Raw genomic sequence first — 57671 nt, 5'->3', positions numbered from 1 at the left:
CCTGCGATCCACCGTTGATGCGACTGTTCACCCCACCAACCCTGGTTGTGCACACCCCGCGCCCTTCATATCGTTAAGGCGCACTCGGCGGTGTCACCCCGGGCATTGGGGCAATGGAACACAGGTAGGGTGGCACATCAGCCCATGTCGAAGTGAGATGAAATGCTAATCGAACCAGTAGCGCACACCTGCGACCTGCTGCGCGCCTTCTCACGGTGGACCTGCAACTCGGTAGCCGGGGCGGATTGCTCCTGGTACCACGGCACGTGGCAGTACCTGCGTATTCTCGATCTGGTGTCGAATCCGGGTTGGCACAGCGACTTCTTCGTCGAAGCGATGCGGTCGCATTCGGCCGGGAAGCCCAGCGCTGTACTGATCAGCGGGTGCGCGGACTACTCGATGTACGCCCACGGTGCGGCCGCGCTCGGGGACCTGCTGGACGCCACGGTGTTGGACCTCTGCCCGACGCCGCTCGCGGCCACGGAGTGGTACGCGGCGGGCAGCGGTCTGCGGCTGCCCCGGACGCTGTGCGAGGACGCCGTCGCCCATCGCTCGCCCGAGGGCTACGACATGATCGTCAGCGACTCGTTCCTACCCCGCTTTCCACCACCGGACCTGGTGAGCCTGCTCGCATCCTGGCGAGGCCTCCTCCGCCCGGGCGGGATGGCGATCACCACCGTCCGCATCCACGACGAGGGAGCGGAGCAGCGGGCCGCTCGGCAGCAGACCGTCGAGCGTTGGCGCGGGGTGGCAACCGGCAGCCCGACGTGGTGGCCGACCGTCTCGACTCTCCCGGTGGCGGAACTCGCCGATCAGGTCGCCGAGTTCGCCGAACGGCAGCAGCGCAACGCCCAGTACCGGCGCGCGGATCTCGTGCACCTGTTCCACGACGCCGGGTTCGGCCAGGTCGAACACATTGAAGTGGTCGTGCGAGGGAAGAAGTTCGTCCGCATCACGGCGGCTTGAGCAATCCGTTCCACCCTGACAACAAACGGCTACCAGGAGCGCCACCTGGCTGTGCCGGGAGCTCAGCGACGGCAAGGTGGTGCGCGCACCGCTCACCGGTGCCTCCTCGCAGCCCGTGGGCGAACTGTCGCCGGCGGGCGCGATCCGCGGATCCAGCGCCAGTGCGCGGAGCTGCGCCGAGGACAGGGAGGCGCCACGCGCACCGGCCTGTTCACCGGCTCGCTCCCCGATCACGGCGACCACGGCGTCGCGGGTTTTCGCGCGCTCCCGCCGGAAGGGGAGCCAGTCCGCGAACGCCGCACCGGTGGTCCGCTCGACGGCGATCACACCACCGAGCAACGTTGCCGCGGTCACGGCCGACGACTCGTCGTGCTCGGCCGCACCGACCGCCGCCAGTGCCCACGCCAACGCCTCGATGCCCCGCGCACCCATCCAGGGCTCGTCGATGCCGTCCTGGGCCCTCACCGCCTCCTGGAACCAGGGCACCGCGTCCTCGAGCCTGCCGTGCACCAGCGGCACGAGCCCCCGTGCCCACAGCGCCCAACTACTCGCCCAAGGCAGCCGGCGCACCCGGGCGTCGACCAGGTACCGCTCGGTCACGGCGATGCCGCTCCGCTCGTCCTCGCAGAACCCGACGGCGAGCGCGTGCACCAGTGGGAACACAGCACGGTCGCCATCGAACGCGGTACCGGCCGCACCGCTCAGCTCCACCGCTTCGCCCAGCAACGCGACGGCGTCCCGGCGTCCTCCCTGGGCGAAGGCGCAAGCGCCCTCCAAGAACAGGAGCGGCGCGACCTCGGTGTCCGTCGCGACCACCAGCTCCTCACAACGCCGCAGCCGAATCTCCGCCTGGTCCGACCTGCCCTGCCAGAGCCTGATCCACCCCCAGCAGCGCCGTGGCCTCGACGTGCCGCGGTCCCGGTGTCAGCGACGCCAGTTCGAGCATCTGTTCCAGCCGGTCGCCGAGCTCGTCGAGCAGCTGGGCTGGAAGGAGCCCTCGCAGGCACATCATGTCGTGGACGATGGCCAGCCCCGTCTCGACGTCGTCCGGCGCCGCGGCGCAGTGGCTCAACGCCGCGCGGAAGTCCGCCAGGTTCGCGTGCGCCCCGTGCGGCGAGGACAGCTCGAGCAAAAATAGAACTAGCGCAGCAATAACGCGACTATCGGGAGCCGTTGAATGCAGTTCGACACCGTTGAACGCGTTCGACAGCTCCCTGTTTGCCCCCAGCTGTTCCACCGCAGCCACGTCAACCCATCAAGCCCGACAAATCACGTCAACACGACCCGATCACAGCGCCAGCCTGCACGTCGATACGCCGCCGCCTCCGACGCGGTGAGCACGCTCTGGCCGTACACGATGGTGCAGACCTGCATCGTGCACCTGCTGCGCAACAGCTTCCACTACGCTCGCCGACAGCACTGGGACGTCATCGCCAAGGCCCCCAACCATCCACACCGCATCGACCGAGGCCGTGACCAAAGACCGGTTCGCGGAGCTCGCCGACGCCTGGGCTGCCGTTACCCGGCGATCGTCCGGCTCCGGGACAACACCTCGACCGAGTTCGTGCCCTTCACGGCCTTCGACGTGGAGATCAGACGGGTAACCAGCTGGGGAACGGGCTTCACGCCTCTTTGCCCTTCGTGAAGAGGTCGCAAGAGAACAATTTTTCGGCGAAGTCGCGATAGGATTGGGCATATACGCCATCAGAGTCCGCGACAGCGGTCAACTCGGTTCTGACCACCTCGCGAGCCTCATCAAGTTGCTTGTTCAGTGCCGGTACGACGGGAATTACCTTCGCCTTCTCATGCGGTAGGAGAAAGCCCGGCAACTCCACCGAGTGGCAGAACACCCGCCAGTCGGCGTATGTGTCGATGTAGGGGATACCGTACTGCTTGACTGCGCTGACCAGTGAGGCGGCGACCTGCTCGATATTGCCGTCCCGCTGAAACTCCCACGTGCGGAAGGTCCGCTCCGGCATCAGGTAGCCGAGCGGCCTGGAGACGACTGGCATCGGAGTCCGCGGAATGTCGTCACGGATGGTGAGCATGATGTCCTCGACCGATGCGAACCGCACACCGACGACGGGGTTCACCATGAGCGACGCCGGCAAGGCAAAGGTGGCCAGGTTCAACCCGAGCCAGCCACTGGCCCCATCCCCACGATCCAGGATCAGCTTCCCGTCCTGCTTGGTGAAGCCCAGTTCGCGCAACCCCGCGGTGCACGCGGCCAGCACCTCCTTCTTCAGGTTCGACATCTGAGAAATCCTCTCGTCCCTCACCGACACAGGCCGCTGTACGGGTGGTCACCATGTCCGGCGATCTCGGCGAGAGGAAGGTCTTCCGCGGGTCCGACTTCGTCGGCCTGTCGGGGTGCCGCCCGCCGGCAGTTCGATCCAGGCTGTTGCCCGCGGCGGCGGGCACACCGAGCGGCCAGGCGTGCGCGATTATCCGGAACCCGTGCTCGGCGTCAGCCAGCCGTAGCTGCCCGGCAACCCCATCCGCTGCCAACGGTCCCAGCCGGCGCCGGGGTAGGACCAAGGGTTCGGCAGGCCCTGGTCCAGGTGGTCGTAGGCGATCAGCGCGTCCCGCGCCGTCTTGCAGCCGGGGTTCGCGGCGGCGAACCGCTCGACCCGCGGCCTGGCCCCGTCCACCCACTCCCGCACGGGCGTCACGGGGTCGTCGGTGAACCACCACGTGAACCAGTCGTGGTCCTCCCACAGCAGGTCCGTGGTCCAGCGCAGCGCCAGGTGCACGACCCCCACCTCGCCCGCCGGCCCGTCGAGCCGTGCCAACCACGGGCGCAGGTCGTCGTACACGCAGGCCAACCCGCCGAGTAGCTGGACGAGGTCGTACGTGGACCACCGGCCAAGGGCATAGGCCAGCACGGATCCCAGGGCGTCGTCCACGGCACGCCGCTCGTCGTCCGGCCACGACGACAGGTCGGCGGAGTGCCGCCCCAGACTCTGGAGCGTGAGGCCGACGTCAACGGCTTGCGCGCCGACCATCGCGATGACGCGGTGCGCGTACCGCCGCCACAGCCACCGCCACTCCTCGAGCTCCCAGTGGTCGGACGGCTCCCGCGCGAACTCGCCGACGAGGTCGTCCGGCGCCAGGGCGGGATCACCCGCCAGCACCTCCAACTCGTCGGCGGTGTAGCAGTAGGAGCAGCCGGTGAGTTCCATCGGACCGCCACCTTAACGCGAAAAGGGCCCTATCCCGCTTTCGCGAGGTCGACCACTGCTCACCGCAGGTGAGCCTGCAGCGGGGCCGCGCACCGCAGCAGGGTGCTCTTGCCGGAGCCCGACGGCCCCATGATCGCCGTGAAAGTGCGCCGGCCGAACCGTGTCGTCACGTCGTCCGGAGACCGTTCCTCATTCCAAGATCATCCGACCACGTGTCGGACCGTTCGCAACCACACTGGGCAGTACAACTAGTCGGGGTGCGGCGTGAACTCCTGGGTGCCGATGACGGCGAGCAGCTCTAGTTTGTCGACGCTGTCGGTGCCCAGCGCGGGGGTGAACCACAGCAGGCGCTGACGACCGTCCTCGCTGAACAAGGTGAGGCAGTTGACCTCGACCAGGCCGAGCACGGGATGGTCGATGCGCTTGCGGTCGTCGCGGCGGAACGCCACGTCGTGCTCGGCCCACAGCCCGGCGAACTCGGCGGAGCGGTCGAGGAGTCCGGCGACGAGCGCGCTCGCCCCGGTGTCCTTGGCGTCCCGGCGTGCGGCGGCGGCCCGCAGGTCGGCGGCGAACGCCCTGGATTGGGCCGGGTGGTCCTCCTCGGGGTAGAGCCGCCGCGCCTCGGGGTCGGTGAACCAGCGGTGCACGAAGCTGGCTTCCTTGCCCCGGAAGCGGGAGTGGTCCCCGAGCAGCGCGATGGCGAGCGGGTTCTGCACGAGCGTCACGTGCAGGTCGGTGATCACCTGCGCGGGGGTGGAGGTCAGCCGGGTGAGCAGGTCGAGCATTCCGGGGTGCACGTGCGAGCCCGCGCCGCCACGCGGCACCGGCCGGTTGGCCAGGTGGTAGAGGTGGTCGCGCTCGTCGGCGGTCAGGCGCAACGCACGCGCCAGCGCCGCCAGCATCTGTTCCGACGGCTGCGACCCGGCTCCGCGTTCCAGCTCGTTGTAGTAGTCCACTGACGCCCCGGTCAGGTGGGCGACCTCCTCGCGGCGCAGTCCCGGCACGCGCCGCCGCGGCCCGGAGACCAGTCCGACCTCCTCGGGGCGGATGCGCTCACGCCGCGAGCGGAGGAAGGCGCCCAGCTCGGCGTACTTCATCGAGTTCACGTACTCCAGTCTGCAGTGGAGCGGGCCACGGAGACATGGGACGGCGTCCCCTGTCACCGGTCCGCACGGTCCTGCACGGTGAAGGCATGACAAACACCGACCCCACTGTCCGACGGGTCGCCATCGTCACCGGGGGTTCGCGCGGCATCGGCCGGGCGGTCGCTCGCAGGCTCGCCGCGGACGGACTTGCCGTCGTCGTCAACTACGCCGGGGACGACAACGCCGCGGCGGAGACCGTGCACGCGATCACCGCCGCCGGTGGGAACGCGACCGCGGTCCGCGCCGACGTGGCCGACGAGACCGCGGTGGCGGAGCTGTTCGACCGAGCCGAGACCGAGTACGGGGGCGTTGACGTCGTGGTCAACTCCGCGGGCCGCCTCGCCCTGTCCCCCATCGCCGAGCTTGACCTGGACGTGCTGGACCGGTTGCACCGCGTCAACATCCGCGGCACCTTCGTCGTCGCACGGCAGGCCGCTCAACGGCTGCGCACGGGCGGCGCCTTCGTCAGCTTCTCGACCTCCGTGGTGGGCACGCAGTTCCCCGGCTACGGCGCGTACGTCGCGAGCAAGGCCGCTGTCGAGGCGATCACCCTGATCTTCGCCCGCGAGCTGCGCGGACGCGGGATCACCGTCAACACGGTCGCGCCCGGCCCGACGGCCACCGAGCTGTTCCTGGACGGCAAGACCGAGGAACAGGTGGCGGCGCTGGCCAAGGCGCCGCCGCTGGAACGACTGGGCACCCCGGAGGACATCGCGGGCGTCGTCGCCTTCCTGACCGGTCCCGAGGGCCGCTGGGTCAACGGCCAGGTCCTGCGCGCCAACGGCGGCCTGGTTTGACACCGCACTGAACGACAACGAGGAGAACACCTGTGCCATTCGCCAACTTCAAGGTCCCTGCGGGCACCATCAGCGCCGAGGACAAGAAGAAGATCGTCGAGCGAACCACCGAGCTGTACGTCGAGATCTACGGAGAGCGCGCCCGGCCGACCACGGTCGTGCTCGTCGACGAGGTCGAGGACGGCGGCTGGGGCGTCGGAGGCAACGTCCTGACCGCCGCGATGCTCAACAGCAACGCCTGACACGCCCCCGCGCACGACGGCGGACGGCCCGACGTCCCACCGGATGCCAGGCCTTCCGCCGTCGGCTTGTCCCCGTTCGGTTTTGCGGAGTTCAGGGGTGTTCGACGGCGCGACATCGGAGTCCGTTGAGGATCTGCGGTCGATCGTCCAACGTGGATCCCGGCGATCAACCCGAACGGCCCCACGCCACCCCCGGCCAGATCGCCGGCCTGGCCACCCATGTGTCCCCCGCCAACGCCGTCCTGATCGTCGCCGCCGCCTACACCGGGCTGCGCTGGGGTGAACTGACCGGGCTGCAATGGTCACGGGTCGACACGGCCAACCGCGAGATCCGCGTCGACGGCGAAGACGGCGCCCTGCACGAGGTCGGCGGCAACTCACACTCGGACCGCCCAAGACCCCGCCAGCGTCCGCACCGTGCACCTACCCGAGTTCCTGGCCGACCTGCTCGACGAGCACCACGACCTGCGACACACCCACAAGACCTGGCTGCGTCCCCGAAGTCCTTCAACACAAGCGGATCGGCCACAAGTTCCACGGCGTCATGGGCGTCTACTCCCACGTCACCCAACCCATGATCGACGCCATGCGAGCCGGACTCCAACACCGCTGGGAGCAAACGCGGGAGCACGAACCCATGACCACCTTCGTGCATACGGTTGTGGTCAAGATCGTTTGCTCCCAGATGCTCCCCGAAACGATCAATGGCCTGCGGACGGTGATCGTCTGCAGGCCATTGACCAGGTAAAACACATTGTGGGCGATACTGGGATCGAACCAGTGACCTCTTCGGTGTGAATGAAGCCGATATAACGCCTCTACCAGCACAAATAGAATGAACACAGGAAAAACGCGGCTATTGGGCGCCGTCGAATGCGGTACGACGGTGTTGCACGCGTCTGACGGCTCCCATTTTGCTCCCACCGCCCGCTCCCACATGCTCCTCAAGACCCCGAACCTCTAATCGGACCAGGAACCGTGGTCGCGGTCGAAGGACACCCAGGTCACCAGCAGCACGTCCACCCGGCCCTGGGAGGTCAAGGGCAGATAGGTGATCAATCCGAGCCCTTGGCCGACCGTGAGCTGGAACAGCCCGCCATCCGGATTGTCCGGGTCGAGCGGGCTGCCCCACTCGGGCACCAGGGTCAGGACCTCGAACGCCTCACCGAGCGCAACGAGCGCCTCGGGCGGAAGCGCGCGTAACTGCTTCTGCGCGCCAGGATCGATGTCGAGGTTGTACGCCATGATGGTCGTCGACCACCGCCTGGACTACTGGCGACTACAGACCCAACTCCGCCGCAGTTCGTCCCACGACACACTGCCCGGTCGGGAGGCACCCGCACCACGGACCGCGACGGTGATGTCCACCAGCCGACGGACCGCCTCCGGGTCCTCGCGGGTCAGTAGCGCGACCCGCCGCCACACCTGCAGGGTCGACCGCAACTGGTCCAGACGCAGAGTCCGCCTGGCCGCGCTCAACGCGGCATCGAAAGCCGCATCGAACTCGCCGGCATGCTCAGGCAGCAACGCTGCACGGATCAGCTCCGGCGAACCGAACAGTGCAGCCGCCCTGCCATCACCCACCCACTCGGGCGCCGACTCCAAACCATCCACGTCCGCCACCTGGCCAACAGGCCGGTCATGCTCGGACGAACGGGCAGCCTGAGAACTCACATAACGGACGGTAGATCCAACCGCCCCACCAGAGCTCGGGACACCGACACGACCCAGGTGCCGTACACCGAGATCCTCGCAGGCGAACACGCCAGCCGCAGTGCCGATGCGCCGGCGCTGCGCACAGCAAGCCGTTCTCCAGGCCGCACACTCGACTGAGACGCGGCGTCGATCGCCGCCAAGGGTGACTGCGGATGCCGACTCCGCACCCGGAGGCCGAACCGCATGAAAACCATCTGACCTGCATGGGTGGAATCTTCGGCAAGCACAACGATCGGCCCAGTCCAACCGCGGGCAAGGGCTGGCCCGGCGCAGCACGGCGACCTCGTGCCGCAGCACCAGCAACTCCACGCCCTTGGCCGCCGACGACCGACCCCAGCAGAACCAACCAGCCAACGACCCGGACGGAGATCAGACAGAGCAGTCGTAGCGCCACGCCTCACGATCATGCTCCTGCGCACCTGGCGCGCGATAATCGCAGCTCAGCGCCTCAGTGCAGAGTTCTGGCACCCACACCGCAGCCTCTGAAAAGCCGCCACCAGCTCACGAGGCACCTCGCGCTGAACCAGCACATCTCCACCGGCGGCCCGCCACGGTGTCGGCGTCCACCACGTCCTCAGGCGTGGCGTCGATCGGCAACAAAACCCCCACGGAGGTCATGACGGGCTCGCCGGATGCCGAGACGTAGCTGATCAGGTAGTCGGCATGACCAGGTTGGTCTCGGCGAACACCTCGACAGGCCCGGTGACGTCCAGCATCTTCATGCCACCGAACAGGAGGAAGACGATCTGCCAGCCACTCACCACCTCGGCGTGCCAGACTGCTTAGACCGCCCAGGAAGGACGCCTCGCAGTGGCCTGGAACGACATCCCCGCGAAGAACGACCCTGAATTCAGCATGCAGATCTACTACGCGAGGATTAATGTCCTCAGACAGTTCCTCTCCCCTTTGAGCACACAGGTCTTCGACGCGACCTGGGAAGCGACAGCAACGGCGGAGCTGCGCGACACACGCCGAAGCGCCCTGCTCAGCGAGCTGGTCGGGACACTCGTCCAGACCCTTGGCCTCGACGAGATATCAGAGCAGGAACCACCGATCGGTGGATGGTTCGTCCATTCCGGGACCACTCATTACGGAAAAGGATCCCAGAAAAGCATCGCGACTCTTCACCTTCCCGGTGGCGGCACCCTCCAGGGGGCCATTCGCCGAGACTGCGTCATCACGTCGAGCGCACTGGAGAACATGGCGGACAACGACGACACGTCCTTCGTCGTCGGCCGGAGGAAGTCCGCCACTACGTTCGACCTGGTCGCCGCCGGCTTCCGCGACCCGTACGCTTTCCTGCACGGGACCGCACGACACCTCGATCTCTTGACCTTCCGCGACCCGTTCGGGCCAGAGCGGCGGGCAAGCCTGCTGCCGCGCCTGGTGTCTCCCATCAGGATCGCCGACTTGTCTGACGAGCTCACGCTGGCGTACGCCGTGCACGACACCGTCGTGAGGTTCACGGCCGCGGTCGAGAACGAGGGCGTTTGGAAGATGCTGTACGACGCCTCCGGCGAGGTGTTGCACGAGACCAGGCATCAAGCGTTGTTCCGCTGCTTCGCCCAGCTGTCGTTCGCCGCCCTGGGAATCAAGATTCATCCCAACGCCGACCACGGACGCGGCCCGACCGACCTGACGTTGACACTCGGCGACGCCGTGCACGTGGTCGAGTTCAAGAAGGACACCAGCAAAGCGAAGATCTTGCACGGCCTGACCGTCCAGCTACCCCGGTACATGGAATCGGCGCGCGCGGAGTTCGGCAGCTACGTGGTCATGTGCCACGAGAACGAGAAGAGCGCCGCCTGGGAGGCCATGGACGGCAAGACCGACCTCCACAAGGTCATCAACGCTTACGCGATCGACTGCCGGCCACAGCGATCTGCGTCCAAAGCCTGAACTTCTGGCAGCAGGCTGGGACCCCTGGAACAGAACAACGACGTAAATCCTGAAGAACACTCACCGCGCCCCCAGCCTGTCCACGAGAAACGGCGAGCGCTCCGAAGATCACTCGCCGTTCACACCACTCGTGAGGGCGCTAGCGCCGTCCGACAGGGTCACGCAGCGCAGCACTGCCTCCCGGCCAAACAACACGACCTATGGGGTTGTGCCTGCCGATAACTCCATCCATGCAGGTTGAAGCCGTGCTAGCGTGAGGGGCCGAGGTGCTCGTGAGTGCGACTGCAGGTCCGCAGCGCCCTCGGCTGACGCGGCATGATGACCGACCGTGCTGCTCCGACTGGCCTATCTCGGTGTGTCCAACTCGTTCGCTTTGCTGCGCCTGCTGCCCATGAGCGACCGGGCAAGGACACCGAGATCCTGGCGCTGCGCCACCAAATCCCGGTCCTGCAACGCCAACTCGGAGACGCCCGCCCACGGTTCTCCCCCACCGACCGGGCCTTCCTCGCCGCCCTGCTGCACCGACTCCCGGCGCAAGCGCTTCATCGACTCCGACTACTGGTACGCCCGGAGACAGTCCTGCGGTCGCACCGAGACCTCCTCGCCCGCCTACTACCCCAGATTATCGGCGCGCGGCGGAGGTGCCTTCCTTTATGGGTGTCCATGACGCTGCGACATACATGAAGGTACGACGTCCAGGCCGAGGATGTCGGGCGGTACGGGCGCGGGCCGAGCACCCACTGTGCAATCGAAATATGCGCTCGCGTCCAGGTGCACATTCGACACGGGGGCAGTGGTGCTTATGGCGCTCGCATGGTGGCGATCATCGCCGCGCGGTTGTCGTGATCGGTGAGGCCGTGGTCGTTCGAGCCATGCCCTGGTGGCGTCACCGCGGTGGTCGTATTCGCGGTTGTATCGCTCGGTCATGTTTAGCGACACGACGCCTACCCGGGCGAATGGTTGCCGTCATGCAAACGAGTGGGACTCACGCCCGGGAGGTGGCGGATGCCCGGAGGGCTTGCTGTGCTCAGGGAGGCGCGTTCGGCGACTGACCGAGCCTGCGCCGCTCATTTGCCACCATGAACAATGAGGAACAGTGACCACACGTCTACCGATTGGCCGGATCGCCCGCCGAGCCGCCGTACTGGGTGCCACGCTGGCCGTGGCCGTAGCCGCGCCGCTGTCCGCATCGGCGCATACCGCCGACCAACCCGAGGTCTTCATCTGCGACGAGGTGGACGACTCGGATCTGCCCACGGTCACGGCCGACGGATGTGAGTGGACGAGCCCCGTCATCCTTCCGGACTCGTTCATCATCCAACCCGAGTATGCCCGCTGGTACTACAGGTGCCAGAACGGTCATGCCGCCGGGACGGCCGTCACCGGATACTACTGCGAACGGGATGTCTGATCGGACGAAACTCTGGGTGCAGCGGCCGATCTGTAGGCATCCCAGTTAGGTCGCCCGGGTTCCCGTGCTCGCCGCGGTACTGGTGTTGAGTCGGCCGGTGTGAGCGACCCCCGGCTCCCGGAGGTGCTGTCGGGCGCCTCGCGCACGTGGGCCCGACAGCGGGGTGCCGCCAAAAGGGGGACGGCCGGGATCCGCACAGGCCGCCTACGTGCTGATCACCCGACCACGCGACATCTTCCGTGAAGCCCTTCGGCACCGGTCATGGCGGAGCCGGATGGGCGACCAGCTCGCAGGCGTCCGGGTCGTTCAGGCGCAACGGATCTGTTTGATCGTCTGGACGTCACCCGTCACCCGGACCATCACCTTGATCTTCGCCTGGTCGCTGTCGAAGGTGCGGAAGCATTTGCTCGACCGCACCACTGTCGAGACGATCAACCGAAGACCACGCACGAGCGTTCCGCACGACGGCGGCGTGTCTTGGCAGGCCACCCCTACCCGGACACTGAGCCTTTTCCAACCTCATCCGGCGTTGAGGTGGAGTGTGAGGACGGCTCTGGTCAGGTCGGTGATGTGGGTGGTGGAGCAGCGGAGTCTGCGCAGTAGCCGCCAGTTCTTGAGGGTGGAGACGGCGCGTTCGCCCAGGGCGCGGATGCGGGCGTGGGAACGGTTGACTGCCTGCTGCCCTGGTGACAGGTGGTGCCACTTGCCTCGGTAGGGAATGCGGACCGGGCCGCCGGCGCTGTACCTGCCGATAACCTCGTCCATGCAGGTAGAGGACGTACGAAGCCCAAGGAGAGGCGAGCGTTCGCGGGCACGGCTGTCATCTGCCGTGACGTCGACCAGCACGGCATCATGACCGGCTGTGCCGCTCCGACTGGCCTACCTGAGCGTGACCAACGCGTTCGCGCTGCTACGGCTGTTACCCATGAGCGATCGGGACAAGGACGTGGAGATCCTGGGCACCAAATCACGATCCTGGAACGCCAACTGGGTAACGCCCGTCTGCGGCTCTCTCCCGGCGACCGAGCGTTCCTCGCGGCACTGCTACACTGACTGCCGGCCGCCACGCTTCGTCGGCTCCGATTGCCGGTGCGTCCGGAGACGGTGCTGTGATGGCACCTCAGCCTCATCGCACGCCGCCACGCGGCCAGAGCCCGTCCCAAGCGGCCCGGCCGACCACGGACCATCCGCTCGATCCGATTCCTGGTGCTGCGCCTGGCGCGGGAGAACCCCACCTGGGGCTACCGCCGCATCCACGGAGAACTGCTCGTACTCGGCATCAAAGTCGCAGCCTCCACCGTCTGGCAGATCCTCAAGGACGCAGAGATCGACCCGGCACCCGAACGCACCACGACGACCTGGTCGGCCTTCCTCCGCTCACAGGCCGGCGCACTCCTGGCCTGCGACTTCTTCGAGACCTCCACCAGCCGTCACCGATCAAGTAACGATCACCCGACTCGACATCCGCCGACGACAGCAATTGGGCGGCATCCTCAACGAGTACCACCACGCCGCCTGACCTGCACGGACGACTTTCTCGGCAAGCACAAGGTCACCATGGAGCGGCCAGCACGATGTAAGACCGCGTATTCGGCACCGTTATGGGTCGGCGGTGGTGCCCGTGCTGAGCTTTCTGTTCGTCGTCGCCTACGGGCTCGAGCAGACCACGTGGCTCCACGCGAGGCGACCGCCCCACCCGCCGCACGGTGGACCGCAGCGCCTCGCCGACTGTGGGCGGCCTTATTCGGTCCTGGTTTCGGGTGCGTGCGCCGTCTGGATGTGGTGGTGCATCGTGGCAGCGTCGAAGTCGAGGCCTCGGTCGGTGTAGATCGTGGCGGCCTCCTGCCAGCAGGCGATGGCCTCCTCCGTGCGGCCGAGGTGGCTCAACGACGTGGCGAGGATGGCGAGCGGGTGGGCGAGAGTTTCCTCGTGGCTGCCGAGGGAGGTTCGACCGAGGGCGATGGCGCGTCGGCAGTGGTCGATCGCCGCGTCGTGGTCGCCGAGGCCCTGGAGGCCCTTGGCGATGGCGGCGAGCGCGCACGCCTCACCGTCGGTGTCGCCGAGCCGGTGACGCAGCCGTGCGCTGCGTCGTCCGTGGTCGATCGCCCGCTGGTGGTCGCCGAGGTCCGCGTGGAGTTCCGCGATGAGGCCTTCCGCCACCGCCTCCCACCGTCCGGTGTCGAACCCGCGGCCCAGCGCGCACGCCTCTTCGAGGTGGTGCAGGGCTTCGGCGTGACGGGTTTGCCTGCGCAGCAGTTGGCCGAGTTCGGTGCGGGCGGCGATCTGGATGTGGACGTTGCCGGTGCGGCGGGCGAGTGCGGCGGCGCGGGTGAGGTCCGGCTCCGCGTCGGGGTGGTGGAGGTGTGCCAGCGCTTCTCCACGGGCGAGCAGGGCGTTCGCCTCGTGTTCGGTCCGGCCGGATCGCTGGGCCGCGGTCAAGCCCGCGGTGGCGGTGGCGATGCGGTCCTCCCAACCGCCCATGAGCACGAGGAATCCGAGGGCGTCGACGAGCCGCACGGCCTGCTGGTCCAGGTTCCGGTCGACGGCGTGGTGCACGGCGGCCACCAGGTTGGCCCGCTCGGCGGTGAACCACGCCCAGGCCTGGTCGCGGTCGGCGACGGGGTGGGGGTGAGGCGGTTGGTCGGGGTTGCTCACGACGCGCGTGTTGGTCGGGTAGAGCCGGCGGTCGGCGGTGTGGGCGGTGTGGGAGTACCAGGTGAGCAGTGCGTCGAGGGCGCGGTAGCGTTCGTGCTCCGTGTCGTGTTTGCGGGTCAGTTCGTCCGCGTAGGTGCGGAGCAGGTCGTGAAAGCGGTACCGGTCGTGCGCCACCGGTTCGATGAGGTGCGCGTCGGCCAGCGCGTTGAGCAGTTGACGGGTTCGAGGTGGCGGCAGGCCCGCCAGAGCCGCCGCCGCGGATGTCGAGATGTCCGGGCCGGGGTGCAGACCGAGGCGTCGGAACAGGTGGGCCTGCGGCGTGGTCAACTGGTCGTAGGACCAGTCGAGGACGTTGCGGACCGCAGCGTGCGGATCCCGGCCCCAGCTCAGCGCGTCGAGCCTGGCGTTCTCGTCGGTGAGCTCGCCGACGATGTCGGCCACGGAGACGTGGTCGTGCGCGGCGGCGCGGCCGGCGGCGATCCGCAGTGCCAGCGGGAGCCGTGCGCACAGCCGGACGAGGGTCTCCACCGCGGCTGGTTCGGCTCGAGCCCGGACGGGACCGATGATGCCGACGACCAGGCTCGACGCCTCGGTCGGCGAGAGCACGTCGAGGGTGAGGCGGTGCGCGGCCTCGGTGACCACCAGGCCGGTCAGGCTGTCGCGGCTGGTGACCAGTACCATGCAGCCGGGCGCTCCGGGCAGCAGCGGCCGAACTTGTTCGGCGCTGTTGGCGTTGTCCAGCACGATCAACATCCGGCGCCCCGCGGCCAGCGTGCGGAACAACCCGGAGCGGGCGCCAGTCCCGGCGGGCACCGCCGCCGGGGGCACGCCGAGCGCGACCAGGAAGTCGTCGAGCACCTCGTCCGGGCTCGCGGGTTTGCCGGGACCGTAGCCGCGCAGGTTGCTGTGCAGGGTGCCGTCCGGGAACCCGTCCTGGACGCGGTGCGCCCAGTGCACCGCGAGCGTCGTCTTGCCCACGCCGCCCGACCCGTCCAGGGCGGAGATCACCACGGCCCGACCGCCGGCCGGTGGCATCAGGGCGTCGAGCGCGGCCAGGTGGTCGGCGCGGCCGGTGAAGTCGCGGATCGACTGCGGCAGCTGCCGCGGCACCGGTGGCGCGACACTCCAGGGCGACCTCGGGACGGGCGGTGGGGCAACGACAGCCCGGTCGGGTGGTCGAGGTGCACCGCGCAGGATCTGCTCGTGCACCCGCTGGGCGTCGGCGCCCGGGTCGACCCCGAGTTCTTCGGCCAGGCTCGTCCGGAGGCGGTGGAACACAGTCAGGGCATCCGCTCGCCGACCGCAACGGTCCAGCGCCACCATCAGCTGCGCGTGCAACCCCTCGCGTAGCGGGTGGTCGTGCACCAGCTCGGTGAGGTCGTCCACCACCTCGTGGTGCTCGCCGAGTTCCAGCTGCCACCGCACGCGCAGCTCCAGCGCGCTGAGCCGCAGCTCGTCCAGGCGGGCGGCGGACCGGGTCAACGCCGCGGTGCCCAATCCGTCGAACGCAGGCCCGCGCCACAAGCCCAGCGCCGCCCGCACCGCCTCGACGGCCCGGTCCAGCGATCCCGCGGCGGCGAGGCGGCGGCCGTCGGCGACCCCTGCGGCGAACCGGAGCGAGTCGAGCTGCCCGTCCTGGACGCGGATCCGGTAGCCGGGCTCCTCGGTGACGATGAGCTGCCGACGGGTGTCGCCGAGGCGTTCGCGCAGTGCCGACACGGAGTTGCGGAGCTGCTTGCCGGCGGTCTCGGGCGGCTCGCCGTCCCAGGTCATCTGGGCGAGCCTGGACAGCGCGACCACCGTGTTCGACGCCGACAGCAGTCCGGCCAGAACCCGCTGACGACGTGCCCCCGGTACCACCACCCGCCGACCGTCCGCCCAGACCTCGAGCGTGCCGAGTACGCGGAACTCCATGCTCCCGGTCTCCCCTTACCGGCGGTAATCAGCCATGAGCATAGCGTCGGAAACGGCCCTCCAGCCAGGGGTTTCGGCCCCTCGTCACGAACCGGGGCGGTGCTGCAAGCGGCCGGTGGTGACGCGACGGTGACGGTGTGGGGACGGCGCGCGAGACGGTCATCGTCGTCCAGGCCGACCTGGAGCCGGTCGCGGGAGGCGCCCGGCAGTGGATTCGGAACTCTCGACGAAAGGTCGTGGAAGATCGTGCGTTGGTGGAAAAGTGTCTTCGTGGCAGTGGGGCTCGTCCTGGCGAGCGTGGTCGCCACGCCCGGTGCTGCTCAAGCCGGCCCGTCCGTCACCCAGCGGGAGGCGCCGGATTCCGGGTTCGGCAACTGCCCGGCCGGCTGGTTCTGCGCCTGGGAGCACAACGACGCACTCGGTCGTTGGTTCCAGACCCAGCGCGCCCAGACCAACCTGATGAACCCCATCGCCGGGTTCGTGTTCGGCGACCAGATTTCGTCGGTGTGGAACCGCACGAACGTCGACTGGTGCGCCTACCACTGGTCCGACTTCCGGGGCGATGCCCTGCTGATCGAACCCGGCGCGTGGTCCGGCAACCTCGAGGCGGACACGGGCGTGTGGGACAACACGATCAGGTCGCTGAGGCCGCGACCCGCCAACAAGGACTGCGTACTCCCGGACTGATCACACCCGCCTCGAAGGTCGTGGGCCGCCCGCGGGCGGCCCACGACCGGCTTACGCCGCGCCCAGGAAGGCGGATCGGGGCCCTGCCGTCACCCCTTGAACTCTCTATCTCGAGCTGGCTATGGACGGAAACCTTCCACCGCCACCCGGAGTCGTGCCGCAAGCCTCCGGTGCGCAATACGTTGCGGTGAGTGCTACAGAGCGGCAGGCAAGCGGTGGCGCAGCCACACGGCCCGGGCAGCTTCGGGCGGGGCCTGTCAGCATGACGGCCGGAGTCGGTGCAGCAGTGCCACGAAAGAACGCGCGGTCGCCGGGGGAACTGCGGACAGGTATCCCCAGTGGCCGCACCACCCGGTTCGTGATGCTCGTCCACGTCGCCCACCACCGCAGGGCCGACTGCGTCGCCCATCTGCTGGCACGCAAGATGAAACGCTCCCCGAGTCCATGCGCAACAACGTCACCCGGGACCGGCGAGGATGTCCGCTCACGCGACCTTCACCGCCTGCACCGGCATGCCGGCCTACTTCTGCGACCCACACGCACCCTGGCACCGCAGCAGCGTCGTCGACCAGTGGGCAGGCGACGGCAGCCTCACGCGCGCTGCTGGCCGAGACCACCTGCCGGCTGATCTACCCACACAGCGGGGCGCTCAACGGCATCAACACCTGGCTCACACCGGTGGTCGTCGGCACGAACTGGAACATCTACGAAAGGATGTTCATAGCTGACATCGACTCCGACGGCCACGACGACATTCTCGCCGTCGACTTCGATGACCTGACGGCCTACTTCTACGAGCACAGCGGAACCTTCAATGGTAAAGCAACGTTCCGTCCACGAACTGCCCTCTTCAAGGGCGACGGCTTTGAGCCGAACAATTGGAGCTTCCTCACAGAGTGGAGCCGAGAAAACCCCGACCTACTCGACATCCTCGTTGACGGCGCCAGTCCCGCTAACGCCCACCGGCACACCGGAAAGGTAAACGGTATGCACACCTGGGACTTGAACAGCACCTGGACGTGGCCGACCAGTCAATTCACCCGCGAAACGACTCTGTGCATATTCTTGTTCGACGTCAACGGTGATGGCGGGAACGATCTAGTGAAGTCCACACCCGGTGGAGCGTTGATGTATTACCCGTTCCGCGGCTGGGGCGCATCCCCACCGCTCGGGTCTCCGGTCCAGATAGGCAACGGCTGGCAAAACATGGACACGATCACCTGATCGAGCCGATCATCATACCAACGAAATAGGCGACCAGGACATGAACCTAATTGGCAGACTGACAGCGGCGTTGCTCGCAGGAGCCCTGACCTTAACACTGTCCGCCGCAACCGGCACCAGTGCGCCTACCACGTCGACGACTCTAGTCGACGCCCAGTCCGCACTGGACGAGGACCGCAAGTACATCGTCGAGACGACGGCCGACATGATCAAATCAACGGGTACCGACCCAGTCACCTTCGACGAATGCGACCGGAAGCACGATGGAACAGAGCCTCCATTCTGGTTCAAGAACAAGTACAACGTGTGCCGCGGAACGGACCTCGAAGTCGAGTATTACGTGCTGGAAAACGGTCAACTGAAGTACGTCGGCAGCAGCTTCTACCTCCGCACCTTCATCGGGGTGGCCCAGGATGGCGACAACAAGATCGCATTCGGTGTCCGACTGATCCACTCACACGATTTCCTCACGACCCACAAGGACACCACCTACCTATCGTTCCAGGTCGCCTGCGAAAATTCCGACCCGACCAGGCAAAGTGACTGCTCGATGACTCCGGCATTCGAGGAGAAGTCGGTGCGGCAGTGGGAACAGGTGGGGCCAGCGGGCGTGTGGTTCACCGCGAATCTGACGACGACTTCCGTCCCGCCCGACAAGTACGCCGCCGAAAAAAGGGGCTTCTTCACCTTCAAACTGATCACCACCGCTGTCCCGCCGACCGGTGTCCCAGCCACACAACACGGCCCGACGGAGAAAATTCGCTGCGACGAGGCCGATTACGTGAGCGGCAGCAAATGCGTATTCGAGAACGTGATCTCCTCACTTTCGCTCGACGCCGACGATCCAACTTATGGCGAGTCGGCCAGATTCATCAGGGACGCCCAGGTCGACATCACCTTGACCAAGCCGGGAATCGCCGGAAAGAAGGTGCCCGGACGATGGGTCCAAGGCGGGGAGCCATTACGTCGATTTTACAGCAAGTACGACACCCAAAACGACCAGAAGGGCTCACGCGACAAAGTCCGCCGCACTTGTCAGATATACTGGGGAGTCGATTACACCATCAACGAGCACGGCGAGTTGAGACAATGTGACGAGTATCCATTCGCTTCTACCTACGAGAATGCCGCCAGAGTCAACGAGGACAGCGCGTTGAGTTACGCGGTCCGGCCGATCAACGCCCTGCACAACGAGACGGCTGGGCAAATTTACGGTGCGTGGCTGACAAGAGACCACATCCTCGACGGCGACCCCTTCTACGTCATCATCCGATGAAAGGCGGCCCACCGGGTGCGCCTCTACGCTTCCCGGCGGGCCGCTTAAGTCTCGCCGGATGCAGGTACAGCGGCGGTCGCCGTGCTCTCGGGCAGCGAGATACCACGACACCTGCCACGATTCACCTGCAGCGACTCCCCTGGCGCAGCAAGCACCGGCCAATCGGTCAATACCCGCTCATGAACATGCGAGTGTGTTTCGGCAAGGAGATTTGTTGCCAGCAAGTGGTCAAGCGGCCATGTCCCAGTCATGTGGCGCGGAAGCGATCATGTGTCCGCGAGACTGTAGCCCGTACGGTGCCAGCTGGACGTGTTGCGCCAGCGTAGTCGTCGCCGTTGTACCGGTATGGCTCGATCTTGACGACTTGACCGAAGTCGGGTGCGTCGACCATGAGGCCGTTGCCGATGCAGAAGCCGACGTGGTGGATGTTGCCTGGGGTGCCGTAGAAGACGAGGTCTCCGGGGAGGAGGGGTTGTCCGGCGAAGATGTGGGGGCCTGTGTCGTATTGGGTTTGTGCGGTGCGGGGCAGGGTGAAGCCGGCGGCGGCGTAGGCGGCTTTGGTCAGGCCTGAGCAGTCGAAGCCGGTGTGGCCGCCGTCGGGGCCGTTGCCACCCCAGACGTAGGGGAGTCCGCGCATGCCGCAGGCGTACTTGATGGCGGTGCGGGCGATGGGGTTCGGCTTGGGTGTCGTCGCAGTCGCCGGTGCCGGCTGCCGCGGCTTGCGTCCCCTACCTCGTCGAGGGCGTCCGTCCGGTCCTCGTCCAGGTAGTAGTCGTTCTGGTTGATTCGCCACAGCGCCGCCTGTTCCAACGCCTCAGGATCGGTCACCTCGACGTCGACCGAGGCGGTTACCCGCAGCCTGCACCGCGCCGCGTCGGTTCCATGGCCGGGCGGCGGGAGATCCCGTGCACCTTGCTGGGCAAGCATCTTCGGTTCTCCGACACCGATCTGTTGGCCATCGTCCGCGGCGGTGCCCGGGCAGCGCGTAGTGACGTGGGTGCAGCTGGCAGGTCGTCGTCGCGGTCGGGTGGTTTCCGGCGGCGCTGAACACAGATGGGTTGCTCTCTGGCCGGTATGGAGCGTCACTGTGCGTCCGTCCGATTCCCGGACGGACGCACGGATCTGGTGGAAGGCAGGGTTTTCGATGGCATGGGTGGAGAAGCACGGTGAGGGGTTCCGGGTGCGCTACCGGCTGCCCGACGGCGCTTTGGTCTCCGAGAAGGGGTTCGCGACCAAGCGTGAGGCCGCCGACCGGGCGGCGGACGTGGAGTCCGACCACCAACGGAGTCGGGTCGTGGACCCGCGGTTGGCGCAGATCCCGGTCGGTGAGTGGGTGTCGCGGCGCTACCCGCCGTGCGGGGCGACTCGACCCTGGGGTGGTCGCCGATCAAACCGCACATGCACTTCCACGACCTGCGCCACACCCACAAGACCTGGATGATCGAGGACGGCGTGCCGGAAGTCCTGCAACACAAGAGGATCGGACACAAGTTCCGCGGCGTCATGGGCGTCTACTCCCACGTCACCCGCCCGATGATCGACGCCATGCTCGCCGGACTCCAAGCCCGGTGGGAGCAGTATGGGAGCAAAACCCTGTGACCTCTTCGGAGCGGCAAATGTAGTCAAGATCTTTTGCTCCCATTTTGCTCCCACGAACGACCAACGGCCTGCAGACGAAGATCGTCTGCAGGCCGTTGACCAGGTAAAACACATTGTGGGCGATACTGGGATCGAACCAGTGACCTCTTCGGTGTGAACGAAGCGCTCTCCCGCTGAGCTAAACGCCCGTATTCAGTTCTCACTCCGCTCTCGCGGTGTGGTCATAGCTTACAACATCATCCCCGCGAACCAAAAATCGGGCTCTGCAACCAGCTCCACTCGAGCCCCACCCAGCCACCTACCAGCGCGAACACACCGAGCAGCCAGCACGTCACGATCACCACGAGGCCGGTGGCCGCCAGCACGAGCCCCTTGACCAAGAGGTTCTGCCGCCTCAGCCACGCCACCCACGCGTCGTAGTAGCGCTTGGCGAACCTCAGCACCCGGCCCGCCCACTCGAACTCGGTGGCCAGGATCGCCAGGCCGGCGAAGACCACCAGCCACCCCGGTCCGGGGTACGGGATCATCAGCACGCCCGCGACCAGCACCAAGCCGCCGACCACGCCGACACCGATGCGGTAGGTCAGGTTCAGCGCGGGATTGCGGCGGAACCGGTGGCGGTGCTCCGCGCCCTTGTCGGTGTCTTCGCGCTGCTCTGTGCTCATACCCACATCATCGCTCATCCGCCGCTCACGCGGGGCCTACCTGGCCGGATGCCAGCACGGCCGACGGCCGCGCGGGCGCCGAACGCCCCGGTTCCAGCGAGAGGCCGAAGCCGTCGTGCCGCCGTGCGTCCGACGACCAGGCGAGCACGGCCACGTCCGAACCGTCCGCCGCGACGTCGAATGTGGCCAACGCCACAGGCCCCGGCGTGCCGGTACCCCACACCACGTAGGTCTGCCGCGTCACGTCGTTGGCCGGCAGGTCCACCGGCATGATTGCGGCGCCTTCGTCACCCGACAGGAGCACGGCCACCGTGTCGCCCGACGTGTTCCGCAGCACGGCCCGGCTCGTATCCGGGTCGGTCGCGATCCGCAGCGCGCGCTCCAGCCGTTCGGCGCGCACGTCCTGCTGCGCGACCCGATCGTTCAGCTGGACGAGCCGCACGCCCGCTACGCCGACCCCGGCCACCACGACGAGCACGGCGGCAGCCACGAGCAGCTTGCGCCCCCACCCGCCGGATTTGCGACGTTGCTCCAGGAGCACCGGCTCGACGTGCTGCTCCTCCCGCAGTTGCGGTGTGTGCTCGATCGCCTCCATCAGACGTGTCCGCAACTGCGGCGGCGGGTCGTACTGGCGGACCGATCCGCCCAGCGCGGCGGTCACCTCCTGGGTGGCGTCGACCGCCTCCCGGCACCGCGCGCACCTCGGTAGGTGGGCGCGCATCAGCGCTTCCTCGTCCGGTTCGAGCACGTGCATCGCATACCCGACCGCGAGCTCCTCGCGAGGGCACCCGTCGTCCCTCCGCTCCCCGGTCACCACTGTGCTCCCGTCGTCCTGTCCGGCGCGTCGCCGCCGGTCTCGCCCGCCCACGCCGAGCGCAACGCCGTGCGAAGCCTGCGGATGGCGGCGAATGTGCGCGATTTCACGGTGCCCAGGGGCAGGCCGGTCAGCGCGGCGACCTCGACCTGGGTGTATCCGCCCAGGTAGGCCAGCGTGAGCACCTGCCGCTGGTCTGCGGGTAGCCCTTGCAGCGCCGCCCGAACCTCCGCACCGACCACACCGGTCAACGCGACGTGATCCGCGCCTTCCGCCGGTGTGACGTTGCGCTCGGAGACCTCGTCAGTCAGGGGGACACTTCGTCTACGCTTGGCGTTCTCGCGGCGGACCGCGTCGACGGCGCGGTGGTGCACCACGGTCATCAGCCAGGTGCCGAAGCCGCCGCGGGAGCTGTCGTAGGCCGCGGGATTGCGCCAGAGGGCCAGGAACGCCTCTTGGACGACGTCCTCGGCCAGGTCGGGATCGACGCAGATCCGCCGGGCGAGCGAGTACGCCGGTTTCGCGTACCGGTCGTAGAGTGCAGCGAAGGCCGTGCGGTCACCCACCGTCACCCGTGCGGCGAGTTCCACGTCGGTGGGACGCGGGCCGGGGTCGCGTCGCGGTGGGGGTGAGTCAGCCACCAGAGAGGTCCTCACGTCCAACATTCGCGCAACAGCCGGTACCGGGTTCAGGTTAAACCCAGCAAGATGGGAGCAGCCTGGCCCAGTGGACACGGAACGCATCGAGGTGGTAGCCCAGTGGAGTTATATGGCCCCAATCGGGTGATAACACACCTCGTGTCGAGCGTTCCTCGCCACATATACGTCACAAGTAGAGAGCTCGGTCGTTCGATTGGCCGGGAAGGGAGAAGAGGGTAACGACGATGCGCAACGACCACGTGACACTCCGCTCAACAGCGGTCTTCGACCTGCTGGCGCCGCGGACCCCGGCCGTCCCGGTGCAGGTGGAGCTTCGTTATGACACGAAAGACCCGTACGCGGTAGTCGCCGCGTTCCGCACCGGCCGTGCCGGGTGGGTGGAGTGGGTGTTCGCCCGCGACCTGCTCGCCGACGGCCTGATCGCCGACGCGGGTGACGGTGACGTCCGAATCCGCCCGGCTGCCGACGACCCCGAGGTCGTGGTGATCGAACTGAGCTCGCCCTCCGGCCACGCCATGTTCGAGGCCTCGGCACAGGAACTCGCCGACTTCCTCGACCGGACCTACGACGTCGTCGTGCCCGGGAACGAGCACCTGTGGGTCGACGTGGACGAGGCCCTGACCCACCTCATCTCCAACGACCTGACGTAAAAGCGCAGGTAGCGGGCCCGCGAGGGGATCAAGGCACCCCCGATTTGATCCCGCTGCGGTCCATGTAATAAAGTTCCTCTCGCACCGGGGAAGACCGGAACGACAGCCCCAAAAGGGAAAAGTTCCCAGAAATCCACGGAGCATGCGGATGTAGCGCAGTTGGTAGCGCATCACCTTGCCAAGGTGAGGGTCGCGAGTTCGAGTCTCGTCATCCGCTCGGCAGAGGGCCCCTTGGGCTCAGGCCAGACTCCTGGGTGCTAGCCTTCAGGAATCATGGCGGAGTGGCCGAGTGGCTTAGGCAAGGGCCTGCAAAGCCCTGTACACGGGTTCGATTCCCGTCTCCGCCTCGGACGATTAGCTCAGCGGGAGAGCACTACCTTGACACGGTAGGGGTCACTGGTTCAATCCCAGTATCGTCCACCATAGATAACCGCAGGTCAGAAGCCCGGTCCTCGATCTTGAGGTCGGGCTTCTTGCATGTCGCGCAAGATCAAAGGCGATGAAAAGGCGATGGCACGCTCGGACGGTAGTGCTCGTAGGTCCGCGACCGTGGCTCGCAGGTGCGGGAATCATCCGATGATTGTGGCCAGCTCGTCGTCGCGCAGCGCCAGCAGCGACCCGCGACACCGGGCTTCGAGGCCGTTGATCAACTGGGCCTTCATGACGCTCGTCACATGGTCGTAGACCCTGGCGATGCCCTTCATCTTGTGCCCGAGCCTCGCCCGGCGTGCGACCTGCGGCACACCGTCCTCGACCATCCACGTCGCGTGGGTGTGCCTGCCCTCGTGGAAGGTGATCCACGGCAGGATCGCCGGAGTGTGACCAGGGGCACCCGGCTCATCAGGCTTGCGTCCGTCCCACGCCGGCCGCCAGAACCGCTGCCGAAAGTTACTCCGACGCAGCAGCGTGCCGTCCGGTGAGGTGAAGACGAACGACCCGTGGCGGCTGTCGAGCAACGTCTCGTAGAACACGGCGATGCTCGGCGACAACACGATGGGCCTTGTGCCCGCCGGGGTCTTCGTCCTCCCCCTCTTGCCTTTCGTACGACGCATGACGTGTCCCACATCTGGCCTTGAGGTAGGGCGCTCGTGTGACACCTCGACTCCCGCCTTGAGCAACTTGCCGTTGATCTCCTTGAGCGGGTAGCGGATGTTGATCGACCGCTCCGCCTCGTCGTACTCGTGCCGCTCCTGCCCGACCAACTCGCTCCACCGGCCTCCGGTGTAGAAGTCGAGCAGGCACAGAGTGAACCCGGACAGACCCATCTCCGACTCGTACAACCTCATCGCCGCACGCAGCACCTGCACCGGCGTAGCCAGCAGCCGCTCGTTCTCGAACTCACCGCCGGTGACCCTGACGCCGTAGCACGGGTTGACCGGAATGATCTTCGCCCGAACCCCGGCGTTGAGAATCGTCGAGAAGGTGGTGAAGATCGAGGCGATGCTCGACTCGGCGTACTCCTCGTCGTGCAGCCACGACAGCCACCGCTCGATCTCGACGTAGCCGTTGAAGATGCCGATCATCGGCCATGCCCGCCACCGCGGCAGCAGGTGGTTGTCCAGGTACGACCGGTACTTGATCCTGGTGTTGGGTTCCAGACGCGGCGAGACCGCCTGGTACCAGTCTTCCCCGCGCGAGCGGGGGGTGGTCCGGCACGCGGCGCGGCGGTGAGGGTGTCAGTCACGTCTTCCCCGCGCGAGCGGGGTAGTCCGTACGGGCTGATGCGGGCGGCGCCCGGCTGATGTCTTCCCCCGCGCGAGCCGCGGTGGCCCGGATCTGATCTCCACGATTCTGGGGATCGACATGGTCTTTCTCCGCGCGAGCGAATGCGAGCCATCCGTCCTCCCATCAGGTGACATCGGCTCGTTCGGATCGCACCAGCTCGACCAAATGCCGAGCGCGTCGCGCACCGATCCGAAGACTCCTGCGCAGCGTCTCGGCCGATATCGGACGTCGGTGCGACTCCCAGTGACGAGCGTCCTCCAATCGAGCCCGTGCAGGAGGTCATCCGCCGCGTCGGACACCACGACATGGTCGTTGGACGCGACGTTCTCCACCACCGCATCGCCCCGGCCACTGACTGCCGTCCCGTTCACCGCCCGCAACAGACCCGGCCCGACCTCCGCCCAACCGATCAGCAACAGCGGCCCGACGGCATCGAATGCGGCCTTGCCGAACTGGCCGGCGACCAGTGGGTCGGCGACGTTCAGCGCCAACGTCACCAGACTGGAGAAGATCAGGAGCCGTCGTGCAGGCTCGAGTTGCTCCCGAGTATCTCCGCACATCGCCAGGTGTCGACTCGCCAGCAGCAGGGCGAGCACCGACAGATCGACAGCCGGCGCCACCAGCGGCGCCACCCGGACCGGCACACCAACCTCAGCGCCAAGCTCAACACGGTCCCGAAGCCGAACACGAACGTCAACCCGACAACCACACCGATGATCACCGTGACCGCCCGGACCACCTGCCGATCGCCGACCTCGCCCGCCATCCCGACGAGCACTGCCCGGCGGTCATCAGAAACCACCACCAGGGGCATCGACCTCAAACCGCCCCTCAACGACCAGCCGCCCGGCAGGAAACGGCTGGTAAGGCGCGAGCAGGTCTGTGCGGTCCCCTGCCGGGGGCACACTCCAGAAGGCTCGCTGAGCAGCACAAACGCCGCCCGGCGGGCCTTCGCCGTGTCCGGCTGTATCCGGCCAAAACGGCCATTTGCGGGCGTCTGCGCCGATGGTGTGCCGACGAGATCCCGTCGTCCTTGATCAAAAATTCGGATCAGGCCCGACCGGCAGTGACCTCGCACGTCACTCCCCGTTGTCCTTAGCGCCGCCTCGACCAGCGCGCGGATGGCGTCGTTGGAGAGCCGCTGAGCACGTGGGCGTAGATCCGGAACAGCACCTCCAGCGAGTGCCCCGCCCACTCGGCGACCTGCTTCGGCGGCACGCCGGAGCTGAACCACAGCCAGACGCCTGCGTGGCGCAGGTCGTAGGGCGACGCGGCCAGATCGGTGGCCACCGGCTCGGGCGGCAACACCTTCTCCCTGGCCTTGCGCCACGCCCGCAGGATCGTCAGCTTGGGCAGCCCGCCGCCTGAAGCTGGTCGCCCACGCCCTGAACGAGCCCGACGTTCAGAAGGACCGCCGTGTGACTGTCTACAGCACCTCGACCCGATTGGTACCCGCCGAGCAGCACTGCTTTGATCGCGTTCGGCGGCTGGTTCAGGCGTGGGGTCGCACCTCCGGTGTCGGGCCTTGGTGCTGATGCGGTTTGAGCAGGGGTTCGACACGAACGCACCTACCGTTGTCAGTGGTTGTGGCTGGGTATCTGTGCCACCCCTCGCTCCAAGCCAATCGGTAGAGCGAACGCGGCCACAACGGCAGTCGCATCGCCTCCCACCACTGCACCGCGGCCAGGACCGCGATGCCAAGCGAGCACAGCGCGGCGATGTCGACGGGTTTCTGGGTCATGCCGATGACGGCGTTGCCGATGACGGCGACGCCGGACAGGAAGGCAGTGGCCCGATCGCGTCGCACTAGCGAGGCTCCGATGATCAGCGTCAACACCCAGGTGAACAGCCAGACATAGCTCTCGGCGTTGTGCATGGTGACGTGTTGCACTGAGATCGCGATGGTCGTGGCGACGATCAGTTTCAACAACGCTAGACGCACGGCGCCGATCGGGTGATCGGGAAGTTCCTCGAACCGCTCTGGCGGCCACGGCACCCAGGACTGGCCGCTCCGTCGTCGCTCCTCGCTTCTGGGCAGGTACACGCCGACGTACCACCAGCGTGGCTTTGTACGTCAGAAGTGACCGCGGATGTCGGTCAGTGGTGACCGCACCGGATCTCGGCGAAGGTGTGTGTCGGTGAGATTTGACCGCAGGGGGTTGCTTGCGGTGGGAGGATCGGTGTGCTCCGGACGAGGGAGTCGGAATGCCTCCGACCTCGAAGGTCGACTTGTACGCGGCGATCCGCCGTGATGCCCGTGAGGGCTTGTCCCAGCGTGCGCTGGAGCGCAAGTACGGGGTCGGGCGCCGGACGGTGCTCAAGGCGTTGGCCTCGGCCTGGCCCGAGCCGCGCAAGCCGTTGCCGCCCAGGCCGTCGAGGCTGGATCCGTTCAAGCCGGTGATCGACGGGAGGCTGCGGGCGGATCTGGGTGCGCCGCGCAAGCAGCGGCATACCGCGAAGCGGATCTTCGACCGGCTGATCGACGAGCACGGCATGGCGGAGGTGTCCTACCAGATGGTGCGCGGCTACGTCGCGATCCGCAGGTCGGAGATCAGGGTGGAGGCGGGGCGGGCGCCGGTGGAGGTGTTCGTGCCGCAGACGCACCGGCCGGGTGCGGAGGCGGAGGTCGACTTCGGCGAGGTGACCGTGCGGCTGCGCGGGGAGCAGGTGGTGCTGTTCCTGTTCTGCCTGCGGATGTCGTTCTCGGGCAGGGCTGTGCACCGCGTGTTCGCCTCGGGTGGTCAGGAGGCGTTCTTCGAGGGGCACGTCCACGCGTTCAGGGTGCTGGGCGGGGTGCCGACGGGCAAGATCCGGTACGACAATCTCAAGGCCGCCGTCGCCCAGGTGCTGGGGTTCACCCGGCAGCGGGTGGAGACCGAACGCTGGACGGCGTTTCGTTCCCACTGGGCCGTGGACCCCTACTACTGCCGGCCGGGTGAGCGGGGAGCGCACGAGAAGGGCGGCGTCGAGGGGCAGATCGGCTGGTTCCGCCGCAACCACCTGGTTCCCGTCCCCGAGGTCGACTCGCTGGCCGAACTCAACGTCCTGGTCGACCAGTGGGACGCCGCCGACCAGCACCGCCGGATCGGGTCGCGGGTCCGCACGATCGGTGAGATGTTCGCCGTCGAGGCGCCGCTGCTGCGGCGATTACCGGTCGAGCCGTTCGAGACCGGACGCTGGTTCGCCCCGCGCGTCGACCGCTACGCCCAGGTCAGCGTCCGCACCAACCGCTACTCGGTGCCGGCCAGGCTGATCGGCCGGCAGGTGCGGGTGCTGCTGCACGCCTCCGAATTGGTCGTGTTCGACGGCCGCACCGAGGTGGCCCGGCACGAGCGGCTGCTCGCCAAGGGCGGGGTCCGCCTGGACCTGGACCACTACCTGGAGGGGCTGCTGCGCAAACCCGGCGCGCTGCCCGGTGCGACCGCGTTGGAGCAGGCGCGGGCGGCGGGCAAGTTCACCCCGGTCCACGATGCCTGGTGGTCCGCAGCCCGCAGGGCCCACGGCGAACGCGACGGCACCCGCGCCCTGATCGAGGTCCTGTTGCTGCACCGGCACATGAGCCACGACCACGTCGTCGCGGGCCTGGCCGCCGCGCTGAACGTCGGCGCGCTGACCGCGGACGCGGTCGCCCTGGAAGCCCGCAAGGCCGCCGAACTCGACCAACCCGACACCACCCCGGCCGACGTCCCGCCGCCGGTGAAGGTCACCTCCCTGACCCAACGCCGACTGGCGCAGCTGCCCCCGGACACCCGGCCGCTGCCCTCGGTCGACGCCTACGACCAACTGCTGCCCAGCCGCCGCGTCACCCGACCCGACGGACAAGAGGGGACGAGCCAGTGACCGTTCACCGTCACCGCGGCCTGACCGAGCAGGCCGCCGACGCCGCCGTCGACCAGGCCTGCCGGATGCTGCGCCTCCCGACGATCCGCTCCCAGTTCCCCGACATGGCCGACGCCGCGGCCCGGGACCAGATGTCCTATCGCGGGTTTCTGGCCGAGCTGCTGATGGCCGAGTGCGACGACCGCGCCCGCCGCCGCTCCGAACGCCGCATCAAGGCCGCCGCGTTCCCCCGGGAGAAATCGTTGCGGGCCTTCGACTTCGACGCCAACCCCACCGTCGACCCTGCCGTCATCCACACCCTGGCCACCAGTGACTGGGTCAAGAAGGGGCTACCGCTCTGCCTGATCGGCGACTCCGGCACCGGCAAGTCCCACCTGCTCATCGCCCTGGGAACCGAGGCCGCGATGGCCGGGTTCCGGGTCCGCTACACCCTGGCCACGAAGCTGGTCAACGAGTTGGTCGAGGCCGCCGACGACAAGATCCTCACCAAGACCATCGCCCGCTACGGGCGTGTCGATCTCTTATGCATCGATGAACTGGGCTACATGGAGTTGGACCGCCGCGGCGCCGAACTGCTGTTCCAGGTCCTCACCGAGCGCGAGGAGAAGAACTCGGTCGCGATAGCGTCCAACGAGTCCTTCGCCGGCTGGACCAAGACCTTCACCGACCCGCGTCTCTGCGCCGCCATCGTCGACCGGTTGACCTTCGGCGGCAACATCATCGAGACCGGCAGCGACTCCTACCGCCTCGCCCAGACCCGCGCCCGAGCGCACCCGGGCACCTGACCGGCACGGCGTGGCTATCGTCGAAGCATGCGGCAGGACTGGTACTGCGACGAAGTCATTCCAGGCGCGGTGAAGGTTGAGGTGCTCGTCCGGACCGACAACACGCTCGCGTTCCGTCCACCTCTGCCCGGCTTCGGAACCGATCACATCATCGTGATCCCCACACGACACGTCTCGTCGTTGCTCGACCTCGACGACCACTTGGCCACGGAGTTGATGACCACCGTCAAGGAGGTCGCCGCACGGGCCGTTGACCAGCACGGCGGTTGCCAGGTACTCACCACGCTGGGCAACGAACAGCACAACAAGCACCTCCACTGGCATGTCGCGGTCGGCGAGGGAGTCGCCCGGTTCATCCCAAGCCCTGACATCGCCCCGAACAGCCCCACAAGTGCGGTCAAAAGTCACCGACATTGATCATGCGTTTGATTGGCAACTGCGGTCAGAACTGACCGACACCCGCGGTCAGTTCTGACCTACGTAGCCAACCAGCGCTTGCGGGCAATCTCGTCCTCACGCCGCAACACCCACCGTAGTCCGGAGGTGCACACCACGGCCATCACCAACGTGAGCATCGCGGAAACGTCGCTCATGGGAACTTCGTACGACTCGACCGTCACCACCACTGCCGCTGGCACCCACAGCAACACGAAGAGGGCGCCCCAGAACACCGGACGTGGCACGGCCGCCAAACCCCCACGTCGTGCCGTCCACCACCACACCAAGATGGGTGCGCCTCCGACGAGCAGCCCCCACCAGCTCATGCCCGACATCATCGACAGGGTCAGCAGCGCCAGCGCTAGTAGCGTGTCGCTGCTTAGTTGTGATGCCAGTGGCTGGGAGGCTGTTGTCCGGCAGGGCCGTTCCCTGCCGGACAAGGACTGGTGTGGTGGTGTCGCAACTGAAGCGGCCGGTCAGGTTGTCGGCGCGGGATCGTGAAGAGTTGATCCGGTGGACCACGACAGGTGTGCATCCGGCGTCGTCGATCATGCGGGCGCGGGTGTTGCTCGCGTTGGACACCTCGGTGGGCGAGCCTGATCCGAAGGAAGTGATCGCGGCCCGGCTCGGGGTCTCGGGCGAGACGCTGCGGCTGGTCGCCAAGCGGTTCGACGAGACCGGCGGTGATGTGCTGGCCACGATCTCGCGCAAGAAGCGTGCTCTTCCGCCGGTGCCGTCCCCGGTGACCGGTGAGGTCGAGGCCCGGCTGATCGCGCTGGCGTGCTCGCAGCCGCCGGCAGGGCATGCCCGGTGGTCGTTGCGGCTGCTGGAGAAACACGTCCAGCTCACCGAGGACATCCCGAACCTGGACCACTCGACCATCGGCCGGGTCTTAAAAAAACGGAACTGCGTCCGTCGCACACCGTAGGCCGGACTTCCGTGGACGAGTTGCGGCGGCACGCTGGAACTTCCCTGCTGCTCTCTCCGAGAGGCGGAAGACGAAGCCCGCGACCTCCACAGACGCGGCCCCAAAGCTGGTGCCCGCCGGGCGGCGGGACGCCTGTGGGGTTCCAGATCTCTGCACTGATGCGCTGAGCTGCGGTGATCGCACAGAATCAGCCGTAGGAGCATGATCGTGGGGTGTGGCGCTACGACTGCTGTACCTGATCTTCGTCCGGCTCATTGGCTGGCTGGTCCTGCTCGGGCGATCATCGGCGGCCAAGGACGTGGAGCTGCTGGTGCTGCGGCACGAAGTCGCCGTGCTATGTCGGGTCAGTCGCCGCCCGCGGTTGGACTTGGCTGATCCGCGCGGTGTTCGCCGCGTTGGTCCGACGGTGACAGACCGCGAAGGCACGCTCGACCGACGGAACCGACCACAGTCAGCGCGCCTCCAGTTCGGCGGCCAGCGGCCCGCAGGCAAGGTAGTTGGCCACCATGTGGAAATCGAACGCGTGGATCACCGAGGTGTGGTCGACGGTCACGCCCGCGAACCGCGACGAGACTCCACCGGACGGAATCGCGACCAGGTCGCCTGGGTCGGCGATGTTCACCCAGCGTCGCACGTTCGGGGGACGTGAGCCCAGACCGTCGACCGGAGCGGGCGCGAGTCGGGAGAAGACAGCGTGAGGGACTGCCAAGGGAGACCCAAGAGTGACGAGGAGGTCGATCTCCAGATCATCCTGCTGCCACAGGGTTTCATACGCTACGACACTTCCCAACGAGTGCGCCAGCACGACGGACGGTCGGTGTTCTCGGATCGTCGTGGCAACTGCCTCGCGGCTGGCTTTGCGGGCCTCCGGTGTGTGCAGGTAGTGGGCTACCTCACGGCAGAACTTCTTGATGAACAGTTCCACCAGACGCGGCGCGAGCTTGCGGCGCTCCGCGATCCAAGCCAGGACCTGTCGGACGGGGAAGGTTCCCCAGCCCTGCGCGACGGACGGCGGCACGTCGAACTGGTCCACCAGCGCGAACAGCAAGTCCAACGCCTCAGGAGTCAGGCCGTCCTGCTCCCCCTGTCGACCAGGGATGCCCAGGTGGTCGGCGTAGTACGCGACGGTCAGGTCCACCGGCGTCGGACAACCTCGGGCCAAGGCACGACTCCAGATTGCGGCCAACTGGTCGCGCGCCTGATCCGGACGCACGGACGGACGGTGGTTACCGATGCCATGGACACCGACGACTCGCAGCACGTGATCATTCCCTCGGTCCGAAGTGCCATTTCGCGTCTGTCACACCACGTCCGCCTCCCGGCGCAGTCGCGGTTGTGTGCACGAGGCGGGCGCGCGCCCACCGACCGTCCGCTTCACCGTTCTCCCCGGCGAGTTGATCGAACACGAGGACATCCGACCCGCTGCACACCACCAGGCCGCCGTCGGACGAAATGCTCAGGGCATGCACCTCGACGGGCATGACCAGGATCGCCCTGCACGTTGCCGTGGTGAGGTCCCACATCCTGACGGTGCGGTCGGGCCCACCGCTGAAGGCCACTGGCCGACCGTCGACCACGGTGCAAACCACCGCCGAGACCCAGCTCGTGTGTCCCATGAGCGGCTGATAGACCTCCCGACCAGCCGCGATGTCCGACACATGCACCGCATCGTCATCACCTCCGGTGACCACGACGTGACGGCCGTTCAGCACCCCGCAACTCGCGGCGTAGACACGGTCGCGATGCCCGCGCATCGGCGGGTGGAGCAGCATGCCACCGTCGGGGTCCCAGATGCGGACACCGTGGTCATTGCTGCCGGTGACGACTACCGGGTGGTCGTCGGGATCGACACAGGCCACGGCTCGTGCCCACCGATGCGCGTCCTGCGGACCGCCAATCGGCTCCTTGGAGGCAAGGTCCCACAACCGCACCGACTCGTCGCCGCACACCACGGCTACCGTGCGACCGTGGAGCCGGACGCACGCGATGGCGTTGACCCAGCCGCACCCGGCTTCGAACGCGGTGACCAGGTCACCGGAGATCGCATCGCTCACTCTCACGGTGGAATCAGCTCCGCCGGTCACGACGACTTGCCGGCCTGCGAGGTCGGCGGTGGAGATGGCGGACACATGACCTCGATGACCGGTCAACGGCGCACCGATCGGACCGCCGGACGCTGCGTCCCGGATCCAGACCGCACCTGTCGAGCCGGCGACCGCGATGAAGTGCCAGTCGTTCACCACGCCACAGGCCACCGCAGTGGCCCAACCCTCGTCGAGGGACACGGTGTCCGCCCAGCGTGGCACCCAACCCTCGGTACCGGTGTCCGCTACGAAGCGTTCGGCCAAGTTCGGCTCGCCGTGCCGGGCCGCTTCCACGGCGAGCACCCAGCGCCAGTCCGCGAGATCCGAGTACTGTCCGCCGTGCAAGCTGGCTTCGCAGGCCCGTTCGTAGACTTCCGCGTTCAACCTGGCAGCGGATGTCGTCGCCCGCCGTAGTTCGGGACGCAGGCTTGCGATGTCCGCGTGTATCAAGAACTCAACGTCGACCAGCAGTTCGTCGACCCTGTCGGCCTCGACAGCGTGGTGGATCGTGTGTCGCACCAGGTACGGCGGCACTGAGGACCACCGCCCCCACTCGCCGCCGCGAACGGCGCTCAAGATGCGGTCGAGGACCAAGCTCGCCTGCACCGGGACAGAGGATCTCGACGACCCAAGATAAAACGACGATGTGACGGCGACGGGAACGCGGTGGAACGCGCCGGAACTCGGCTTGACCGTAGGGAACGACCGGCTCTGACCTGCGCGAGCCGGGAAAGCGCAGGTCAGAGCCGGACCCTCATGTCCTTTTTCTGACACGGTAGGGGTCACTGGTTCAATCCCAGTATCGTCCACAGAGAAGTGCAGCTCAGAGGGCCTGCCGGTGATCACAGCCGACGGACCCTTGAGGTCCGACCGTCATCTGACCATGGGTCTCGCGACCCCGCTGATGCTGCGACCCTCTACGCCAGGTCCTCCGGCACGGGACCAGGACAACTTCGGGTTGCTCGCCCTGCTCGTGTCTTGATCACCCGACCGCCACCCGACCGTGATACCCGCCACCCTCACAGGACGGGTGACGGATGCGCTCGAAGGTCACCAAAGCCGCCTCGTCGGACTCGGCAGAAGGATGCAGGTACCTCTCGGTCGCCCGCAGGCTCGCGTGGGACCACATCCTCGAACATCTGACCGACGGCGAACCCGTGACACGACCCGGAGACCGGTCGGAAGTACCGGGACGCGACCATCGGGACGAAGCACGTCTCGGCGGTGAGGATCCGCACGGTTGCGGATTCGCTCGACCGACCGCCTGTCACACTCCGGACAGGTCGAGCCTTCCGGGAGGGCGGGTGGAGATCCGGCTGTTGGACGGTGTCGGGATTCGCGGTGACCTGGGCGAACAGAAGCTGAAAACAAGGACGCAGGAGTGCATGCTGGCCGTGTTGGCCCTGTCTCCGCGCGAACCGGTCAGCGTCGGGATGCTGATCGATTGCCTGTGGTCGCCCGACAACCCGGAACGCAGACAGGCCAGGAAGCCCCCCTCCACCATCCAGACCTATGCCAAGCACATACGCGCCGCCCTCACCCGCGCGGGCGGCGATGGTGCCTGGCTGGATGGCAGGTCACGTCCCGGGTTCTACCTGCTCGCGATCGATCCGATGCTGGTGGACTACCAACGGTTCCTGATCTTGGCCGAGGCGGCCCAACAATCCCGTGACTTGGATCGGTTCGAGGAGGCGTTCGCTCTGTGGCGGGGTGCCCCGCTGGTCGGACTCGGCGGTGACTGGGCCGACCGCCGCCGAGAGGACATGGCCGCCCGGTATCGGACGCTCAAAGAGCACCACCTGGGAGCTCTGCTGGACAGCGGTCACGCCGACCGGGTGCTGCAGGAGTTGCACGTCCTCGTCGAACACCATCCGACCGACGAGTTCTTACTCATCGGCGTCCGCGCCCTGTCGATGCTCGGACGCAACATCGCCGTTCCCGCTTGGATGGACCGACTTACTACCCTGATGCGCCAGATCTACGGCGCCGAACCCCTTCCGGGCACGCTTGCCCGCGCCCAACACGCGGCCGCCCTGCCTTTGCCCCCCACCACTCTCAGTCCGGCGATCGCGGTGCATGGCCACACCGTCGCCCCTGTGCCGGCGGGCTCGGCCGCGGTTGCGGTGGAGAACGCCGTGCGGGAGCACCGGCAGGTGACGGACCGGGTGTTGAGCAAGGGGTTCACCGGGCGGGAGTGGGTGCTCGCGGAGATCGACGAACGTCTGGCCGGGATGTCGGGCGGTTACGTGTGGGTCGAAGGGGACGCCGGGGTGGGGAAGACGGCGTTGGCGGCGTTCCTGGTGCGGGAGCGGGGGTGGGTGGGGCACTTCGCCGGGGTGAGCAGGGGCGCGACGGTGCGGGTCGGGTTGCAGAACCTGGTCGGCCAGTTGGTGCGGCGGTGGGCACTGGAGGACATCGCGCCGGGCGCGATGGTGCCGGAGTGGGCGTTCACACCGGAAGGGTTCGACGTAGTGCTCCACGCGGCGGCCAAGCGGGCGCGGGTCGCGGGGAGCCCACTGGTCCTGGTCGTCGACGGGGCGGACGAGGCCGAGGTCGACGGGCAGCCGTGGGGACTGCCGTTCGTGCTGCCGGACGGGGTGTTCGTGGTGGGCACCTACCGGACCGGTCATCCGCCGCCACGCGCCGGCGGCGGCCAGGCTGTGGTGTGACTGACGGCTGACGATCCGCGCAACCGCCTGGACGTCGAGGCGCACCTACGGGCGGTACTTCCGCCGGAACTCGCCGGTGAGGACGTCATCGCCGCGCTGTCGGACCGGTGCCAGGGCGTCTGGGTGTACTTGCGCTACGCCGTCGAGGAGCTGCGGAACGGGGTTCGCGACGTGCGAGACCTCGCCACTCTTCCCTCGGGCTTGTCCCGCTACTACACCGACACCGTGGACCGCTGGAGCCGGAGCCCGGACTGGGACGTAGGGCTGCTGCGGCTCTTGGGTGTCGTCGCCGTGATCGGGGAGCCGCTCGACGCCGCCGACCTCGCGTTGGCGGCCGACGCCGACGAGACCGCGGTCCGGCGCTGGTGCCACGGCACTCTTCGGCCGTTCCTCGCCGTGGAGCGCGCGGGGCCGACGGCTCGCAGGTTCGCCGTTCACCACACCAGCCTGCGGGAGTTCCTGAACGGCCGCCCCTTGGACGACCTCGGGTCCGAGGAGGACTGGCACTGGAGCGAGACGCTGGGTGCGGCGGCGGCGACCGCACGGCACCGGATCGTCGACCACCACCTCGCCAGGTTCGGCGGACTCGACGCCGGGTTGCCGCGGTTGGCCGCCGACCTCGACCTGCTGACCGCGGGGTCGGGGTACGCGGTGCGACACCTGGCGGGGCACCTGCTCGACGCCGGGCGGATCGAGGACCTCTGTCGGCTCCTCACCACCGAGGGCCGGACGGGCAATCTGTGGTTCGCTGCCCACGAGCACGCCGACGCCGTCGACGACTACCTCGCCGACATCTCCGCTCTGTGGGCGCACCTCGCACACCGGACCGATGAGGCGCTGGCAGCGGGCAGGCCCGCGCCGACGCTGGTGGACGAGGCTCGGTGCGCACTCGCGGCCTCCTCGATCACCAGCCTCACCGCGAACATCCCGGCCGACCTGGTGGTCGCATTGGTGAAGGCCGGGATGTGGACACGCAGCGGGCGGTCGCGCACGCCCGCAGGCTGCACGCCCCGCCTGCCAGGGCGCTGTTGCTCGCCGCGCTGGTCCCGCTCCTACCGGATCACCTTCGTCCTCCGGCGGTGGCGTGGGCGCTGGCCGCTGCCCGTGATCCCGTCATCCACATCACCGGCGACGTGCTGACCCGGATCGCGCCGCACCTGACGGACGTGGACGACGCGGTGTCGATCGCATCCCGGGTAAGGCACGGCGGGTGGCGTGCCGCGGCGCAGGCGGCGATCGCGCGACGCCTGGACGGGCAGTCCAGGCGGAACCTGCTCCGGGACGCGCTGGACTCGGCGATGTCCGTCGCCGGTGAGCACGATCGCGCGGAGGCCATCCGGCGGATCCTGCCGGATCTGCCCGATGACCTGGTCGATGACGCGGTGTCCGTCGCAGCCGGATCCGCCGCGCCGCGCGCGGTGCCGCGGCCGCGGATCGGTGCGCTGTTGAAGAGCACCACCGCGGCCGGCAGCGAACTCGCCCAGGTTGACGAAATCGTCGCCCTCATCCCCACGAGTTCCGAGGACGATCTCGCCGAGGTGCTGGCCGCCGCGGCGGGGGTCTCCGACCTCGACGCCCGAGCCGTCCTGCTGACGGCGGTCGCGGCCCGGCTGCCCGTCGGCGAACGGCCACCGGTGCTCGCCGCCGCGCTGACCGCGGCCCGCACCATCACCACCGCCCCCGCCGACTCCGACCTCGGTGACGCCTTGGCAGTGGCCAACCACCGGACCCGCGCCGGTGTGCTGGCCGGATACGCGTTGCCCGACGAGCACACCACCGCCGTGGGACACAGGCCTCCCCCGCCGCTCGTCCGCACGCTGCCCGAGATTTTGGCGATGGACGACCCGTTCCGCAGAGCTCGCGCGTTGGCTTCGGCCGCACCGGGCCTGACCACCGCCGAGGTGGATGTAGCGCTTTCCGCCGCGGAACTCCTCCCCGAGGAAGCCCGGACGCGGGCGCTCACCGGGCTGGTGCCCGTCCTCGACTCCGCCTCTCACCTCGCACGGGCAGCGGCGGCGGCACCGAGCCGGGACCGTGGGCTGCTGGTCGCGGTGGTCACTCGCGCCGCGACGGTCCTGCAAGGCCCGGAGCTGGTCGTCCTGCTTCGCCGTACGACGCGGTCGGTCAGTCGGACGACTTGTCTCGCGCTGCTGGACCTGGCCGCCCCGAGGCTGGCGGAGCTCGCCGGTCCCGGGTTTCGCGACAGTCTGGCCGCGGCGGTCGACGACGCACGGCGTTGGTGGCCGTGAGAGAGCAGAACTCCTGACTCGACCAGAGGTCACGCGGGCAGCACCAGCAGATGGTGATGCGAGCCGGCCTCGGTAATACCTTGTGGATGTCGTCGCGAATCCCCATCGGATCCGTGGGCGGCGGAATCAGTGCTGGAGAGGTCATCACCGGGCGATCGGTGACCTTATTCCAAGATCACTTTTCCGGATCCGAATTCCGCAAATTTACGGCAAGGACGGCCTGTTCCCGTTCAGGACACCGCACTGGACACCTGATCATGAAAATTTCAGGGCCGGGGAACGCAACGAAGCGACTGCCGTAGGGCAAAAGCGTGATAGCCGGACAATTCTGTTGTGAACCGGTCTAGAATCGTCTTTGCGACGCACGGCGGACAAGCGGGGTCCGCGCGTGGCACGCGTCGGGGGACGTTCGTGTGCCGGAAGGTGACGAATGGTCATTGCTCAGTTCGAGGCATTGAGACCCGGTGATCCGAGACGCCTGGGGCCCTACTGGGTTCGGGGCAGACTGGGATCAGGCGGGATGGGAACGGTGTACCTGGCGGAGTCGTCCGGAGAACGGGTGGCCGTGAAGGTGATCCACTCGTCGCACGCGGCGGATCCCGTGTACCGCAAGCGGTTCACCCAGGAGATCGCGGCGGCGAAGGCGGTGCGCTCGGAGTACACCGCCACGGTGGTCGACTCGCAAGTGGTGGGCGACCCGCTCTACGTGGCCACGGAGGTGGTTCAGGGACAGGCGCTGGACCGTTTGGCGAACGGAAGGGGCTTGCCCGCCGAGCGCGTCGTCTCGCTCGCCCGCGACACCGCGCGGGCGCTGCGCGACATCCACCGGGAAGGGCTGATCCACCGGGACCTCAAGCCCTCGAACGTGATGGTCGGCCCGACCCGCGCCGTGCTGATCGATTTCGGCATCGCGACCACCGTCGCCGACATCGGCCGCCTGACGAGCACCGGGAAGGTGATGGGAACCCTGCCCTACCAGGCTCCGGAACTCGTCAGGGGAGGCAGCACCGCGTCGGTGAAGTCCGACATCTTCGCGTGGGGCTGCGTGGTCTTCTACGCCGCGACCGGTCGGGGGCCGTTCGGCGACGGCGCGGCGGGCGAGGTCATCCCGGCCATCCTCGGCGCGGATCCGGACCTGCGCGAGGTGCCGGGAGAGGTGCGCGAGATGGTCGGGCTGGCGCTGTCGAAGCGGGCACGGGATCGGCCGGACTCCGACGAGGTGGCCGCAGACCTGGAATCGGGGTCCGCGTCCGTGGTGGTCTGCGGCTCACCCCAGGACGCCTACGCGGTCCGGCTTCGGAAACTTTTGGTGGACAACGGCTTCACCGCCCGGATCTCGACCATTCCGGACACTCTCAACGGTGCGGGCGTGCTGCTGATCCTCGACACAGACCGGCCCTCACCGGCGACCGTCGACATGAGACAGGCCGCGGAATGGCGCAGCATCCCCGTCCGGCGGATCGTCCTGGCCGGTCCGCGGCAGCCCGACGCCTTCCTCGACGCGCGTGCCAGCGCATTACCGGGTCCGGCCCATCTCGTGCAGCTACGCGCCCTGGTGCGCACAGAACCGCAGACGCGCGACGCCACCAGTCCGATGGACCGCACGGCGACGCTCATCGCGGCGGTGCGGACCGCGTTGCGAGCGGGTGATCTCGTCACGGCCGACCGGCTGACCACCGACATGCTGCTGGCGGCAGCCGGGCGATCGGAGGAGGGCTGGATGACCCGATCCCACGTCAACCACGTCGGAACGGCCTTCCTGCGCGACCTCGCTCGGGTGTGGCAGGAGGAAACCGGCGGCGGTCACGGTTTCCACGCCCAGCGGGCGCTGCTGCCGGAGAACTCGCGGAACAGGATGTACACCCTGGCCCGCGCCTTCGGGTGGAGCAGTCAGGGCTTCGTACCGGACGACTACGAGACGTGGGTGGCCGACGGCGGGGACGTTCCCGGGTTCTTCCCGACGCTGCGCTCACCCAAGCGGTCACACGGCTGGTACGACAACTGGAGCATGACAGTCACCGCGGTGCACGACCGGATCAGCGAGGAGCGGCGCAGTGGATGACGTCATCGGGTTCGTGGTGTCGGGGCTTTGGGTGCTGGCCGGGCTGGGCTTCCTCGTGCTGGTCGTGCAACAGGTCAAGCGGTCGGCTGTGAACGTTCCGCTGGGGCAGTTCGTCGTCGTGACCCGCAGGTACAGCTCGTTCCGGCAGGCCGATTCGCTCGCCAAGGCGGTGGACCGGCAGAGCAAGCTGCTGATCGGCGGTCGCATCTACTTCCGGCCACGCTGGCTCTACCAAATGGTCTTTCACGACATGATCAGCATTCCGATGGACTCGATCGGGATCGTGCACGCCAAGATGGGCGGCTCGCTCGAGCACGGACAGCCCATCGCACGGCACGTGCCGTGCGACTACTTCCAGGACTTCAAGACCTTCCTCGACAAGGACGGACAGCAGGGACCGCAGATCGAGGTCCTGAACAGCGGTGGCCAGTACGCCATCCACCCGACCGTCTTCGACGTGAAGATCGTGAAACGCACCTACGTCCCGCTGAGGACCATCGGCGTCGTAGTGGCCAAGGTGGGCGAGATCATGCCGTACGGCCACACTCTCGCCCGGCACGTCGAGTGCCACTACTTCCAGGACGGGGTGAAGTTCCTCGACGACGGTGGGCAGCAGGGACCGCAGCAGGCGCTGCTCCCCGGTGGGGGCAACTACGCCATCAACACCGACATGTTCAACGTGCTCACCGAGAACCACCTGGACCTCGAGATGGTCCCGCTGTCGCACCACTACCTGGAGCCGGAGGACCTGCGGCTGGTGTCGGTGGAGAGCGAGGAGACCGGTGTCGTCATCGTCACCGAAGGGGCGCACCCGGTCGACGCCGCCGAACCCGCGCCGAAGGTCGAGGGCCACGAGAGCTTCCAGTTCCCCTGGATCTTCCTGGACAACGGCGGGCAGTTCGGTCCGCAGTCGGAGGTTCTCCCGGGCGGCTCCACCTACGCGATCAACCCGTTCTTCGCCCGCGTGGTGCGGATTCCCTCACGGGAACTGATCCTCTCCTGGGGGCGCAAGGACGTCAGCGCCGACCGCTACGACTCCGAGCTGGACCTGATCGAGGTGACCCTGGACGGGTTCCACGTGTCGGTCGAGCTGACCCAGACCTTCGTCATCCCGCCGGAGACCGCGCCGCACCTGGTCAAGCGGTTCGGCGAGGACGACGAGGAGCACGGCACCGCGGGCGTGCGCAAGTCGGCCGCGGTGCAGCGACTGGTCACCCGCCTGCTCGGTGTGGTCGTCAAGGGCTACTTCAACGAGGTGTCGAACAGCCACCTCATCGAGGAGTTCATCAGCGATCAGAACCAGGTCCGCGCCGAGCTGAAGACCCTGGTCGAACAGGCGCTGCGGGAGCAGAACGTCTCCCCCAGGCTGACCACCATCGGGGCCATCAAGTTCCAGTCTGACGAGATGAACGAGGAGTTCCGGCACACCGCGAAGCTGCGGCAGCAGAGCAGGCAACTCGGCCAGCAGTTGATCAACGCGGCGGTGGAGACGGACCTGAAGAGGGAGAGCATCAAGCAGGAGAAGCTGAAGCGGTCGGCGGAGCTGGAGGAGGACGTCCGCATCCTGGGCCGTGACCAGGTCGCGGCGGAGCGGATGGCCCGGATCGACGCGAGCCGCCAGGTCCCCCAGGTCCTCGTCTCGTCGAACGACCCGGGGGTCCTCGACCTCCCCAGGCGGGTCCGTGGCGTCTCGCGGCGCGACGGACAGCTTCCCGTGTGGGTGCTGGACACCGAGGACGTGCGGCCGCAACCGGCGCAAATCACCGAAGCCTACGACCGGGAGGAGGACGAGCATGACGACCCGCGCTGACCGTCCCCGCTTGGGAATCGACCTCGGCACGACCGCCACGTGCGTCTGCGTGGTGGACAGCACGGGGGAGGCCAGGGTGCTGACCAACCGGGAGGGCCGCGCAACCACCCCGTCTGCGGTCTACCTCGATGCGGACGGCACGGCGGCGGTGGGTGAGCTCGCGCTCGACCAGCGCGCGCACGAGCCAGGGCGGGTGATCACCGAGATCAAGCGCGAGATCGGCGGCGACTACACCGTCGCGGTCCCGGGCGGGCACCTGCGGCCCGAACAGATCTCGGCCCTCATCCTGCGGCAGGCCGTCGAGGACGCGCTCGAGACGCTCGGCACCGCGGTGCCCGACGACGGTCCGCTCGCCAGCGCCGTCGTCACGGTCCCCGCCTACTTCGGGACGGCGGAGCGGGCGCGCACCCGCGAGGCGGCCCGCATCGCCGGGCTGGACGTGCTCGACCTGGTCAACGAACCGACCGCGGCGGCGCTGGCCAGCGGCCTGCGCGGCACGCCCGCCGGGCGGGCGGTCCTCGTCTACGACCTCGGCGGCGGCACCTTCGACGTCACCGTCGTGCTCATGTACCCCGACGAGGTCCGTGTCGTGGCGACCGGCGGCGACGCCCGTCTCGGCGGCGCCGACTGGGACCGGGTGCTCGTCGACCTCGTCCTCGACCAGTTGGGTGACGTCTCCGACGAGGAGGATCCCCGGACGTCGCCGCGGCTGATGGCGGCTCTACTCGGACGGGCGCAGGCGGTGAAGGTCGCGCTGTCGACCTCCACCGAGCAGATGCTGACCCTGCGGACCGCGCAGGGCCGCGTGCACCGCATGGTGATCTCCCGCAGCGACTACGAGAAGGCCACCTCCGACCTGCTCGACCGCACCATCGACTTCACCGCCGACCTCGTCGAGCAGGCCCGCGCCGCCGGGGTGTCGACGATCGACGACGTCCTGCTGGTCGGAGGGATGTCACGAACGCCCGCCGTGGCGAGAAGGCTCGACGAGGCGTTCCCGCGCCTACCCGCGCCCCGGCTCGCGGCCGACGCGGAACTGGTGGTCGCCAAGGGCGCCGCCCAGGTCGCTGCCGGCGAGTCGCGCAAAGTCGTGGACGTGACGTCCAAGGGGTACGGCGTGCTGATCACGCGCGACGCCGCTCGCCCCTCACTCGGCAGCTCGGTGCACTGGATCATCACCCCGAACACCCCGTTGCCCACCAGCGGACGGCACACCCTGTGCACCGTGCGCGACGGGCAGACCACGATGCGGGTCGCCGTGTACGAGTCCATGACGGATGTGCTGTCCGACGACGAAGCCGACCACCTCCGGCTCGACGAGCGCACCATGGAAGGGCTGCCGCGCGATGGCAGACGTGGCGACCCGGTCGAGCTCGACTTCTCCCTGGGCGCCGACGGGGTGCTGCGGATCGACGCCCATGCGGCCAACGGCGCGCGGCTGGAGATCGAGGCCCAGGTCCGCGGCCGCGACACCGACACCGTCGCACCACTGCCCGGCCTGCGGCGGTGACATGGCCGAGACGGACCTTCCCGGACTCCGCGAGGCCGACATCCACGCCTACCTCGACGACGTCATCACACCGGTCGAGACGGGGTGGTCGCCTCACCGAAACCTGTTCCGGGTGTACCGGCTGCCCGCCGACTGCACCGCCGACGAGGTCGACTCGGCACTGACCTCCACCCCGGCGCTGTGGGGCACTCCCGAACTACGCGAGCACACCCGGGCCGTGGAACGGCTGCGGCGCGGGCACCCGACCGCCGCGCGGACGCTGGGAGATCCGCGCGAGCGCTCGGTGCACCGGACCGCCGTAGCGGCGGAACGCACCGCCCTCGCCAAGGTGGTCGACCAATTCCTGCGGTCCGCACCGGGTATGCCCGCCGCCGCCGTCGCGGCCCTCGTCCGACAGTCCGCGGGCCGCTGGAGCCGCCCGGACGTCCTGGCCGCGCTCGAACAGCACCGGGCGGTCGAGCGTGAGCCCGCGACCCTCGACATCACGCCGGACACGCCCCGGTCGCGCCGGATCACCGACGCACTGGCCGACCTCGGGATCCCCAGCCTGTGGGAGTACCTGACCAGGAACCTGTCCTCCGGCGGCCGGACATCCACGCCGACGCACTTCGGCGCAGGCGCGCACATCTGCGGACTCGACGAGGAGCAGGTGTCGAGGTTGAGCTGACTGTGCTCAAGATCGTCGAACAGGCGCTGGAGGAGCCCGAGGGACTGAGCCGGCTGCTGCGCCACGAGTTCCTCAGCGAGCTGTCGGTAGCCGTGCTGCTGGGCTACCAGGAGGTCAGCTTCCTCGCGGCAGCCGAGCCGCAGCGCAGTGTCGCGAGCGGTCTCCCCCGCGACCCGGACACGCTGGCCTACGCCGTCTGGTGCCGACGCACGCACCGATCCGACTGGGAGTCCGACTACCGGCAAGCCGTCGCCGACGGCAGGCTGCACGCCGCGCTCTCAGTGCTGTCGAGCAGGCGGCTGACCGAGGACTGGGAGCGCGTGCGGGACGCGCTGGCCGCGACCGTGGACCGGTTGGCCGCCGATCTCGCGGCCGCCCGCGAACTGGAGGACACAGCTCCGGAGGACGCGGCTGCCCGCTACCTGGCGGCGGGCCGGGAGCTGACCGATCCCTCGATCAAGTCAGGCCTGCGCCGCTGTCCGGCTGCGGCACCCGCCGAGGTGTCCGCGCGGGCACATCACGACGCCGTCGTCATCACCTGGTGGGAGTCGACGTCGACCGCGGGTCACCTGACCTACCGGGTCAGCCGGGGTGGAACGGTGATCGCCGATGACACCGACGCCCTGGTGCTGTCGGACGTGCCGCCCTTCGGTGTGCCGACGTCGTACACGGTGCAAACCCTGCGCAACGGCGTCCCTGGCGAGATGGCGCACAGCGGAGAGGTCGTGCTGACACCCGAGGTGCTGGACCTGGCGGTCGAGTCGACGATGCTGTCGGTACACGGCCGCTGGCGGTTGCCCTCCGGAGCGGTCGGGGCATCGGTGACCAGGGTCGCGCCATCGGGCGAGACCGCGGTGATCACCACGCTCGACGGGACCGGGTTCGACGACACCGCTGTGGTGCCCGGTGTGCAGTACCGCTACGTCGTGCGCGCCCGCTATCCGGGCCGGGCCGGCGAACCCGGGGACAGCGCGGGCTTGACGGTTCACGGCGAGTGCCCGGGGGACCCGCGTCAGGTCGACGACCTGCGCGCAGACCTCTCGGGCGACACCGTGGAGCTGACCTGGACCAGGCAGAGCGGTACTCCGCTGGTGATCCGCGTTCCGCACGACGGGGTCGCGCCCGCGCCGCAGGTCCTCCGTGCCGCCGACGCGGTGGTCGCGGGCAGGGTGGTCGCGGTCAGCGACACGGGCCGGGCTTCGGTCCCCCTGGCGGACCTGGCGGGGCAGCGGGTGCTCGTGCCGGTCTCGGTGTCCGGCCCGCTCGCCGCCATCGGTCCGGCGACGCGCGTGGCTCCCCCGCTTGAACCGGTCAGCGGCCTGCACGCCAGGCGGTTCGGCCCGCAGGTGGTGCTGACGTGGCAGTGGCCGATGTGGGCCACCGACGTGCGGGTGGCCTGGCGGCTGGACGGGCCGCCCACCGGGCCGCTGGACCCGCAGGCCACCGCGTTCGAGATCAGCAGGTCGGCGTACGCGGGCCGGGGCGCGCGGATCACCGCGACCCTGCCCGGCGAGCACTGGTTCGGGGTGTCGGTCGTGGACTCCGGCCGGTTCGGGCCCATGGTCACGGTGTGCTCGACCCGGCTGCGCGAGGTGCGCTACAACGTCCGGCGCGCGGCCTGGTGGCGCCGGGGCGAACTGCTGGTCACCGTGCACGGTCCGGAGCCCGCCCCCGACATCGCGGTCGTCGCCAAGTCCGGGTCGCGCCCGCTGGCACCCGAGGACGGCGTCGAGGTCCTGCGGCTACCCGCCCTCGGCCCGTCCGAGCCCGTCCGGTTCCGGGTGCCGCGCCACCTGCGGCGGCCGGTGTTCCTGCGCGCGTTCTCCCTGGACGAGACCGTCACGCTCGTCCACCCCGCCCCGCACCTCCTGGTCGTACCCTGACCCGAGAGGAGACCGCTGTGCGTGCTCCGACCTGGAACCTTCCGATCCGACGCGTCCCAGCCTGCCCCTACTGCCACACCCGGACGGCGGTCAAGGCGTACCTGAGGCAGTGCGCCTCGCGCTGCGGCGAGACCGCGATCGAATTCCCGGTGTCCGCCGCGCGCAAGGGCGAGTGCCCGCACGGGCGTGCTCCGATGGCCCGCCGGGTGTGCCCGGCCTGTGGGCAGGTCGTGCCGCGCGAGTACGTCGAGGGCCACTCGAAGGTGGTCGCCGTGGTCGGGGCGGCGGGATCCGGAAAGAGCACCTGGTTGGCGTCGGTCATCCGGCAGGTCGCGAAAGGACACCTGGACGACCGCTTCCCCGGCATGTCACTCGACGTGCTCGGTGAGAAGAGCAGGCTGCGGCACGAGCGAGACCGTGTGCTGGTCGCCGAAACCGTCCTGCACCACACCACCGGCCCCGAGCCGTTGCTGGTCAGCCTGCGCGTCCGGCCGCAGGCGCGGGCGGTGGTGATCGCGTTCCACGACAGCGCAGACGGAACCGCGGAGAGCTTGGCGCACGCAGACGGCCTCGTCCTGGCCGTCGAACCCGGGGCCGCGCCCGGCGACGCGGGGATCGCCCAGCTTGCCGACGCCGTGCGCGCAGCGCGCGGTCTGCGCCCTGACCACCGGATCGGCCTGCCCCTGGCCGTGGTACTGACCAAACTGGACACTGTGTGGGACATGGTCGACCCCGGGTCGCCGCTGCTGCGTCCCGTGCCCCGGGCGGCAGGCTACGCGGTGTCCGACGGGGTGGACGTCCACCATGAGACCACCGCCTGGCTCGGCCGCTGGAACAAGGCGGACCTCATCCGCGGTGCACACACCGCCTTCCTCCGCCACCGCTGCTTCGCCGCGACAGCACTCGGCGACCGGGCGGACGGCAGGCGCGAACCGGTGCCCTACCGGGTGGAGGACCCGCTGCTGTGGCTGCTCGCCGAGTTCGGTGCGATACCGACCTTCCGGGGCGCGGAGAGGACCGGGTCGTGATCGACCGACTCTTCCTCTACGTGCTGCTGGGCGCGGTCGTGCTCGTGGTCAGCGGGCCGGTCCTCGCCGCCGCGGTCGCGCTCAGCCTGACGTTGGCGTTGGTCGCCGTCACCCGGGAAGCGCTCCACTGCCTCGCCGTTCGGGCGAGCACCGAGCACCTGGCACTGGACACCTTGCCCGATCCCGCCGACCGGCGGTACCTGTCCGGCCCGGCCCTGCGCGATCACCGACGCCTCGGGGTCGCCTGCTTCGTGGCGCTGCACCAGCGCATGTCGACCCAGCTCGACGAGAGCTTCGCGGGCAACGGGCTGCGGCGGGTGCGCCCGATCCGCGAGTCCCAGGTCATCAAGCGCTCGCCCGCCGTGCCGTTCCTCGCGATCGTCGCGCGCACCGGGTTCGCCATCGGCTACACCATCGCGCTCGTCCTGCTGGCCACCACCTGGTCGGTGCAGCTGGTGTTCCTCACCGCCGTGGTGGCGGGTTTCCGACTCCTCGCCGGCGCCTTGTGGCTGTTCGAATCTTTCTCCTTGGCGCTGAGGGGAATCACGACGGAGTGCCCCCCGCTGCCACGCCCGCCTCGCCCGCCCGGTGTTCGTCTGCCCCTGCGGTCGTGAGCACCGCGCGCTCATCCCGGGCGCGCAGGGCGCGTTCCTCCGCACCTGCCGCTGCGGCCAGAGACTGCCTACACTGCTGATCGCCGGCAAAAACGGTCTCTCACCGCGCTGCGGTGGCTGCGACGCCTCTCTGCCCTCCGCGACCCAGATGATGCCCACGCGCCACGTCCCGGTGGTCGGCGGCACCGGCGCCGGCAAGTCGGTGTTCCTGCACACCGCGGTCGGCCGCATGCGATCCGATCACGACGCCGTCCCCGCGGACCCGTTCACCGACAGCAGGCTGGCCGAAACCGGCGCTCTCCTCGCCGACGGCGTGTTCCCGCCGCGCACGCCGGTGAGCCAGCCGGTCTCGCACACACTGCAGGTGCGTGACCGGCTCCTGCACCTGTACGACGCGGCCGGCGAGATCGTGCAGGACGCCGACCGCATCGCCGACTCCGCCTTCCTCGCCCTCAGCGATGGCGTGGTCCTCGTCGTCGACCCGTTTGCCCTCCCCACCGTTCGCGCCCGCGCCGACCCTGACGTGCTCGCCGCCTCCCGCTCGTCCGGCACCGACCCCAAGACCGTCCTCGACCTGCTCACCGAGACGCTCACCGAGCACGACAGCACCACACCGCGCCGTATCGCCATCGTCGTCACCAAGGGCGACGCCCTACCCGACCCCGTCCATCCCTACGCCACTCATCCCTTGGACCGCCCCGCCGCAGTACGCAGGTGGCTCATCGCCCATGGCCATGCCGACCTCGTCCACTCCGCCGAGCACCACTTCTCCCACGTTCACTACTTCGTGGTCACCTACCTCACCACCTCCACCAACCCCCACGACGACCCGGCCGCGCCCATCCACTGGCTGCTGACAGGAACCACCCCATGACCTCATCGACCGACCGTGGCCGCGCTGTGGCCCGCGTACTCCTGCTCCTGTCCGCCGTTGTCGCGATCGGCTTGTTAGCCCTCGCCGGCACAGCTATCGTCTGACGACGAGACCGACACCTACTCGCTCGTCACAGGCTGGACCCGTGGCCATCGGTAGCTGACCGGGTGATTATCGGTAATCTGGGCCGTTTTTAGCGGAGTTGCAAGCCATACTCAGAGCCCATGGCCGATGGTGGTGTCAGCAACGACATGAGCGGCACGGTCCAGGGCGTGGTGGTGCAAGCAGGCCGCATCGATCAGGTGGTACTGCCTGCTCCGGAAAGCGTAGTGGTGCCGCGACAGCTACCGGCCGCGGTCCCCGATTTCTGCGGGCGTCTCGCCCACGTCGCCGCTCTCGACGCCCTGTTGGCGGAGTCGGAGCGGAATGCCGGTGGCGGCGCGACGGTCGTGGCGTTGGACGGATCGGCGGGAGCGGGCAAGTCGACCTTGGCGGTGTGGTGGGCGCACCGCGTCCAGGACCGGTTCCCGGGTGGCACGTTGTTCGTGAACCTCCGCGGTTTCGGCCCGAGCGCCCCGTTGCCCCCGCAGGTCGTGCTGACGGACTTCCTCACCGCGCTCGGTGTCGCGGAGCGGCGGATTCCCGAGGGCGTGGAGGCGCAGGGCGCGTTGTTCCGGTCGCTGGTAACGGTACGGCGGGCGCTGGTGGTGTTGGACAACGCCGGGTCCGCCGAGCAGGTGCGTCCGTTGTTGCCCGGTGCGGCGGGGTCGCTGGCGTTGGTGACCAGCCGGGGCGCACTGTCGGAGTTGTTGGTGTCGGAGGCGGTCCGGCGGGTCGCGGTGGACGTCTTCGACGCCGTGGACGCCGTGCGTCTGGTGGAAAGTGTCGTGGGTGAGGCCCGAACCGCTGCGGAGCCGGATGCGGTGGAGGAACTGGTGGGGGTGTGCGCCCGGTTGCCGTTGGCGGTGCGGGTGGCGGCGACGCGGGTGGCGTCGCGCCCGTTCCTGTCGGTGGCCGACGTGGTGGAGGAGATCCGGGAAGAACAGCGCGGCCTCATCGGCATGGAGGGGCCGTGGCGCGGGTTGAGTGGGGTGCGGGCGGTGTTCGACTGGTCCTACGATCGGCTCGACCCCGTGCACGCACGGGTGTTCAGGTTGCTGGGGTTGCACCCGATGCCGGAGTTCGGAGCGCCTGCCGTAGCCGCCCTGGCCGCGCTCGACCTGCGCTCCGTGACGCATGTCCTGGAGGAGTTGGCGGAGCAGCACCTGGTCGAGCCGGTGGCCCGTCTGCAGTATCGGATGCACGACCTGTTGCACGACTACGCCGCCTACCGCGCCGACCTGGACGAGACACCGGTGGCGCGGGAGGAGGCGGTGGCGCGCCTGCTGGGTTGGTACGCCGCAGTGGCGGACGCCGCGGATCGTCTCGTTTACCCGGTGTCGGCCCGAATACCCGTTGAACTTCCCGTCGTGCAGGCACCGGTGCGCGACCGGGAGGAGGCGTTGGGGTGGTTGCGTTCGGAGCGGGCGGTGTTGTCCGCGGTGCATCGCATCGCTCTGAACCAGGGCATGTACGACGTGGCGATCGCGTTGGCGTTGTCGTCGCGTCATCTGGGGTTGGGGCCGCGGTCGTGGTGGCCGGAGGAGTTGGAGGCGAAGTCACGCGGGATCGAGGCGGCTCGGGTGTCGGGAGTCCGGGAGGCTGAGGCGTTCCTCCGGGTCCTGCGTGGGCACAGTCACCGGAGTGCGGGTGACCAGGCGGCTGCGGAGGCCGACTTCCGGGACGTGGCGGAGTCGGCGGAACGGTCCGGCGATCAAGTCCTGCGACGACGGGCGTTGGCGGGCCTGGCGAACCTGCGCGAGGCACAGGAGCGTTACGACGAAGCGGCGGAGTACCACCTTGCGGTGTGGGAGGCGACGAGGCAGGAGGGCGACTCCGCGGCCGAAGCCATCACGTTGGGAAACCTGTGCCTGGTGAATGCGAAACGTGGGCGGTTCGACGAAGCGCTGGACTACGCGCAACGCGCTTGGGAGTTGCGCAGCCGCACCGGTAACCCGTTGATCATCGCCTATGCCGAGGACGACTTGGCGCTCGCGCGGCAGGGGTTGCGCGAGCACGACACCGCCATCGGATTGTGGGAGAAGGTCGTGGACGTCTACGCACGGCACAGCGGCGCGGAATCGCATCTGGCTACAGCGCTGGAGGCGATGGCCGTCTCACTGGTCGCCACCGGCCGGGACGACCGGGCCGTGCACGACCTGCGGCGGGCCGCCACGATCCTGGCGGACTTGGACGACCCGCGCGCCGATCTGGTTCGGCGACGTGCCGAGGATCTCGCCTCGGCACGCGCGGATGGGCCCGGTCAGTCGGCGGACCGCCCGCAGGCGGGGCAGTCCGGCTCCGGTTCCGGCGATTCGTAGAACGTGCTGTGCTGCAGCGTGATGAGGTTGAACCCGATCTGGCGGTTCGTCCGCAGGCGGGGGATCCCGGTGATCAGACTCATCACAGCGTGACCGGCCAGGTGTCCGGCGATGCCGGCTGACACGGCGTTGACTGCGTGCGTCCTCGTCGTCCCGCTCGTGCCCGGCCACGGGATTGACGGCGGTGCTGCGAGTTGTTCGCGTGTGGCGGCGGTGCGCGCACAGTCGTAGCAGGGTCCGTTGCCGGGCACGAACAACCCGACGCCCGCTCTGGGCCCCTGATAGCCGCCGTGGACCCAGGCTGTGCCGGTGTCCAGGCAGGCCCGATTGGTCCACGACCGGATCTCGTGCGGGGTATCGGCGGCCATCAGCAGCACGTCGCATCCCGCCGCCAACCGCCGCAGCATCCCCACGCCGTCGACGGTGGTTCCCTCGCCGGTGACCTCGACCTCGCCGTTGTGCCGGCGCAGCACCTCGACCGCGACATCGACCTTGGCGCGACCGAGGTCGTGCTCGGTGTAGAGGACCTGCCGATTGAGGTTGGACAGCTCCACCAAGTCCGGTTCGACCAGGTGCAACCGCCCCCCGGACTGGACCAACGCGAGGGCCGCGGTGCTACCGACCCCACCGACACCGACGACCGTGACCCGCGCCTGCCGCAGCGCCAACTGCGCGTGCCAACCGGTGGGGCGCGGGGCGGTGTCCATCCACCGCCACAACGCCCGACTCCGCGCGAACCGCTCCCGCTCGGCGTCGGAGAGCGCCTCCGGTGGTGGTTCGTCGGCATCCTCCAGGTAGCCGGCGGAGGCCAGCGTGTCGATCGCCGTGCGAATCGTGTCGGGCGGCTCGTCGGGGTGGCGGTGGACCAGGTCGGCGACCACCTGGTCCACCGTGCGCGTCCCGTCGAGAAGTGTGAGCAGCGTCCACACCGTGCCGTCCGGGTCAGGGATCGTCGCGGCGATTCCCGGCAAGGAGCCACCGATCTGCACCGAGTCGTCGCCGTGGCGGACCGGTAGGTGCTCGTACTTGATACGTGGGCGATGCATCACACTTCTCCTGTCCACATCGTATTACGCGTCGGCCGACGTCTTCGGGTCACACGGGATTCGATCCACCGTGACCGCGATGAACGTGATGATCATGTCCTCACCCCCTTCCCTGCCGGTCGAGGCGGAACAGGGCGGGGAAGGGCAAGCACGGACGGGGAGGCTGCACCTCGTCCGACGGTGGGACGTTGGACCTGAACGGGCTCATCCCTGGTCCTCCTCTCCTGTAGCGGCCGGCGGATGGCCGGTTGAGAAGAGGATGCGACGCACCCTGGGACAGACCCGGGGACAGCCAGCGGGACAAGACCGGGACAACGGCTCGTCTGAACGGGTGATCTCGTATCCACCGTGCCGCGGACCGGTCCAGCAGCTCGGTTACGACCCCAAGGCGAACACAAGCTGTCCACGATCACTTAGCGTTGCCTGCTCGCCGCGTTGGCGCAGCAACCGAGCACCCCATACTCGCGCGGCTCCACGCGACCACTCCCTCGATCACCCGCCCACACCTCACAGGCAGGCACATGACGGCCGGGGAAGAACCGCGACATGACCACCGCACAAGCGTTCGATTCCACGTCGAGACGTGACACACCACCGGGACCACCGATTCACCGCCGACGTAGTCAGCGGCCACGGTGGCACACGTCCACCGGGTCCCGGTCGTCGCGCAGGCCACGCCAGGACGGGTGGCGCGGAGCCGGTGGTCAGTGGTCCAGCGGCGGAAGTCCACCTTACCGACGAACACCGGCTCGACTCACCGCGCGTCACGGGCGAACTCGCGCGGAACCGGCGTACCGGGAACGGGCTGGTGGAGCGCCGCAGCACTTCCAACCGCCGCTGCATGTCGACCAAGGCTTTGTCGGTGAAGCCCGTGCCGACGCGTCCGACATAGGTCTCGTCGTACGCGCTCAGTGAGGTTGTCCCCTTGGATCGGACACCCTGATCCCAGACAGCGGTCTGGGGAAGGATGTTCCCCGTGTCAGGTAAGTCGAAGTTCCCGGAGCAGTTCCGCAGGGACGCCGTGGAGTTGGTCCGTTCGTCGGATCGGCCGTTGCGGCAGGTCGCCCGTGAGCTGGGTGTGAACCACGAGACGCTGCGCAACTAAGTCCGTGCCGCGGAGCGGGCCCAGGCCGCCCCGCCGGTGGGCGGGGTGTCGGCCGATGAGCGGCAAGAGCTGCGTGACCTGCGTAAACGGGTGGCGGAGTTGGAGTTGGAGAAGGAGATCCTGCGCAAGGCGGCCGCCTATTTTGCCAAGGAGATGGGTCGTTGACCCGCAGCTACCGGTTCATCTCCGAACACCGCGCCGTCTTCGGCGTCACCCGGCTGTGCAGGGTCCTGGGGTGCGCCGCCCCGGGTTCTACGAATGGTTGACCGCCGCCCCGACCAGGGCGGAACGGGCGGAGGCGGACGAGGGGTTGGCCGCCGAGACCGCCGAGGTCCACGCCGGGCACCGGGGTGCCTACGGGCGTCCGCGGATCGTCGTCGCGCTGCGCCGCCGCGGCTGGCGGGTCAACCACAAACGGGTCGGGCGGGTCATGCGCGAGCGCGGGATCGCCGGCCTCACCCGACGGCGGCGCAGGTCGCTGACCAGGCCCGACCTCGCGGCGGCGCCGGTGCCGGACCTGATCGGCCGCGACTTCACCGCCCCGGCACCGGGCCGACGACTGGTCGGCGACATCACCTACCTGCCCACCCGGCAGGGCCGGCTCTACCTGGCCACCGTGATCGACCTGCACACCCGCGGGGTCGTCGGGCACGCGATGGCCGGGCACCTGCGCGCCGAACTGGTCCGCGACGCCCTCGACCTCGCCGCCAGGCGCGGCCTCACCGGCCGTGACGCGATCTTCCACGCCGACCGCGGCACCCGGTACAGCTCCGGGCTGTTCCGCTCCGCGCTCGCCGGCCACGGCATCCGACCGTCCGCGGGCCGCACCGGGTCGTGCTACGACAACGCCGTCGCCGAGTCGTTCTTCGCCACCCTCAAAACCGAGATCGGCACCACCGTCTGGCACACCCGCGACGACGCCCGACGCGACGTGTTCGCCTACATCGGCTACTACAACCACGACCGTCTACATTCGACGCTCGACTACCGCACCCCACACGAAACCCGCATCGGCTACCGTCAAGGACCGCCCACCCTCGTGGCATGAAATCCGGTGTCCGGTCTTCGGGGACAACCTCAGACGATGTTTTCGGCAGGAACAACGCGAAACACGCCGACATCCTCCACGAACAGCCCGACAGCGCGGCGGGCGAGGACGCAGCGGCGATGGCCAGGGCGGCCAACCCAACCGGGTACTGAGCGGCCACCCGTACTTACCGTCACCGGATAGCCCACAATAGAGGGACAGGTCGGTCGCAGTCCGCGAACCCGATGCACCGCACGGACACCGACGACGTAGCCGTGGCGCACCCTTCCACCACCGCTTCCCCGAAGTCCCGACCGTTTGTCAGCGCGGCCCCGATCGTGCCCGACAGAACGCCGCCCGCGCCGATCGAGTACCCCGGTGGTTGCGGCCGGTCCCGGAACAGTCGCACTCGGCCGCCGTCCGACCGGGCGACGCCGAACGCCGCCCTGGTCACCACTGTCCGCTGCCAGCCGGCGCGGGCGAGGTGCCCGACCAGATCCGTGATCGCGTCATCGTCCAGTTCGCCCAGCCCGAGGTCCTCGTCGGACACGACCAGGACTGCACCGGGTACACCGCGCACCACGCGTTTCGCCGAAATGACGCACGGCACGGCCTCCACCAGTGGCGCCACCAGCCGCGGACAGTCGATACCGCCGGGCAGCTTGAGGAAGTCGGAGATCACCAGGGCGCGTAGATCGGCGAGGAGCGGTCGCAGGCGCGCCCGGAACAACTCCGTCACGTGACCGGCGTCGACCGAGAACCGGATCGAGTCGTCGCGGTGGTCCAACACCAGACCGTGCGAGGTGCGCCGCCACCATCGTGTCAATCCCGCGAACGCGGCACCCGTTCCCTGCAACCCGGCCGCCTCCTGCGCGCCGGGCAGCAGGCCAGGCAGACCGGCGGCGAACGCACCTGGCCGTACCCACCCCACGCACACGACGTCACATCCGTGCCGAGCCACGACGGCGGCCACCGTGCCCGCGCCGCCGCCGTGGGCGTGCCACCCGGTACCAGGACCGGCGACCACGTCGACCACTGCCACGGAGGTGCTCGTGTGTTACCGGAACAGCGCAGGACCGACGTCGACATGGTCCCTCCTCCCTGTCAGGCGTGTAGTCGGCCATCGCCGCGAACAGCGTGCCCCGATCCTCCGCGCCGATCAGTTCGGCGGGACCGGGACGTCCGCTGCGGGTAGCCAGACCGTCGCGACCGTCCCGTCGATAGGCACGCCACCAGGTGCCCACCGACCGTTCGGAGACCCCAAACACCTCCGCGGCCTGCCGATACCCCTCAACCCGACCGGACTCCAACGCCGCCACCACCCGCAACCGCAGCACCTCACGCTCCGCGGGCGATAACCGATGCGCACCCTCGACCTCGAGCACGAGTGATCAACCTACCGGAAGACGATCACTTTCGACTCAATAACTAAACGACATTGAGTTCAAGCCGCGACGGAGATAGCCGACCGCCCGACCTTGGATGGCGGCGTCACCCCTGGGATTCGCACCGCCACCCGACAGAAATAGTCCACAACAGCCACTCAGTAAGGAAACTTACTCGCCAGGAGGCGGACCGGAGTCGTTGAGTCCGATCAGCTCCGGCCGCTTCTCACGAGACCCCCAGTCCAGAATCTCACGAAGTTTCCTGGACAAACTTTCACGGTCAACCTCCGATCCACCTATCGCCACCTCTACGGGGGTAGCGATCTCAAGGATATCCGCATCCTCACCCACAAACTCCAATGTGAGAAGTGAGTCCGTAAGACGCACTCGCCGCAGGCAGCCGTAAACCGTGAATCCCCGCTCAGTCGAAATGTTGTATGAATCCATTCCAGACTGAACCTCCTGCTCATCAGGCTCATAAGTGGATCGCTGGATCGAAAATGACCTCCAAACGCCGTCGTCATCGACTCCGGCGATACCCACCTCCAATGCTTGCTCATCCTCGTAGTCCTCAAAGAAACCAATTTCGACGGCAGTCAGCCTCATGCTCAACGTCTCCTTCCCGCCACCCATGTTCCGGCACCCTTGGGCCCGGACCATTCGTACGTGACTGATACTCCCAGCTCACCGACCATGCGGTTCATCGCTCCCTTGCACCTCGAGCACGGGGGAAGCTGGCCCCGCATAGTAACCGTGTCACCAGAGCTCAACGAGTGCTGCCCCACGAACGGATCATTCGGAAGCGAAACTTTCGACCCTGTGGAGGCGCCCGCCATGCGGGAGAATCGATGCTCTGTGTGCGTAAAAGCCACATCGTTGGGGTAGCCGAGAGTGGCCTCCTCGGGAGTCATATCACCGCTCTCGAGTTTTACGTCCACGCGCGTGCTCCCGTCAGGGGCGATCGCGGTGATATCGCAAATATGGCCACTGCCGCCAGTGTTATGGACCAGGATCGACATGGTCCCCGCCAGCACGTAGTACGTGTGTACGCCTTCGACGGTCAGGTCATGGACCGGCTCGAAACGGGTGTGATGGTCGACTCCAGCAACCCGTGGTGAGGAGCTGTCGGCGGAGGTGAGGCGGTCACCCGGGTCGAGGTCGCCGATGTTGACGAAGCTGCGTTGGTCCTCGACCCATACGGGGTGCCAGGAGGTGGCGTCGACGGTGCCCGTGGTGCCGTCCGCGTTGGTGACGGTGAGGCGGGTCATGTCGTCTTCGTCGGTGTGGACGATGGTGGCGACGACGGCGCGGTCGGCGGTTTCGCCGGTGGTGGGGTCGGTGGCTTTGACCTTGTCGCCGATTTCGACTTCGGAGATCGGTTTGGTGGAGCCGTCGGCCATCAGGACCAGGGTGGTGGCGACGAAGCTGTGCTTGCCCGCTGCACAACCCGAGACCAACTTCTGGAACTTCTCGGTGGCCGCGCGGGTGATGTCGTCGGTGATGGTCTGGACCCGGCGCAGGACGCCCTTGGCCTTGTCCACGATGCCGGCGAGGCGGCCGACCGCTTTGAGCGCGTTGTAGCCGGCTTCGAGGACCTTGGCGGCCTTGCCCCACGGCACCAGGCCCGCGACCAGACCGGCGCAGCCCCAGATGTCACCCTTGGTGAAACAATCGACGATGTCGTTCCACCCGGAGATCTCCTTCAAGACCTCCCAGGCGACCTCCTTGATCACATCCCACTTCGTCTTGTGGGCATCGGCCAACGCCCGCTGATAGTCCTCCCAGGCAATGCCCTCGGTGGCCAGCCTGTTCTTCAGTGCCGTGTCGTTGCCGCTGTTGGACTGCTGCCACGCGCGCTGACGGTCGTAGAACGTCGTTCGTTCCCGCTCGTAGGTGTCGTTGGCACCCTCACCATGCACCGCGGGGTTCCTGCCGCACAGCACACCGTCGGGGCCGCAGTCGATGATCAGGCCGGTCGGGTCGCTGTAGGTGACCGGGCTGTTGTTGGCGTAGGCGTAGCC

General features: G+C 68.2%; 50 protein-coding genes, 4 tRNA genes and 4 pseudogenes. 31 read left to right on the top strand and 27 right to left on the bottom strand.

The window, feature by feature from the left end; all coding sequences use genetic code 11:
* Nucleotides 1-591 precede the first annotated feature (591 nt).
* A complete protein-coding gene (locus A6A25_RS25420; RefSeq protein ID WP_073894005.1) occupies nt 592-1782 on the bottom strand; it encodes a hypothetical protein in 1191 nt (396 codons plus the stop codon).
* A 7-nt stretch (nt 1783-1789) separates the two neighbouring features.
* Nucleotides 1790-2203 carry a hypothetical protein gene (locus tag A6A25_RS25415; RefSeq protein WP_073894002.1) on the bottom strand — a complete coding sequence of 138 codons (414 nt, stop codon included), beginning with the start codon at nt 2201-2203 and terminating at the stop codon, nt 1790-1792.
* Between the two features lie 96 nt (nt 2204-2299).
* On the opposite strand from A6A25_RS25415, the gene A6A25_RS25410 reads away from it, so the two are divergent.
* Nucleotides 2300-2611, top strand: a complete 312-nt coding sequence (locus A6A25_RS25410) for a transposase (RefSeq protein WP_073893999.1) — start codon at nt 2300-2302, stop codon at nt 2609-2611.
* Here A6A25_RS25410 and A6A25_RS25405 read toward each other — a convergent pair.
* The 4 genes and pseudogenes from A6A25_RS25405 to A6A25_RS25390 all read right to left on the bottom strand — a co-directional run bounded on the left by A6A25_RS25405 (nt 2589) and on the right by A6A25_RS25390 (nt 5245).
* Entirely contained in the window at nt 2589-3221 is a 633-nt protein-coding gene (locus A6A25_RS25405; RefSeq protein WP_143193399.1) for a hypothetical protein, read from the bottom strand. The genes A6A25_RS25410 and A6A25_RS25405 overlap by 23 nt on opposite strands.
* Before the next feature lie 189 nt (nt 3222-3410).
* The gene (locus A6A25_RS25400) at nt 3411-4148 is read right to left on the bottom strand and encodes a hypothetical protein (RefSeq protein WP_073893993.1); all 738 of its coding nucleotides are present in this window, start codon (nt 4146-4148) and stop codon (nt 3411-3413) included.
* A 77-nt stretch (nt 4149-4225) separates the two neighbouring features.
* A pseudogene (locus tag A6A25_RS25395) lies at nt 4226-4324 on the bottom strand (ATP-binding cassette domain-containing protein); the annotation flags it as partial.
* 72 nt (nt 4325-4396) lie between these two features.
* Nucleotides 4397-5245 carry a helix-turn-helix transcriptional regulator gene (locus tag A6A25_RS25390; protein WP_073894279.1) on the bottom strand — a complete coding sequence of 283 codons (849 nt, stop codon included), beginning with the start codon at nt 5243-5245 and terminating at the stop codon, nt 4397-4399.
* A gap of 95 nt (nt 5246-5340) precedes the next feature.
* Between A6A25_RS25390 and A6A25_RS25385 the strand changes: the two genes are divergently transcribed.
* A complete protein-coding gene (locus A6A25_RS25385) occupies nt 5341-6090 on the top strand; it encodes an SDR family oxidoreductase (RefSeq protein WP_073894277.1) in 750 nt (249 codons plus the stop codon).
* Nucleotides 6091-6122: 32 nt separating this feature from the next.
* The gene (locus A6A25_RS25380) at nt 6123-6332 is read left to right on the top strand and encodes a 4-oxalocrotonate tautomerase family protein (protein WP_073893990.1); all 210 of its coding nucleotides are present in this window, start codon (nt 6123-6125) and stop codon (nt 6330-6332) included.
* A 960-nt stretch (nt 6333-7292) separates the two neighbouring features.
* Here A6A25_RS25380 and A6A25_RS25370 read toward each other — a convergent pair.
* A complete protein-coding gene (locus A6A25_RS25370; protein WP_073893984.1) occupies nt 7293-7577 on the bottom strand; it encodes a hypothetical protein in 285 nt (94 codons plus the stop codon).
* A gap of 24 nt (nt 7578-7601) precedes the next feature.
* Nucleotides 7602-7946, bottom strand: a complete 345-nt coding sequence (locus tag A6A25_RS25365; RefSeq protein WP_241828905.1) for a DUF6247 family protein — start codon at nt 7944-7946, stop codon at nt 7602-7604.
* Nucleotides 7947-8858: 912 nt separating this feature from the next.
* On the opposite strand from A6A25_RS25365, the gene A6A25_RS25355 reads away from it, so the two are divergent.
* Entirely contained in the window at nt 8859-9947 is a 1089-nt protein-coding gene (locus A6A25_RS25355; RefSeq protein WP_073893981.1) for a hypothetical protein, read from the top strand.
* 345 nt (nt 9948-10292) lie between these two features.
* Here the strand turns inward: A6A25_RS25355 and A6A25_RS44890 are convergent, their stop codons facing one another.
* Complete coding sequence (locus A6A25_RS44890) at nt 10293-10493, bottom strand: hypothetical protein (RefSeq protein ID WP_083668655.1); 201 nt, start codon at nt 10491-10493, stop codon at nt 10293-10295.
* Nucleotides 10494-11043: 550 nt separating this feature from the next.
* Here A6A25_RS44890 and A6A25_RS25345 point away from each other — a divergent pair.
* The gene (locus tag A6A25_RS25345; protein ID WP_143193397.1) at nt 11044-11358 is read left to right on the top strand and encodes a hypothetical protein; all 315 of its coding nucleotides are present in this window, start codon (nt 11044-11046) and stop codon (nt 11356-11358) included.
* A gap of 519 nt (nt 11359-11877) precedes the next feature.
* Here the strand turns inward: A6A25_RS25345 and A6A25_RS25340 are convergent.
* A pseudogene (locus A6A25_RS25340) lies at nt 11878-12108 on the bottom strand (transposase family protein); the annotation flags it as partial.
* A 990-nt stretch (nt 12109-13098) separates the two neighbouring features.
* On the bottom strand, nt 13099-15927 hold the full coding sequence (locus A6A25_RS25325) for an AfsR/SARP family transcriptional regulator (protein ID WP_073893976.1): 2829 nt from the start codon (nt 15925-15927) through the stop codon (nt 13099-13101).
* Between the two features lie 270 nt (nt 15928-16197).
* Here A6A25_RS25325 and A6A25_RS44240 point away from each other — a divergent pair, with 270 nt between their 5' ends.
* The 3 genes from A6A25_RS44240 to A6A25_RS25310 all read left to right on the top strand — a co-directional run bounded on the left by A6A25_RS44240 (nt 16198) and on the right by A6A25_RS25310 (nt 19114).
* Nucleotides 16198-16614 carry a peptidase inhibitor family I36 protein gene (locus A6A25_RS44240; protein WP_158073815.1) on the top strand — a complete coding sequence of 139 codons (417 nt, stop codon included), beginning with the start codon at nt 16198-16200 and terminating at the stop codon, nt 16612-16614.
* 444 nt (nt 16615-17058) lie between these two features.
* Nucleotides 17059-17838 (top strand): FG-GAP repeat domain-containing protein, encoded by a 780-nt coding sequence (locus A6A25_RS25315; RefSeq protein ID WP_143193396.1) that lies wholly within the window; start codon nt 17059-17061, stop codon nt 17836-17838.
* Nucleotides 17839-17908: 70 nt separating this feature from the next.
* A complete protein-coding gene (locus tag A6A25_RS25310) occupies nt 17909-19114 on the top strand; it encodes a NucA/NucB deoxyribonuclease domain-containing protein (protein ID WP_158073814.1) in 1206 nt (401 codons plus the stop codon).
* 247 nt (nt 19115-19361) lie between these two features.
* Here the strand turns inward: A6A25_RS25310 and A6A25_RS25305 are convergent.
* Nucleotides 19362-19830 (bottom strand): annotated as a pseudogene (locus tag A6A25_RS25305) (C40 family peptidase); the annotation flags it as partial.
* 613 nt (nt 19831-20443) lie between these two features.
* Here A6A25_RS25305 and A6A25_RS25300 point away from each other — a divergent pair.
* Nucleotides 20444-20713, top strand: coding sequence for a tyrosine-type recombinase/integrase (locus A6A25_RS25300; RefSeq protein ID WP_073893966.1), 270 nt, complete (start codon nt 20444-20446; stop codon nt 20711-20713).
* 116 nt (nt 20714-20829) lie between these two features.
* Here A6A25_RS25300 and A6A25_RS25295 read toward each other — a convergent pair.
* The 4 genes from A6A25_RS25295 to A6A25_RS25280 form a co-directional block, all read right to left on the bottom strand.
* A tRNA-Val gene (locus tag A6A25_RS25295) sits at nt 20830-20901 on the bottom strand.
* A gap of 48 nt (nt 20902-20949) precedes the next feature.
* Entirely contained in the window at nt 20950-21378 is a 429-nt protein-coding gene (locus A6A25_RS25290) for a TIGR02611 family protein (RefSeq protein ID WP_073893963.1), read from the bottom strand.
* Nucleotides 21379-21403: 25 nt separating this feature from the next.
* Nucleotides 21404-22192, bottom strand: a complete 789-nt coding sequence (locus A6A25_RS25285) for an anti-sigma factor (protein ID WP_143193393.1) — start codon at nt 22190-22192, stop codon at nt 21404-21406.
* Nucleotides 22189-22833: an RNA polymerase sigma factor gene (locus tag A6A25_RS25280; RefSeq protein WP_241828904.1), complete on the bottom strand. Its 645-nt coding sequence runs from the start codon at nt 22831-22833 to the stop codon at nt 22189-22191. Before A6A25_RS25280 ends, A6A25_RS25285 begins: the two co-directional genes overlap by 4 nt.
* Nucleotides 22834-23075: 242 nt before the next feature.
* Here A6A25_RS25280 and A6A25_RS25275 point away from each other — a divergent pair, with 242 nt between their 5' ends.
* From A6A25_RS25275 to A6A25_RS25260, 4 genes are all read left to right on the top strand, one after another.
* Nucleotides 23076-23501 carry an SsgA family sporulation/cell division regulator gene (locus tag A6A25_RS25275; protein ID WP_073893954.1) on the top strand — a complete coding sequence of 142 codons (426 nt, stop codon included), beginning with the start codon at nt 23076-23078 and terminating at the stop codon, nt 23499-23501.
* A gap of 144 nt (nt 23502-23645) precedes the next feature.
* A tRNA-Gly gene (locus A6A25_RS25270) sits at nt 23646-23718 on the top strand.
* A gap of 58 nt (nt 23719-23776) precedes the next feature.
* Nucleotides 23777-23848, top strand: a tRNA-Cys gene (locus A6A25_RS25265).
* 1 nt (nt 23849) lies between these two features.
* Nucleotides 23850-23924 (top strand) — tRNA-Val (locus A6A25_RS25260).
* 146 nt (nt 23925-24070) lie between these two features.
* On the opposite strand, the gene A6A25_RS25255 is transcribed toward A6A25_RS25260, so the two are convergent.
* The 4 genes and pseudogenes from A6A25_RS25255 to A6A25_RS25240 form a co-directional block, all read right to left on the bottom strand.
* Nucleotides 24071-25024, bottom strand: a complete 954-nt coding sequence (locus A6A25_RS25255) for a tyrosine-type recombinase/integrase (protein ID WP_241828903.1) — start codon at nt 25022-25024, stop codon at nt 24071-24073.
* A gap of 325 nt (nt 25025-25349) precedes the next feature.
* Nucleotides 25350-25992: pseudogene (locus A6A25_RS43320) on the bottom strand (hypothetical protein).
* 329 nt (nt 25993-26321) lie between these two features.
* A complete protein-coding gene (locus tag A6A25_RS25245; RefSeq protein WP_073893951.1) occupies nt 26322-26534 on the bottom strand; it encodes a hypothetical protein in 213 nt (70 codons plus the stop codon).
* A 184-nt stretch (nt 26535-26718) separates the two neighbouring features.
* On the bottom strand, nt 26719-27270 hold the full coding sequence (locus tag A6A25_RS25240; protein ID WP_143193391.1) for a hypothetical protein: 552 nt from the start codon (nt 27268-27270) through the stop codon (nt 26719-26721).
* A 161-nt stretch (nt 27271-27431) separates the two neighbouring features.
* Between A6A25_RS25240 and istA the strand changes: the two genes are divergently transcribed.
* The 4 genes from istA to A6A25_RS25215 all read left to right on the top strand — a co-directional run bounded on the left by istA (nt 27432) and on the right by A6A25_RS25215 (nt 31217).
* Nucleotides 27432-29066 carry an IS21 family transposase gene (gene istA / locus A6A25_RS25235; RefSeq protein WP_073893945.1) on the top strand — a complete coding sequence of 545 codons (1635 nt, stop codon included), beginning with the start codon at nt 27432-27434 and terminating at the stop codon, nt 29064-29066.
* On the top strand, nt 29063-29851 hold the full coding sequence (gene istB / locus A6A25_RS25230) for an IS21-like element helper ATPase IstB (protein ID WP_073893942.1): 789 nt from the start codon (nt 29063-29065) through the stop codon (nt 29849-29851). Before istA ends, istB begins: the two co-directional genes overlap by 4 nt.
* A 27-nt stretch (nt 29852-29878) precedes the next feature.
* Nucleotides 29879-30268 (top strand): HIT family protein, encoded by a 390-nt coding sequence (locus A6A25_RS25225; protein WP_073893939.1) that lies wholly within the window; start codon nt 29879-29881, stop codon nt 30266-30268.
* A 475-nt stretch (nt 30269-30743) separates the two neighbouring features.
* A complete protein-coding gene (locus A6A25_RS25215) occupies nt 30744-31217 on the top strand; it encodes a helix-turn-helix domain-containing protein (protein WP_241828902.1) in 474 nt (157 codons plus the stop codon).
* A gap of 451 nt (nt 31218-31668) precedes the next feature.
* Here the strand turns inward: A6A25_RS25215 and A6A25_RS43315 are convergent, their stop codons facing one another.
* Together A6A25_RS43315 and A6A25_RS25200 are read right to left on the bottom strand one after the other, a co-directional pair.
* Nucleotides 31669-32355, bottom strand: coding sequence for a serine peptidase (locus tag A6A25_RS43315; RefSeq protein WP_143193390.1), 687 nt, complete (start codon nt 32353-32355; stop codon nt 31669-31671).
* Between the two features lie 127 nt (nt 32356-32482).
* A complete protein-coding gene (locus A6A25_RS25200; RefSeq protein ID WP_158073813.1) occupies nt 32483-33835 on the bottom strand; it encodes a WD40 repeat domain-containing protein in 1353 nt (450 codons plus the stop codon).
* A 503-nt stretch (nt 33836-34338) separates the two neighbouring features.
* Between A6A25_RS25200 and A6A25_RS25195 the strand changes: the two genes are divergently transcribed.
* From A6A25_RS25195 to A6A25_RS25140, 12 genes are all read left to right on the top strand, one after another.
* The gene (locus tag A6A25_RS25195) at nt 34339-35970 is read left to right on the top strand and encodes a BTAD domain-containing putative transcriptional regulator (RefSeq protein ID WP_083668653.1); all 1632 of its coding nucleotides are present in this window, start codon (nt 34339-34341) and stop codon (nt 35968-35970) included.
* A gap of 123 nt (nt 35971-36093) precedes the next feature.
* Nucleotides 36094-37110 carry a hypothetical protein gene (locus tag A6A25_RS25190; RefSeq protein WP_073893926.1) on the top strand — a complete coding sequence of 339 codons (1017 nt, stop codon included), beginning with the start codon at nt 36094-36096 and terminating at the stop codon, nt 37108-37110.
* Complete coding sequence (locus tag A6A25_RS25185) at nt 37050-38219, top strand: hypothetical protein (RefSeq protein WP_073893924.1); 1170 nt, start codon at nt 37050-37052, stop codon at nt 38217-38219. The genes A6A25_RS25190 and A6A25_RS25185 overlap by 61 nt, the downstream gene beginning before the upstream one ends.
* 430 nt (nt 38220-38649) lie before the next feature.
* Nucleotides 38650-40281, top strand: coding sequence for a protein kinase domain-containing protein (locus tag A6A25_RS25180; RefSeq protein ID WP_083668652.1), 1632 nt, complete (start codon nt 38650-38652; stop codon nt 40279-40281).
* Entirely contained in the window at nt 40274-42091 is a 1818-nt protein-coding gene (locus tag A6A25_RS25175; protein WP_073893919.1) for an SPFH domain-containing protein, read from the top strand. The genes A6A25_RS25180 and A6A25_RS25175 overlap by 8 nt, the downstream gene beginning before the upstream one ends.
* Nucleotides 42075-43601, top strand: a complete 1527-nt coding sequence (locus A6A25_RS25170) for an Hsp70 family protein (protein WP_073893916.1) — start codon at nt 42075-42077, stop codon at nt 43599-43601. Before A6A25_RS25175 ends, A6A25_RS25170 begins: the two co-directional genes overlap by 17 nt.
* A gap of 1 nt (nt 43602) precedes the next feature.
* Complete coding sequence (locus tag A6A25_RS25165; protein ID WP_073893913.1) at nt 43603-44268, top strand: hypothetical protein; 666 nt, start codon at nt 43603-43605, stop codon at nt 44266-44268.
* A gap of 2 nt (nt 44269-44270) precedes the next feature.
* Nucleotides 44271-46151, top strand: a complete 1881-nt coding sequence (locus A6A25_RS25160; RefSeq protein WP_073893911.1) for a hypothetical protein — start codon at nt 44271-44273, stop codon at nt 46149-46151.
* Nucleotides 46152-46168: 17 nt separating this feature from the next.
* Nucleotides 46169-47179 carry a hypothetical protein gene (locus tag A6A25_RS25155; RefSeq protein ID WP_143193388.1) on the top strand — a complete coding sequence of 337 codons (1011 nt, stop codon included), beginning with the start codon at nt 46169-46171 and terminating at the stop codon, nt 47177-47179.
* A complete protein-coding gene (locus A6A25_RS25150; protein WP_073893909.1) occupies nt 47176-47793 on the top strand; it encodes a hypothetical protein in 618 nt (205 codons plus the stop codon). Before A6A25_RS25155 ends, A6A25_RS25150 begins: the two co-directional genes overlap by 4 nt.
* Nucleotides 47768-48667 (top strand): TRAFAC clade GTPase domain-containing protein, encoded by a 900-nt coding sequence (locus A6A25_RS25145; protein WP_143193387.1) that lies wholly within the window; start codon nt 47768-47770, stop codon nt 48665-48667. Before A6A25_RS25150 ends, A6A25_RS25145 begins: the two co-directional genes overlap by 26 nt.
* 224 nt (nt 48668-48891) lie before the next feature.
* Nucleotides 48892-51087, top strand: coding sequence for an ATP-binding protein (locus A6A25_RS25140; protein ID WP_143193386.1), 2196 nt, complete (start codon nt 48892-48894; stop codon nt 51085-51087).
* On the opposite strand, the gene A6A25_RS25135 is transcribed toward A6A25_RS25140, so the two are convergent.
* Nucleotides 51030-52133 carry a HesA/MoeB/ThiF family protein gene (locus A6A25_RS25135; protein WP_073893903.1) on the bottom strand — a complete coding sequence of 368 codons (1104 nt, stop codon included), beginning with the start codon at nt 52131-52133 and terminating at the stop codon, nt 51030-51032. The two genes, A6A25_RS25140 and A6A25_RS25135, sit on opposite strands and share 58 nt — an antisense overlap.
* Before the next feature lie 976 nt (nt 52134-53109).
* Between A6A25_RS25135 and A6A25_RS25130 the strand changes: the two genes are divergently transcribed.
* Both A6A25_RS25130 and A6A25_RS25125 read left to right on the top strand, forming a co-directional pair.
* On the top strand, nt 53110-53238 hold the full coding sequence (locus tag A6A25_RS25130) for a transposase (protein WP_158073811.1): 129 nt from the start codon (nt 53110-53112) through the stop codon (nt 53236-53238).
* 235 nt (nt 53239-53473) lie between these two features.
* Nucleotides 53474-54286 (top strand): IS3 family transposase, encoded by an 813-nt coding sequence (locus A6A25_RS25125; protein WP_083668650.1) that lies wholly within the window; start codon nt 53474-53476, stop codon nt 54284-54286.
* Nucleotides 54287-54458: 172 nt separating this feature from the next.
* Here A6A25_RS25125 and A6A25_RS25120 read toward each other — a convergent pair whose 3' ends face one another.
* The 4 genes from A6A25_RS25120 to A6A25_RS25105 form a co-directional block, all read right to left on the bottom strand.
* Nucleotides 54459-55307: a hypothetical protein gene (locus A6A25_RS25120; protein WP_198932868.1), complete on the bottom strand. Its 849-nt coding sequence runs from the start codon at nt 55305-55307 to the stop codon at nt 54459-54461.
* Nucleotides 55207-55602 (bottom strand): helix-turn-helix domain-containing protein, encoded by a 396-nt coding sequence (locus A6A25_RS46915; RefSeq protein WP_380735679.1) that lies wholly within the window; start codon nt 55600-55602, stop codon nt 55207-55209. The genes A6A25_RS25120 and A6A25_RS46915 overlap by 101 nt, the downstream gene beginning before the upstream one ends.
* A 219-nt stretch (nt 55603-55821) precedes the next feature.
* Nucleotides 55822-56283, bottom strand: a complete 462-nt coding sequence (locus A6A25_RS25110) for an Imm10 family immunity protein (RefSeq protein ID WP_073893897.1) — start codon at nt 56281-56283, stop codon at nt 55822-55824.
* The coding region (locus A6A25_RS25105; RefSeq protein ID WP_274534339.1) for a polymorphic toxin-type HINT domain-containing protein at nt 56259-57671 on the bottom strand (1413 nt) is incomplete at its 5' end. The genes A6A25_RS25105 and A6A25_RS25110, both read right to left, overlap by 25 nt.

Source organism: Saccharothrix sp. CB00851 (assembly GCF_001905065.1).
Lineage (GTDB): Bacteria > Actinomycetota > Actinomycetes > Mycobacteriales > Pseudonocardiaceae > Actinosynnema.
The sequence above is the reverse complement of the archived record's forward strand: the minus strand, read 5'-3'. Positions and strand labels throughout refer to the sequence as shown.

Coding starts and splice junctions, on each gene's coding strand:
- A6A25_RS25405 (WP_143193399.1), bottom strand. CDS start 3,221: ATGTCGAACCTGAAGAAGGAGGTGCTGGCCGCGTGCACCGCGGGGTTG.
- A6A25_RS25400 (WP_073893993.1), bottom strand. CDS start 4,148: ATGGAACTCACCGGCTGCTCCTACTGCTACACCGCCGACGAGTTGGAG.
- A6A25_RS25390 (WP_073894279.1), bottom strand. CDS start 5,245: ATGAAGTACGCCGAGCTGGGCGCCTTCCTCCGCTCGCGGCGTGAGCGC.
- A6A25_RS25385 (WP_073894277.1), top strand. CDS start 5,341: ATGACAAACACCGACCCCACTGTCCGACGGGTCGCCATCGTCACCGGG.
- A6A25_RS25370 (WP_073893984.1), bottom strand. CDS start 7,577: ATGGCGTACAACCTCGACATCGATCCTGGCGCGCAGAAGCAGTTACGC.
- A6A25_RS44890 (WP_083668655.1), bottom strand. CDS start 10,493: ATGAAGCGCTTGCGCCGGGAGTCGGTGCAGCAGGGCGGCGAGGAAGGC.
- A6A25_RS25325 (WP_073893976.1), bottom strand. CDS start 15,927: ATGGAGTTCCGCGTACTCGGCACGCTCGAGGTCTGGGCGGACGGTCGG.
- A6A25_RS25315 (WP_143193396.1), top strand. CDS start 17,059: ATGCGCAACAACGTCACCCGGGACCGGCGAGGATGTCCGCTCACGCGA.
- A6A25_RS25290 (WP_073893963.1), bottom strand. CDS start 21,378: ATGAGCACAGAGCAGCGCGAAGACACCGACAAGGGCGCGGAGCACCGC.
- A6A25_RS25275 (WP_073893954.1), top strand. CDS start 23,076: ATGCGCAACGACCACGTGACACTCCGCTCAACAGCGGTCTTCGACCTG.
- A6A25_RS25255 (WP_241828903.1), bottom strand. CDS start 25,024: ATGATCGGCATCTTCAACGGCTACGTCGAGATCGAGCGGTGGCTGTCG.
- istA (WP_073893945.1), top strand. CDS start 27,432: ATGCCTCCGACCTCGAAGGTCGACTTGTACGCGGCGATCCGCCGTGAT.
- A6A25_RS25225 (WP_073893939.1), top strand. CDS start 29,879: ATGCGGCAGGACTGGTACTGCGACGAAGTCATTCCAGGCGCGGTGAAG.
- A6A25_RS25195 (WP_083668653.1), top strand. CDS start 34,339: ATGCGCTCGAAGGTCACCAAAGCCGCCTCGTCGGACTCGGCAGAAGGA.
- A6A25_RS25180 (WP_083668652.1), top strand. CDS start 38,650: ATGGTCATTGCTCAGTTCGAGGCATTGAGACCCGGTGATCCGAGACGC.
- A6A25_RS25170 (WP_073893916.1), top strand. CDS start 42,075: ATGACGACCCGCGCTGACCGTCCCCGCTTGGGAATCGACCTCGGCACG.
- A6A25_RS25165 (WP_073893913.1), top strand. CDS start 43,603: ATGGCCGAGACGGACCTTCCCGGACTCCGCGAGGCCGACATCCACGCC.
- A6A25_RS25140 (WP_143193386.1), top strand. CDS start 48,892: ATGGCCGATGGTGGTGTCAGCAACGACATGAGCGGCACGGTCCAGGGC.
- A6A25_RS25135 (WP_073893903.1), bottom strand. CDS start 52,133: ATGCATCGCCCACGTATCAAGTACGAGCACCTACCGGTCCGCCACGGC.
- A6A25_RS25110 (WP_073893897.1), bottom strand. CDS start 56,283: ATGGGTGGCGGGAAGGAGACGTTGAGCATGAGGCTGACTGCCGTCGAA.